This is a genomic window from Rhodococcus sp. BP-349, assembly GCF_019835845.1.
Taxonomy (GTDB): domain Bacteria; phylum Actinomycetota; class Actinomycetes; order Mycobacteriales; family Mycobacteriaceae; genus Rhodococcoides.
On the sequence record NZ_JABUDR010000001.1, the window covers coordinates 2,164,150 to 2,206,148 of the forward strand.

Below are 41,999 nucleotides of genomic sequence, written 5' to 3' on the forward strand. Positions count from 1 at the left end.
CGGGTCAGGCGGTGCAGCAGAAGATCGCGGTGCCGGGGAAGAGCTCTCCACGCAACGGCGACCACTGACCCCACTCGCGATCGAGCCACTCCGGCCAGTCGGGTTCGACGATGTCGACCAGAGTCAGCCCGGCGGCGACGATCTCGCGGACGCGGTCGCCCACCGTGCGATGGTGCTCGACGTAGGTGGCGGTGCCGTCGGGATCGAACTCCGCGTACGGCGTGCGGTCGAAGTAGGGGATGGTCGCGGTCAGCCCGGCCGGGCCCGGATCGTCCGGGAAGATCCACCGCATCGGGTGGTTGACCGAGAACACCCACCGTCCGCCGGGTCGCAGCACGCGCCGGACCTCGCGCATGACCCCGGCGGAGTCGGCGACGAACGGGATCGCGCCGAAGGCAGAGCACACCGCGTCGAAGGACGCGTCGGCGAACGGCAGGTTCTCCGCGGAGGCCTGGATCAGCGCGGGTGACGGACTGCCGGGGGACGATGCCTCGCGGGCCGTGATCGCCGCAGCGCCGTGCGCCAGCATCCCGGCCGAGATGTCGAGGCCCGTCGCGCGGGCACCGTGACTGGCCAACCAGCGCGAGCAGGGTGCGGATCCGCATCCGATCTCGAGCACGTCACGCCCCTCGACGTCACCGAGCAGGTGCACGTCACCCTCGTGCAGGCCCTCGGGGCACCACACGAACTCGCCGGCCTCGCTCGTCACGCCGAGGAAGTCGCCGTGGGTGCGGTGGTACTCGTCGGAATCCTGATCCCACCAGGACCGGGACGCTCGCTCGGAGGATCGGGAGTCGACGCGGCGGCGACCGGGCAGCGGCTCCGCGGAGGCCGCGTAGGCGGCGGGAGCGTGGCCGGGTGTGGACCCGGTCGGACGTGCCGGAACACCGAGATCGCCGGGGGTTTCTGTGGACACGCGCAACACGGTAACCGGGTTTGCTCGGTGCGCGGGGCACCGAGTAGTCTTCGATACGCGAATGTCTGTCTTCGCGTGCACGTGGTCGGACTCCCGCTCTTAGGCGAGGGTCCGCGGCGTGTCCGAGAGGACGTCATCGTGTCTCGTCTCCCAGCGCTCAAGATACGGCAGCACGCGTGTCCTGTCCGCAGGAAGAACGAGTCTGTCCGACCGAACATCCATCCACCGACCCCAACCCGTCCGGAGCAACTCACCACATGGCCTCATCCACCGTCACCTCGCCGCAGGTAGCCGTCAACGACATCGGCTCCGCCGAGGATTTTCTCGCCGCGATCGACGCGACGATCAAGTACTTCAACGATGGCGACATCGTCGAGGGCACGATCGTCAAGGTCGACCGTGACGAGGTCCTGCTCGACATCGGTTACAAGACCGAAGGCGTCATCCCCTCTCGAGAGCTCTCCATCAAGCACGACGTCGACCCCAACGAGGTCGTCTCCGTGGGCGATGAGGTCGAAGCTCTCGTCCTCACCAAGGAGGACAAAGAGGGTCGTCTGATCCTGTCGAAGAAGCGCGCACAGTACGAGCGCGCCTGGGGCACCATCGAGGAGCTCAAGGAGAAGGACGAGGCCGTCAAGGGCACCGTCATCGAGGTCGTCAAGGGTGGACTCATCCTCGACATCGGTCTCCGTGGCTTCCTTCCCGCATCGCTCGTCGAGATGCGTCGTGTCCGTGATCTCCAGCCGTACGTCGGCAAGGAGATCGAGGCCAAGATCATCGAGCTCGACAAGAACCGAAACAACGTCGTCCTCTCGCGCCGTGCATGGCTCGAGCAGACGCAGTCCGAGGTGCGCAGCGAGTTCCTGCACCAGCTCCAGAAGGGCCAGGTCCGCAAGGGCGTCGTGTCCTCCATCGTCAACTTCGGCGCGTTCGTCGATCTCGGCGGAGTCGACGGCCTGGTCCACGTGTCCGAGCTGTCCTGGAAGCACATCGACCACCCGTCCGAGGTCGTCGAGGTCGGCACCGAGGTCACGGTCGAGGTTCTCGACGTCGACCTGGACCGCGAGCGTGTCTCCCTGTCGCTCAAGGCGACGCAGGAAGACCCGTGGCGTCAGTTCGCCCGTACCCACGCGATCGGTCAGATCGTCCCGGGCAAGGTCACCAAGCTGGTTCCCTTCGGTGCGTTCGTGCGCGTCGAAGAGGGCATCGAGGGCCTGGTCCACATCTCCGAGCTGGCCGAGCGCCACGTGGAGGTCCCGGACCAGGTCGTCACCGTGGGCGACGACGCGCTCGTCAAGGTCATCGACATCGACCTCGAGCGTCGCCGCATCTCGTTGTCGCTGAAGCAGGCCAACGAGGACTACAGCGCCGAGTTCGATCCGTCCAAGTACGGCATGGCCGACTCGTACGACGAGCAGGGCAACTACGTCTTCCCCGAGGGCTTCGATCCCGAGACCAACGAATGGCTCGAGGGCTTCGACAAGCAGCGCGAGGAGTGGGAAGGCCGCTACGCCGAGGCGGAGCGTCGCCACAAGATGCACACCGCGCAGATGGAGAAGACCGCAGCCGACGAGGCGCAGGAAGCTGCCAACGCAGCGGCCGGCTACTCCTCGGAGACCGGTACCCCGTCCGCACAGGGTGCACCGGCGGCAGCAGCTCCCGAGTCCACCGGCGGATCGCTCGCCAGTGACGCTCAGCTCGCCGCTCTGCGCGAGAAGCTGTCCGGCGGAGCCTGATTCGCCGACCCGGCGGAGCATGATCCGCTGAACGAGAGAAGCCCCGAACCGCACAGGTTCGGGGCTTCTTCCGTTCGTGGCGCCGGCGCCCGACCGGCTCCTCACACGAGAGAAGGCCCGATCCGCGCAGGATCGGGCCTTCTCTCGTGTGGTCGGTGGTGCGGTGGGTCAGCTCGCTGCGGCTGCACTCCAGCCGGTGCCCATCTGCACGCCGCGCTTGCGCATGGACGCGAAGCTGTGGCGGGCAGGGCTGATGAGCGAGGTGAACCAGTTGCGGCGATGTTCCGCCAGCGCATCGGCGACCTGAGGGATCAGGATGCAGTGGACGCCGTCGGACATGCCCAGGCGGTGCCGTCCGGACTGCATCCGACCGACTCCCTCTCCCGCAATGGTGTTCATGCCCGTCCTTTACCTGTCGAGTACCGTCTCGCGGAGCCTTCCGGAGAAAGTACGAAAGCCTGTTGTGCGCCTCGAAGATAACCGACAGGTTGGGAAACATGGTGCATTTGAGACTGGTGATTCGCGGCGTGTTGATGCGCCGCGCGCCCGACTCGGCCACACTGGGTGCGTGTTGAGAATCGGATTGACCGGTGGAATGGGCGCGGGGAAGTCGACGGTGTCACGCACACTCGCCGATCTCGGCGCCGTCGTGGTGGACGCCGACACGATCGCGCGGGAGGTCGTGGAGCCGGGCACGCCCGGGCTGGCGGCCCTCGTCGAGCGCTTCGGCGGGGACATCCTGGCGGACGACGGCAGCCTGAATCGACCGGCGTTGGCGGCCAAGGCCTTCGGGGACGAGGAGTCCCGCCTCGCACTGAACGGCATCCTGCACCCCTTGATCGGACAGCGCACCACCGAGCTCGTCGACAGCGCTCCGCCGGACTGCGTCCTGGTGCACGACATCCCGTTGCTCGTCGAATCCCGCACCGCGGCAGCGTTTCACCTCGTCGTCGTCGTCCACGTCGAGGCGGAGGAGCGGGTACGACGGCTGGTGGCCTCGCGCGGATTGAACGAGGACGACGCTCGCGCCCGCATCGCAGCCCAGGCGACGGACGAACAGCGCCGCGCCGCCGCCGACGTGTGGCTCGACAACTCCGGGACACCGGAAGCGTTGGAGGCCACCGTCCGTGAGCTCTGGGCCGATCGTCTCGAGCGCTTCGCGGCCAACCTCCGCTCGGAGACCGTGGCCCGGACCGCCCCCCACGTGGTGCCCGCCGACCCGACGTGGCCCGCGCAAGCGCAGCGCGTGATCGATCGTGTGCGCCTCGCCTGCGGCGACCGAGCGCTGCGGATCGATCACATCGGATCCACTGCGGTTCCCGATTTCCCGGCGAAGGACGTCCTCGACATCCAGGTGACGGTGGCGGATCTCGCCACCGCGGACGCACTGCGCGATCCGTTGACGGCGGCCACCTTCCCGCGCATCGAACACATCACGGCTGACGACCCGAAGCCGTCGGCGGTGCCGGGGGAAGCGGATCCGGCGTTGTGGGAGAAGCGTCTGCACGGCGCCGCCGACCCGGGCAGACCGGTGAACATCCACCTCCGGGTCGACGGGTACCCCGCACAGGTCTTCGCGCTCATGTTCCGAGACCGGCTCCGCGCCGACCCCGCCGCTCGGGAGGCCTACCTCGAGGTGAAGACCCGTGCTGCCGCGCGCGCCGCGGACCACGGCGAGTACGCGGACGCCATCGAGGCGTACGTGGGGGAGAAGGCGCCGTACTTCGACAGCGTGTACCCCGAGGTCGTGGAGTGGGCGGCTCGGACGGGGTGGACCGCGGACTGACCGCTCCTCAGCGATCCGCCCAGTGGGTCGGCATACCGAGAGCGGCGAGCCACCCGTCCAGGTCGTGGTTCGCCGCCGCGATCCCGTCCACGGCCGTGGACGCCCGACGGATGGCGGCCTCCGTCGTCCGCGCGTCGAGCAACCCGGTGCTGTGTGCGACGAGCAACTCGTCGACGTCCAGCAGCTCGGCATCGCGGCCGGTCCGGACGACGATGTCGAGGTAGTGGTCGACCGAGTGCCACACGTCCCCGTCGCGGACGAACTCGCCGATGTCGACGTAGTGGTTCTGGTCGCGGACATGCGTGGGCAGGTAGTGGAAGATCGACGCGCGGATACCCAGGCTGGGCACGATCCACGACTCCAGGTAGTCGAAGGACGGGTGGTCCGACGGACGGGCCATGTAGAGCCCCCAGTCGGTCGTCTCGTACACGTCGACCGGGCGGACGAACCCTTTCGGATCGGTGTTGGTGCGTCCCGCGACGTCGAACACCTCGACCTTCGGTGGGTGCACGTGTGCCAGACCCGTCATGGTCCGCACCGTACCGCGCACCGTCACGGAGCGGGCGGCGCGAACATGCAGCGCACGCCGTCGAGCGTGTCGGCGTCCGCAGCCACCTTGTCGTCGCGGTAGCGGACCACGCGCGCGAATCGGAGTGCGATGCCGCCCGGATAGCGGGAGGAACGCTGCAGTCCGTCGACCGCGATCTCGACGACCTGCTCGGGTCGCACGTGCACCACGTGCGAGGTCCGTCCCGTCTCGAGAGCCAGGAACCGCTCCGTCTGCCAGGCGAGCATCTCGTCGGTCATGCCCTTGAAGGTCTTGCCCAGCATCACGAACCCGCCGGCAGGATCCACTGCGCCCAGGTGGATGTTGGACAGCAGACCGGACCGGCGACCGGATCCCCACTCGACTGCGAGCACCACCAGGTCGAGCGTGTGCACCGGCTTCACCTTGACCCAGGCGGCGCCGCGCCGTCCCGCGTCGTACGGCGCATCGAGGTTCTTGACGACCACACCCTCGTGACCGGACGCGACCGCCGACGCCGCGAACGAGTCCGCGGCCTCGAGGTCGGCCGTCACCAGCCGCGGCACCCTGTTGCCCTCCGGGATCAGAGCGTCGAGAACGGCCAGCCGCTCGTGCAGCGCACGGTCCAGCAGGTCCTCACCGTCCAGGTGCAGGATGTCGAAGAAGAAAGGCGTCACGGCCACACCCGTCGACTGCGCCGTGCGGGACGCCGTCTCCTGGAAGGCCCGCGGACGTCCCTGTTCGTCCAGGGCCAGTGCCTCGCCGTCGAGCACCACGGAGGTGAGCGGCAGGGCGCGCACGAACTCGACGACCTCGGGCAGGCGTGCGGTGATGTCGTCGAGACTGCGGGTGCTGACCGAGACGTCCTCACCGCGACGGTGGACCTGCACACGGATGCCGTCCAGCTTGGTGTCGAGCGCCACGGCGCCGGCGGAGCCACCGGCCGCCTTCGCCACACCCTCGGCCACGGTGGGGGCGCTGGATGCCAACATGGGGAGCACCGCTCGGCCCACGGTCAGTCCCAGCTCCGCGAGTGCCGCAGACCCGCCGGTGAACGCGGCCGTCGCGGCCGTCACCGTGGATCCCGACAGCATCGCGGCCCGGCGCACCTCGGGGAGTGGGACGTCGGCCGCGGCCGCGACGGCTTCCTGCACCAGCGCGTCGAGCGCACCCTGACGGACCTCACCGGTGACCACGCCGCGCAGCCAGGTCTGTTCCGTGTCGGTGGCGCTGCCGAACAGAGCGGACACCGCCGCCGCGCGTGCTGCCTGCGATCCCGGACCCGCCATCGTCGAGACGGCGTCGAACGCCGCGTCGACGGCGGCGACCGTCAGCGTCGGTGCGTCGGCGGCCGGGGGGAGAGTGGCGACGCTGCGCCACCCCAGGCCGGTACGGCGTTGACGCAGAGTGCCCGACGCGTAGAGCGTCACCAGGGCGACCTCCTCGGGAGCGCACTCGGACAGCAGCGCGGCGAGCGCCACGACCTTGGCCTTGCGGGACCGGGTGGCGGCCACCGTGGCCGAGGTCTCGACGACGCGTGCGAGCAGCATGGGCCCATTGTGACGCGCAGGTCCGACAGCGACGGTCGGTGTACCCGCGGCCGGGTCGTGTGACCCGCCGAACGGCGACTGTGTCGGTGGTCGGGCCTACTCTGGTGGTATGGCTTTTGCAGCTGAACAACCCGTCCTGGCGCACTCCGAGTTCCGTCCCGTGGGCGACATCGAGCGCAGCGATCGTCCCTTCGAGGTGGTCAGCGAGTACAGCCCTGCGGGCGATCAGCCGACAGCCATCGCGGAGCTGACCAAGCGGGTCCAGGCGGGCGAGAAGGACATCGTGCTCCTGGGCGCCACCGGCACCGGAAAGTCGGCCACCACCGCGTGGTTGATCGAGCAGGTGCAACGGCCCACGTTGCTCATGGCGCCCAACAAGACGTTGGCTGCGCAGTTGGCCAACGAACTGCGAGAGATGTTGCCCAACAACTCCGTCGAGTACTTCGTCTCGTACTACGACTACTACCAGCCCGAGGCCTACATCGCCCAGACCGACACCTACATCGAGAAGGACTCGTCGGTCAACGACGACGTCGAGCGGCTCCGTCACTCGGCGACGGCGAATCTGCTGTCCCGTCGCGACGTCGTGGTGGTCGCCTCGGTGTCGTGCATCTACGGTCTCGGCACGCCGCAGTCCTACGTGGACCGCTCGGTGCATCTCGAGGTGGGGCAGGAGGTTCCGCGCGACAAGTTTCTCCGACTCCTGGTCGACGTGCAATACACCCGCAACGACATGGCGTTCACCCGCGGATCGTTCCGGGTGCGCGGCGACACCGTCGAGATCATCCCGTCCTACGAGGAACTCGCCGTCCGCATCGAGTTCTTCGGTGACGAGATCGAGGCGCTGTACTTCCTGCACCCCCTCACCGGTGACGTGGTGCGCCAGGTCGACAGCGTGCGCATCTTCCCGGCGACCCACTACGTCGCCGGGCCCGAGCGCATGGAGCGTGCGGTGCGGGACATCGAGGCCGAGCTCGAGGAGCGGCTCGCCGATCTCGAGGGCAAGGGCAAGCTGCTCGAGGCCCAGCGACTGCGCATGCGTACGCAGTACGACCTCGAGATGATCAAGCAGGTCGGCTTCTGCTCCGGCATCGAGAACTACTCGCGCCACATCGACGGGCGGCCTGCCGGGACGGCGCCGGCCACACTCATCGACTACTTCCCGGACGACTTCCTGCTCGTCATCGACGAGTCCCACGTGACGGTGCCCCAGATCGGTGCCATGTACGAGGGAGACATGTCGCGCAAGCGCAACCTCGTCGAGTTCGGGTTCCGGCTCCCGTCGGCCACCGACAACCGCCCCCTGACGTGGGAGGAGTTCACGCAGCGCATCGGGCAGACGGTCTACCTTTCTGCCACCCCCGGCAAATACGAGTTGGGACAGAGCGGCGGTGAGGTCGTCGAGCAGGTCATCCGCCCGACCGGCCTGGTCGACCCGCAGATCGTGGTCAAGCCCACCAAGGGCCAGATCGACGACCTGGTGCACGAGATCCGCCAGCGCACCGAGAAGGACGAGCGCATCCTCGTCACCACGCTGACCAAGAAGATGGCGGAGGATCTCACCGACTACCTTCTCGAGCTCGGTATCCGGGTGCGCTACCTGCACTCCGACATCGACACGCTTCGACGCGTCGAGCTGCTGCGTCAGCTTCGGCTCGGTGAGTACGACGTGCTCATCGGCATCAACCTGCTCCGTGAGGGTCTCGACCTTCCGGAGGTCTCTCTCGTCGCCATCCTGGACGCCGACAAGGAGGGGTTCCTGCGCAGCGGAACCAGTCTGGTGCAGACCATCGGCCGTGCCGCTCGAAACGTGTCCGGCCAGGTGCACATGTACGCCGACAAGATCACCGACTCTATGCAGTACGCCATGGAGGAGACCGAGCGTCGCCGCGCCAAGCAGATCGCCTACAACGAGAAGATGGGCGTGGATCCGCAGCCGCTGCGCAAGAAGATCGCGGACATCCTCGACCAGGTGTACGAAGAGGCGGAGGACACCGAGGCCACCGTGGACATCGGTGGATCGGGCCGCAACGCGAGCCGTGGCCGGCGGGCGCCGGGCGAGGCGGGGCGTGCGGGCAGCAGCGGTGTGGTGGATGGACGCGACGTCTCGACCATGCCGCGCGCCGAGCTGGCCGACCTGGTCAAGCAGCTCACCGATCAGATGATGAACGCGGCGCGTGAGCTGCAGTTCGAGCTGGCGGGCCGTCTGCGCGACGAGATCCAGGACCTCAAGAAGGAGCTGCGCGGGATGGACGCCGCGGGCCTGTCCTGATCCGTCCTCGCACACGAGAGGGCCCGGCACCGACGGACACGGTGCCGGGCCTCGTCGTCAGCTCGTGATGTCCTTCGTCGCGAATCGCCGCCAGGCGATGATGCCGAAGATCGTGGCGTACGCGAGTGAGGAGAAGGCGCCGTCGAGAAGGTCGTTCCACGACAGCGTCGGCGACAGCACGCCCGTCCACGACGTCGAGTAGTGGCCGGGCAACAGGTTGCGCAGTGATCCCAGTGCCGTGATCTGATCGAGGATCTGCGCCACGATGGACACCATCACCGTGCCGCCGACCGCGCCCAGGGGCGCATCGGTGGACACCGACAGGGCGAGTGCCAGCCCGGCCACCCACGTCAGATTGATCGCGATGAAGACGACGCCGATCGCGAGCCGCCCGATCGACAGCCCGAACGACAGGGCATCGCCGAAGGGTGACACCAGCGACCCCAGGCCGTAGAGCACGCTGCCCAGGATCAGCGACACCCCCACGAGCGTGAGCAGCGCGGCGAGCGACAGGATCGCCGACACCAGGGCCTTCTGTAGCAGCAGCCGACCTCGCGGAACAGGGACCGCGAGCAGGTAGCGCAGACTCGACCACGATGCCTCGCTCGCGATCGCGTCGCCGAAGAACAGCGCCACCACCACGATCAGCAGGAATCCCACCGACACGAACAGGGCGAAGACGAGGAAGTTCACCCCACTCTGGGTGCCCAGGTCGATGAGGCTCCCGCTGGCGGTGTCGGAGTCCGACCCGCCCACCGTGAACGCGATGGCCATGATGACGGGCAGCAACGCGAGGAAGCCCAGGGACAACTGGGTTCTCCGCCGCGTGAACTGCCGCGTCAGCTCGGTCCGTAGCGACAGCGTGCCCGCGGGGGTGTACCCCGCGACCCGGCCGTCCGGATGCGCCGCGGTGGTCGTCGGTCGACTGTCGGCGCTCATGTGGTCGTTCCGTTCCCCGAGGACGCTTCCGCCGCATGGCGGAGTCGGTCGGTGTCGTCGTGCACGAGGTCGAGGAAGACGTCCTCGAGTCGTGTCGATCGCGACGCGGAGGAGACGCCGATACCGGCGCCCACCAACGTCCGCACCACCATCGCGGGATCGAGCACTCCGAGCTGCGCCTTGATCGCGCCCTCCGGTTCCGCCTCGACGACCTCGCCCATGCCGTCGATGCCTCGCAGCACCGAGACGGCGTCCGCGGCCCGATCGACACGGAACTCCAGAGGACCGCTCGCGCCGATCAGATCGTCGACCGTCCCGGAGCTGATGACGACGCCCTTGTTCATGACGACGACGTGCGTGCAGGTCTGTTCGACCTCCGCCAGCAGGTGGCTGCTGACGAGGACCGTGCGGCCCGTCTGCGCGTAGCGGATGAGGACGTCGCGCATGGTGCGGATCTGGGGCGGGTCGAGCCCGTTGGTGGGTTCGTCCAGGACCATGAGGTCCGGGAGTCCGAGCATCGCCTGCGCGATGGCGAGTCGTTGCCGCATGCCCTGGCTGTACGACCGGACCTTGCGGTGGATCGCCGTGCCGAGGTCGGCGATCTCGAGTGCCTCCTCGAGATGGGCGTCCTCCGCCGGTCGGCCGGTCGCCTTCCAGTACAGGTCCAGGTTCTCCATCCCCGAGAGATGGGGAAGGAATCCGGACCCCTCGACGAAGGAACCGAGTCGGGACAGCACCGGCGCCCCCGGAGAGACCAGGTGCCCGAAGACCCGGATCTCGCCGCTGGAGGGCGTGATGAGGCCCATCAGCATGCGCAGCGTGGTGGTCTTGCCGGCGCCGTTGGGGCCCAGGAGACCGAGCACCTGCCCCGCGCCGACGCGGAACGACACGCCGTCCACCGCGCGGAAGCCGTTGGAGTAGCTCTTCGCGAGATCGGTGATCACCAGCGGGACGTCCACCAGCGCCTCGTCCACCTCGGCGACGGTGCGACGCCGAGAGGTGAACGAGGCGAGAGCGACGAGGGCGGCGACCAGCACGGCGAGCCCGGCGATGCCCACGACGGGGACCCACGGGAACGTCGACTCCGCGTTCTCGGCGGGTACCTCGGGCAGTGCCAGCGTGGCGTCGGAGAGTGTGACCGACACCGCCGCGGGCTCGAGCGGGACGGCATAGGCCTGGTCGGTGGTGGAGAAGGCCACCTCGACGCGATTACCCGCGGCTACCTGGTAGGCCATGCCCGGCAACGTGACGGTCACCGTGGAGGGCTGGTCGGACGGTGGGACGCGCACTGCGGACACCAGACCGTTGGGCAGAGTGCGCCGACCGTCGTCGGACACGTCGTACAGCTTCGCGAAGAGCACGGTGCCGCTCGGCGAGGTGGTCGGACCGACGGTGACGGACACCGACGAGGTGCCGACGATCGTGTACGACGAGTCGAGCGGCTCCGTGACGAACGACGCGGTCTGTCCCGGGATGTCGCCCGTCAGGAGTGCGCTCGCGGCCCCGCCGAGCCCGGCTGCGGCGCCGCCCAGGGCGGAGGCGGAGCCGACCCCGGGCAGGGACGTGAGAGCAGCCGGGGACCCACCGGGCGGCCGGACGACGGTCTGAGTGTCGTTGCCGGTGGCCGAGGTGAGCGGGAAGTCCTGGCGTTCGGTCGGGGTGGCGTCCGAGAGCCCCGGATACGCGGCGGCGGTGAGCTCGCGAGCCCGATCGCCCTGGTCGGTCGGATCGCCCGCCAACGCATACGTGAACGCCGAGTCGGCGCGCGCGGAGTCGGTCCCGTCCCCGATCAGATGCTGCACCAGGAAGTCCGCGACCGCACCGTCCGCGGTGGCGTCGGTGCCGCCGGCATCGTGGCCGCCGTCGAACCACCGCACCTGGACCGAGCCGCCGGCCTCCGCGATCTGCCGTGCGGTGGCGTCGGCCTGGTCGAGTCCGAAGAGCGTGTCGCGCTGTCCCTGCACGAGCAGGGTGGGTGCGGTGATCGACGAGGCGAACGACCGGGGGGAGCGGGCGCGCAGCAGTTCGCTGGTGGCCTCGGACGGTTGCCCGCTCACCGCGGACTCCGCGTACGCGAGACACACCTGGAGGGCGAACCGGCCACATGCTCCCGCGGGGGCGGTCGATGTCGGAGCGTCGCCTGCTCCACCGGGAGCGGGTGCCGCCCCGGCGCCGAAGAAGATGCCGGCCCAACCGCGCTTCAGAACACCGGCGTCACTGCCCTCGGACACGGCGGGTGTCGGTGCCTGAGACGACGGCTCGGCCACCGAGTAGTTGGGAAAGAGGGACTGGTTCAGGTCGTTCCACGTGATCGAGGCGGCGTCCGCGTCGATGCGAGGATCGGTTCCGGCCGCCATGAGCGCGAGCGCGCCGCCGTAGGAACCACCGGCGACACCGACCCGAGGATCACCCGGGGAATCGAGTTGCACCTCGGAGCGAGTGGCCAGGTAGTCGATCAGTCCGCGGGCGTCGGCCACCTCACGATCGGGATCGTTGAGGCCGATGCTGCCGGTGCTCAGGCCGAAGCCGCGCGCGCTGTACGCGAGGACGACGAGCCCTCGCGACGCGAGATCCCGTGCCTGTGCGGCCACCGAGTTCTTGTCGCCGCCGAAGCCGTGGGCCAACAACACCGCCGGCGCGGGCCCGTCCGTGTCCGGCAGGTACAGCGTCGTGTCGATGTCGACGGTGGCACTGCTGCCCGGACTCTCGGCAAGTGTGCGGACGGCGTCTTCAGTCCGCACCGACGACGCGGAACCGTTCGAGTCGCGCAGAAGTGCGAACGACGCCACGGCGAGGGCGAGGACGACGAGCACCGCGACGACGACGATCACCGGTCGTCCGAGCGTCGAGGCGCGTCCGGGCAACCGGAATCGGGGTCGTGGCATTACTTCAATGTATGCGAGGGGAGTGACACGTGCTTTCGACCGGAAGCCGCGTCGGGTGGTCGCCGCTGCGACTAATGTCTCGAATCGACACTCGATGATCGTCGGGACATGACCACTGGAGGAATGTATGAGCGCTTACCGCAACGTCGTCGTCGGGACCGATGGCTCCGATTCGTCACTGCGGGCCGTGGAGAAGGCGGCAGCGCTGTCGGGTGATTCCGCCGCGACGCTCTACATCGCGTGTGCGTACTACCCGGCGGACTCGAAGGCGTCCTCGCAGGACGCGGACGCGCTGAAGGACGACGCGTACCAGATCACAGGATCCGCTCCGACACAGGAGATTCTGCGTGTCGCGCGGGAGCGTGCGGTGGCGGCCGGCGCCTCGTCGATCGAGGAGCGTCCCGTGGTGGGCAACCCCGTCGACTCGCTGCTCGAGCTCGTCGGCGAGGTGAAGGCGGATCTGCTCGTGGTGGGCAACCGTGGACTGAACTCGCTCACCGGCCGCCTGCTCGGCTCGGTTCCGTCCGATGCGGCTCGCAAGGCGCGCTGCGACGTGCTGATCGTGCACACCACGCACTGACGCTCGAATCACCGCTGGATGCCGTCACGGCACGATCCGTTCGTGCCGTGTCGGCATCACTGCGTCACGGGGGCGATGGGTCCCATCACGTCCGGTAGCGGCGATGTGTGGACGATTCCCAGCCGCTGTGTCGCGCGCGTGAGGGCGACGTACAGATCGTTCAGGCCGCGGGCCGAGTCGTCCACGATCCGTGCGGGTTCCACGATGAGCACCGAGTCGAACTCGAGACCCTTCGCGTCGCGCACCGTGCACACCCGGACGTCGTCGGCCCCCAGATGTGCGAGCCGCGCGGCGATGTCCGCGGGTGCCAGCACCGCCGACATCCCCGGGCGTGGATGCGCGGCGACGTGGCGTTCGACCGCCGACACCAGATCGTCCTCCGTGACTCGATGCGCCCACGGCGTCTCGCCGTTGTCCCGCACCGACCGCGGGATCGATGCGGCCGGGTCCAGCGTCGAGAGAACTCGCCGGGCGATCTCCATGATCGCCGCGGGGGTGCGGTAGTTCACGGTGAGCTCGGTCAGCTTCCACCGTTGCGCCACATAGGGGCCGAGGACGTCCTGCCAGGACGAGGCGCCCGCCGTGTCGCCCGTCTGGGCCACGTCGCCCACGAGGGTCATCCATCGATTGGGTATGCGGCGCATGACCATTCGCCACGCCATCTGCGAGAGTTCCTGCGCCTCGTCGACGATGACGTGGCCGTAGGTCCACGTGCGGTCGCCGGCCGCGCGTTCGGCCGCCGTCAACCGGCGTCCGTGCCCCTGACGCTGGGCGAGTCTGTCGGCGTCGATGAGGTCGTACGCCATGAGGATTTCCGGATCGAGTTCGTCCTCGAGATCCTGCGGTGCCGATCCGGTCAGGATGTCGAGGGCGCCCTGGGCGTCCTCGATCTGGGCGCGCCAGCGACGCTGTTCCCGTTCGCGTTCCGCGGCGTCGTCGATACCCAGCAGCTCCGCGAGCTCGTCCAGCAGGGGAGCGTCGGCACCGCTGAAGCGCCCGTCGTCCGACCGCTCGAGGGCGGCGCGGTCCACGGGGGCCCATCCCGGTGCGGCCACCCGCAGCCGTTCGGGCGAGGCCAGCAGCCCGGCGAGAACGTCCTGGGCGGACAGCTCCGGCCACAGCGCGCCGATCGCACCCATCAGTTCGGGGCTCTCCCGCATCTCGTCGCGGATGTCGGCGATGTCGTCACGGCTCAGCAGATTCGACCCGTCCAGCACGTCACCGCCCACGATGGCGGCGAACTGGTCGGCGAGCAGATCGATCATGGTGGACACGAAGATCGGTCGTGCGAGGTTGTGGGGTCGACGCGAGGACCGCGCCCGTCCGCGTGCGCGCGTGACCATCTTGCGGTCGATCCGCAGTGTGTAGGTGTCGAAATCGACGGACACCGGCTCCGACGGAAGTTCCTGACGGTCGCGTACGGCGGCGATCAGGACGTCGACGACGTCGAGGGACCCCTTGAGTTCCGCTGCGCGCGCGGTGTCCTCACGGCTCGCGTCGACACCCGGGTACAGATCCCCGATGGTCGACAGCAGCACGCCCGTCTCGCCCAGGGAGGGCAGTACCTGGCCGATGTAGTCGAGGAAGGTGCTGTTCGGTCCGATGATCAGCACGCCGCTCTTGTCCAGCTGCTTGCGGTACGTGTACAGCAGGTACGCGGCGCGGTGCAGGGCCACCGCCGTCTTGCCGGTACCGGGACCACCCTGCACCACCAGGACGCTGCGATGCGTGGACCGGATGATGTCGTCCTGCTCGCGCTGGATCGTCTCGACGATGTCGTTCATCTGTCCCGTGCGCGCGGCGTTGAGCGCGGACAGCAGAGCGCTCTCTCCGGCGACACCGTCCGACCCGGTGGCGACGCCGGCGTCCTGCGCCGTCCGCAGGTCCAGGTACTCGTCCGCCACCCCGGTGACGCGACGACTGCGCGTCCGGATGTGGCGACGGCGTACGACGCCCTCGGGGGCGGCGGGCGTGGCCAGATAGAACGGGCGAGCCAGCGGGGCGCGCCAGTCGTAGAGCAACGACTGGTAGTCGTCGTCCTCGTCGAGGATGCCGACACGACCGATGTAGCGCGGCGCGTCGTCCTCGACGTCGATCCGGCCGAAGCACAGACCGTTCTCGGACGCGTCGTACTTCGCGATGTCGTCGTTGTACAGAGCCGAGTAGGACTCGCGTTCGCTGCGCGCCTGCGGTGTCCCGCCCGTCTGGAGCAGGACGGCGCTCAGCCGGGACCGTGCATAGGTCCGCAGAGCGTCGAGGCGGTCGTAGAGCAGGGTGACGCGCTGTTGTTCCTGGTCGAGGTCGGCGTCGTGCAGATCTGTCGGGGTGCCCTGATCCGGCACATGGTCTCCTGAACGCGAGTGGGGCTGGGTGTCGAGGGTGGTCGTGCACCTCTCGTCGGCGCACGGAAGCGCCAGAAAAGTCTACGGGCTCCCGACGGCAACGGCCGGTGCCCCCGATCTCTCGGGAACACCGGCCGTGTGCTGTGGGAAAAGGTCAGAGGTACTGGTGCACCGTGCCCTCGACGCGGGCCCGTGCCTCCTTGGCGCGCTTCTCGGCGTCCTTCAGCGACGACTGCAGCTGCTTCTGTGCGTCCTTGCTGGTGGACTTGTACTGCTTCTTGTACTCCTTGCGTGCGGCGTCGAACTGCTTGCGCGCGTCCTTGCCGGACTTCTTGGCCTGCTTGCGGGCCTTCTTGCCGTACTTGTCCGCCAGGTCACTGCCGTCGGCCTTGGCCTTCTCGGCCAGCTCGGCACCGCGGGACGCGGCGATCTCGGCGTACTTGCTGCCGCGATCCTGGGCGACGTCGGCGAACTCGGATGCGCGTGCAGCGGCCAGATCGGCCCACTTGGCACTGCGCTCCTTGGCCAGCTCGGCGAGCTTGCCGCCGCGATCCTGGGCGACGTCCGCCAACTCGGCGCCACGCTGCGACGCGATCTCGACGAGCGGCTGAGCGCGCTCGGCGGCGACGCCCGCGAGCTCCTTGGCGCGCTCGCCGGCGTGGGCGAGCGTCTCGGAGCTGTCCGAGGAGGACACCAGCGGGAGGGCGCCGGCGACGGCGACCTTGGCCGACTTGGCCGCCTTGCGGCCGCGCCAGGCGACGGACGGCTTGCCCTCGGTGTCGACGGCCGCGATGAGGAGGCCGCCGAGGAGGCTGACGTTCTTGATGAACTGGGTGCGCTGCAGCGCCTTCGCCTGCGGGTCCGTCTCGTTCCAGAAGGAGTGACCCGCGAGGGTCGTCGGGACGAGGCTACCCGCGAGCACGGTGGACGCGAGGCGCGGCGCCCGACCGGTCGCGAGAAGGAATCCGCCGCCGATCTGCACCGCGGCGTTGATCTTGACCAGCGTCTCGGGGTCGGAGGGAACGTTCTGCGTCACCTCGTCGGGAAGGGCGTCCTGGCTCTTCTCGATCAGAGGCTTCGCGGCCTGAGCCCTTCCGGCGGGGTTGCGCAGCGCATCCACGCCTCCTGCGATGAAGATGGATGCGAGCATCGGTCGGGCGATCCGGCGGACAATCACTGAGCCTCCTGCGTTGCGGCTGTGGTGTGGGGGACTGCTCTGGCTGCACGAGTGCGGTTGTTCACGCCCATGACATGCATGTGACGCTCTCGAACTGTATCCATACCCCCCGCCCCGGCGATTGAATCGCGGGGCGGGCGGGGGACCGGATCATGGTGACGGATCACCAGCCGCGGGTCCGCCATTCGTGGAGGTGAGGACGTTCCGCGCGCAGCGTCGTGTCCTTGCCGTGGCCCGGGTAGACGACCGTTCGATCGTCGTACCGACCGAAGAGCCGCGACTCCACGTCGTCCAGCAGTGACACGAAGTTCGCCTCGCCGTCGGTCTTGCCGACGCCGCCGGGGAACAGCGAGTCGCCGGTGAACAGGTGCACGACGCCGCTCTCGGGGTCCGTGAGCGCCAGCGCGATCGACCCGGGTGTGTGGCCGCGGAGGTGGATCACGTCGAGGGTGACGTCGCCGACCTGCACGGAGTCGCCGTCGTCGAGCAGGCGGGTGGGGGCGACGGGGAGCGGTTCCGCATCGAGCGGATGTGCCGCCGACGGGGCGCCCGTCGCCGATGCGACGTCCTCGAGCGCCTGCCAGTGGTCGAAGTGCTGGTGCGTCGTGACGATCAGCGAGACCTCGGGTGCCACGTGGTCGACGACGGCGCGCAGCGTCGGAGCGTCGTTCGCGGCGTCGACGAGCAGCGATCGGCCCGTCCGGGAACAGACGACGAGGTAGGCGTTGTTGTCCATCGGGCCCACCGAGGTCTTCACGATCGTGGCGTGCGACAGGGTGCGGCGCTGCGAGCCCGTCCCCACGGACACCTCGCCGGTGTAGTCGTCGGAGATCGTCGGTGCATTCTCGGTCATGGGCGTGAGATTACCCACGGCGACCGGTCGTGAGCCGGGCGAGGAGCCCGTCGGCCGGTCGAGTCTGTCGGACCTCGGGCATATGGTCGTCGAAGCCTGTCGTGTCCGAACACGACATGTCCGACGAAGAGTGGGCAGTTCACGCGGTCGACGAGAGAGTCGACGCAGCACGTTGCACGGCCGCGGGCCGTGACGAAGGAGAGGACAACCGTGGCGGATCGCCTGGTAGTGCAGGGCGCACGCGAACACAATCTCAAGGGCGTCGACATCGATCTGCCCCGGGACAGTCTCATCGTGTTCACCGGTCTGTCCGGGTCGGGCAAGTCGAGCCTGGCGTTCGACACCATCTTCGCCGAGGGCCAGCGGCGGTACGTCGAGTCGCTGTCGGCCTACGCGCGCCAGTTCCTGGGCCAGATGGACAAGCCGGACGTCGACTTCATCGAGGGCCTCTCGCCCGCGGTCTCGATCGATCAGAAGTCGACCAACCGCAACCCGCGGTCCACGGTCGGCACCATCACCGAGGTCTACGACTACCTGCGCCTGCTCTACGCACGCGCCGGCACGGCGCACTGCCCGCAGTGCGGTGAGCGCATAGCCAAGCAGTCGCCTCAGCAGATCGTCGACCAGGTGCTCGCGATGGAGGAGGGCCTGCGTTTCCAGGTGCTCGCTCCCGTCGTGCGCACGCGCAAGGGCGAGTTCGTCGATCTCTTCGAGCAGCTCAACACGCAGGGCTACTCGCGTATCCGCGTCGACGGCACCGTGCACCAGCTCACCGATCCGCCCAAGCTGAAGAAGCAGGACAAGCACGACATCGAGGTGGTGGTCGACCGCCTGACCGTCAAGGCGTCGTCCAAGCAGCGGCTCACCGACTCGGTGGAGACCGCGCTGCGCCTCGCCGACGGCATCCTGGTGCTCGACTTCGTCGACCGCGAGGAGAACGCCGCCGACCGTGAGCGTCGGTTCTCCGAGCGTCTGGCGTGCCCCAACGGGCATCCGCTCTCCGTCGACGAACTCGAACCCCGCGCGTTCTCGTTCAACTCGCCCTACGGCGCGTGCCCGGAGTGCGCGGGACTCGGCATCCGGAAGGAGGTCGACCCCGAACTGGTGGTTCCGGACCCCGATCTCAGCCTGGCGGACGGCGCCATCGCGCCGTGGTCCATGGGCCAGACGTCCGAGTACTTCGGCCGGCTGCTGTCCGGGCTCGCCGACGCCATGGGCTTCGACATCGACACCCCGTGGCGGAAACTGCCGGCCAAGGTGAAGCGTGCCGTCCTCGAGGGCAGCGAGCACCAGGTGCACGTCCGCTACAAGAACCGGTACGGACGCACCCGGTCCTACTACGCCGAGTTCGAGGGCGTCATGCCCTTCCTGCACCGTCGGATGGATCAGACCGAGTCGGAGCAGATGAAGGAGCGTTACGACGGCTACATGCGGGAGGTCGACTGCCCGGTGTGCGAGGGCGCGCGCCTGCGCCCCGAGATCCTGTCCGTGACCATCGCCGCGGGCGACTTCGGGGACAAGTCCATCGCCGACGTGTGTGCACTGTCCATCTCGGAGTGCTCGAACTTCCTGAACACCCTCACGCTCGGTCCGCGTGAGGAGGCCATCGCCGGCCAGGTGCTCAAGGAGATCCAGGCCCGCCTCGGCTTCCTGCTGGACGTGGGACTCGAGTACCTCACGCTGTCGCGCGCGGCAGGAACGCTGTCGGGCGGCGAGGCACAGCGCATTCGCCTCGCGACCCAGATCGGCAGTGGTCTCGTCGGCGTCCTGTACGTGCTGGACGAGCCGTCCATCGGCCTCCACCAGCGGGACAACCGTCGGCTCATCGACACGCTCACGCGGCTGCGCAACCTCGGCAACACGCTCATCGTCGTCGAGCACGACGAGGACACCATCCGCACGTCCGACTGGGTCGTGGACATCGGCCCGCTCGCCGGCGAGCGCGGCGGACGTGTCGTGCACAGCGGAACCTACGAGACGCTTCTCACCAACGCGGAGAGCCTCACCGGGGCGTACCTCTCGGGTCGCTCGGCCATCGAGGTCCCGGCGGTACGTCGCCCGATCGATCCCAAGCGGAAGATCTCCGTCATCGGTGCTCGGGAGCACAACCTGCAGGACATCGATGTCAGCTTCCCGCTGGGAGTGCTCACCTCCGTGACGGGCGTGTCCGGATCGGGCAAGTCCACGCTGGTCAACGACATCCTGGCGACGGTGATGGCGAACAAGCTCAACGGCGCTCGCCAGGTACCCGGGCGGCACACCCGCGTCAACGGCCTCGATCAGCTGGACAAGCTCGTGCGGGTCGACCAGTCACCCATCGGCCGTACGCCGCGGTCCAACGCGGCCACCTACACCGGTGTGTTCGACAAGATAAGGACGCTGTTCGCCGCGACGACCGAGGCCAAGATCCGCGGCTATCAGCCGGGTCGGTTCTCCTTCAACGTGAAGGGCGGCCGGTGCGAGGCGTGCTCGGGTGACGGCACCCTGAAGATCGAGATGAACTTCCTGCCGGACGTCTACGTGCCGTGCGAGGTGTGCCACGGTGCCCGGTACAACCGGGAGACGCTCGAGGTCCACTACAAGGGCAAGACCATCGCCGAGGTGCTGAACATGCCCATCGAGGAGGCGGCCGACTTCTTCGAACCGATCACGTCCATCCACCGGTATCTCAAGACGCTGAACGAGGTGGGCCTGGGCTATGTCCGTCTGGGACAGCCGGCCACCACGCTGTCCGGCGGCGAGGCGCAGCGTGTGAAGCTGGCCGCAGAGCTGCAGAAGCGTTCCATGGGACGAACGGTGTACATCCTCGACGAGCCGACCACGGGTCTGCACTTCGAGGACATCCGCAAGCTGTTGCTGGTGATCAACGGTCTGGTGGACAAGGGCAACACCGTCATCGTCATCGAGCACAACCTGGACGTCATCAAGACGTCCGACTGGGTGATCGACATGGGTCCCGAGGGCGGGTCCGGCGGCGGAACAATGGTGGCCGAGGGCACTCCCGAGCAGATCGCGGCCGTGCCCGAGAGCTACACCGGCAAGTTCCTGCAGGAGTCTCTCGATGCCGCCTCGACCCCACCGGTCCCGGCCAAGCGGACCCGCAAGCGCAAGCCTGTCGCGGTCTCCTGACCGGGCCGTCGCGCGACGGTCAGTGGACGGGCCCGGTGTACTTCTCGCCGGGCCCGGCGCCGGGCGCGTCCGGGTGCGCCGACTGCTCGCGGAACGCCTTCTGCAGTGCCTGCAGCCCTTCGCGGATGGGGCCGGCGTGCGGCCCCAGGTACTCCACGGAGGCCGTGACCAGCCCGGCGAGTGCGGTGATCACGCGTCGCGCCTCGTCGAGATCGAGGTGGGGGCTGTCGGACGGATCCGCGTCGGAGAGTCCCAGCTTCTCGGCGGCGGAGCTCATGAGCATCACCGCGGCGCGGCTGATGACCTCGATCGCAGGGACGTCGGCCAGTTCACGCACGTCCGGCTCGAGCTGCGGCGCATCGCCCTCCACCTGTGGAGCACCGGCCTGAACGGCATCATCGGGGGTCGTCATGACATCAGACGATGCCACGATGCGCCGACACCGACGTCCCCGCCCGGTGCGTGACCGGACGGATTCGGTCCGCGAGGGCACCTGGTGTTATTCTTCTTTCCACGACCGCCTTCAGGTGTGTCCGTGTCGGCGCGCGAGTGCCGGGCACGGATGCGGAACCCGGAGGCAGCAAGTGGAGTCCGACTCCCACCACCGCACGGTTCGCCGGGCAGTGGTTCCGGTCCTTCCCAGCCACATCGGGAAGTGGTGCGCTTCGTCGACGAGACGAGGTGGCCCGCGGATGGTGACATCCGTCGACCGGTCGGTACCGGACCCCGCTGCTCGCGATCTCGATCGTGAGCGACGGGGTTTTCGTCGTTCGGAAGGTTCCCGCGGGAACAAATCCGGTGGCCACGGTGTCGAGGTAGACGGAGAGCACGAGCGCCGGTGTGGAGCGCGTAGGACGGCGCACCGCATCGGGTCGAGCACCACCATCCGTCACCGCACTACCGAGGAGGCCCCATCAGCACTGAGACCCGCATCAACGATCGCATCCGAGTTCCCGAAGTCCGACTCGTCGGACCTGGCGGTGAACAGGTGGGGATCGTGCGTGTTGAAGATGCACTCCGCCTGGCTGTCGAAGCCGATCTCGACCTCGTCGAGGTCGCACCCGACGCCCGTCCGCCGGTCTGCAAGATCATGGACTACGGCAAGTTCAAGTACGAAGCTGCGCAGAAGGCTCGTGAGTCGCGCAAGAACCAGACGCTCACGGTCATCAAGGAGCAGAAGCTTCGTCCCAAGATCGACGACCACGACTACGAGACGAAGAAGGGCCATGTCGTCCGCTTCCTCGAGGCCGGGTCCAAGGTCAAGGTGACCATCATGTTCCGTGGACGCGAGCAGTCGCGGCCCGAACTCGGTTACCGCCTCCTTCAGCGCCTGGGCGCCGACGTCGCCGAGCACGGCTTCGTCGAGACCTCGGCCAAGCAGGACGGCCGCAACATGACGATGGTCCTGGCTCCGCACAAGGGCGCCAAGACCAGGGCGAAGGCAGCGGAGGCGTCCAACGCACCGCGCGCCACCGTGCCGCCGCCGGCCTCCGCGCCGACCGCTGCACCCGCCGCCGAGGCGGCGCCGCCGGCACCCGCTGCTCCGCAGACGCCGGCGACGCCGCAGGCACCAGCCACACCGAGCGCCTGAGCGTTCGGATCCACCAGCACCACCGACCGAAGTAACAGAACTGAGGACTCATGCCCAAGTCGAAGACTCACAGCGGCACCGCGAAGCGATTCAAGGTGTCCGGTAGCGGAAAGATCCTGCGCCAGAAGGCCGGCCGCCGCCACCTGCTCGAGCACAAGTCCTCGCGCGTGACGCGTCGCCTCGACGGCAAGGCCGTCGTCAGCCCCAACGACGTTCCCCGCGTCAAGCGGCTTCTCGGTCTCTGATCTCTTTCCCACCCGGGCCCTAGGCCCCACTACGACAGGATTCACCAGTGGCACGCGTGAAAAGGGCGGTCAACGCCCAGAAGAAGCGTCGTTCGATTCTCGAGGCGTCCAGCGGATACCGCGGGCAGCGTTCGCGTCTCTACACCAAGGCGAAGGAGCAGCAGCTCCACTCGCTCACCTACGCGTACCGCGATCGCCGCGCTCGCAAGGGTGACTTCCGAAAGCTGTGGATCACGCGTATCAACGCGGCAGCTCGGGCGAACGACATCACGTACAACCGTTTCGTGCAGGGTCTGAAGATCGCCGAGGTCGAGGTCGACCGCAAGATCCTCGCCGAGCTCGCGGTCTCCGACGCTGCGGCGTTCACCGCACTCGTCGAGATCGCCAAGGCGGCACTGCCTGCCGACATCAACGCACCGGCCGGAGAAGCAGCCTGATCAGGCGCTTCGACGACACTCCGTCACGACCCGCGGCGCCGCTCACCGAGCGGACTCCGCGGGTCGTTTCGGCTGTCAAGCTGCAGCGCGGCGTCGAACGTCGGCGAACCGGCCTCTTCCTCGCGGAGGGAGAGAACGCGGTGACCGAGGCGGTCGCCGCCGGTGTCGTGCGCGAGGTGTTCGCCACCGAGCGCTGGTTCGACGAGCGCCGCGGACTGCTCGAGGCGTCGGCCGCGGCCGGTGCGCAGCCGCAGCTGATGACCGAGCGCGCGGCGACATCGCTGTCGGACACCGTGACTCCGCCGGGAATCGTGGCCGTGTGCACGTCCGTCGTCGTCTCCCTGGTGGAGGCGTTGGCCGCGAGCCCGTCACTCGTGACGGTCGTCGTCGACATCTCCGAGCCGGGCAACGCGGGCACCATCCTGCGCGTCTCGGACGCCGCCGGCGCCGGCGCGGTGATCTTCGCCGGGGACAGTGTCGATCCGCTGAACGGCAAGAGCGTGCGCGCGTCCGCCGGAAGTCTCTTCCATCTCCCCGTCGCACGGGAGCGTTCGGTGACGGCGGTACTCGACGCGGTCCGTGCGACCGGCGCCCGTCTGCTGGCGACGACCGTCGACGGTGAACTGGACCTCGACGACGCCGACGACGCGCTGGCCGGGCGCACCGCCTGGGTGTTCGGCAACGAGGCGCACGGGCTGTCCCGCGAGGTCGCGGCTGCTGCGGATCACCGGGTGCGCATTCCCATCCACGGCCGCGCCGAGAGTCTCAACCTCGCCACCGCGGCCGCCGTGTGTCTGTACGCCGGTGCGCGGGTGCAGCGCCGCCGGGGCACCGCCTAGGCTTTCCCCGCCGGGTTCTGCCCGGCGACCGTGAGGAGCACCGCGACAGAGGTGCTCGCCGATCGAGACGATGGAGTGTGTGGACGTGGAGCGCAACGAGGGTGAAGCGCAGGCCGATCAGGCCGCTGCCGACGCGGAGGCGCTGACCGACGCTGCGCTGGACGCAGCCGTCACCGAGGCCGAGTCCGCCTTCGCCGCCGCGTCCGACATCGACGCTCTGTCCGAGGCCAAGATCCACCACATCGGGAACAAGGCGCCCCTCGCGCTCGCACAGCGCGCGTTGGGCTCGCTGCCGAAGACCGAGCGGGCCGACGCCGGCAAGCGGGTCAAGGTGGCGCGTGACCGTGTGCGGATCGCGTTCGACGATCGTCGTGAGGTGCTGCTCGCCGAACGTGACGCGGCTGTGCTCGTCGCCGAGGCGATCGACGTGACCCTGCCGTCCGTCCGCCGCCCGGTGGGCGCCCGCCATCCCATCACCGTCATCGCCGATCAGGTCGCCGACGTCTTCGTGGCGATGGGGTGGGAGGTGGCCGAGGGCCCGGAGGTGGAGACCGAGCACTTCAACTTCGACGCGCTCAACTTCCTGCCCGACCATCCCGCGCGGACGATGCAGGACACCTTCCACGTCGCGCCCGAGGGGTCTCGTCAGGTGCTGCGCACGCACACCTCGCCGGTGCAGGTGCGGTCGATGCTCGAGCGCGACCTGCCGATCTACGTGGTGTGCCCCGGGCGCACGTTCCGTACGGACGAACTCGACGCGACGCACACGCCCGTCTTCCATCAGGTCGAGGGACTCGCCGTGGACAAGGGGCTCACGCTCGCCAATCTCCGCGGCACGCTCGACGCGTTCGCGCGTGCGCTGTTCGGCCCGGAGACGCGGACCCGGATGCGCCCCAACTACTTCCCGTTCACCGAGCCGTCCGCGGAGGTGGACGTGTGGTTCCCCCGCAAGAAGGGTGGAGCGGGCTGGGTCGAGTGGGGTGGCTGCGGCATGGTGAATCCGAACGTGCTGCGCGCCTGTGGCGTCGACCCGGAGATCTACAGCGGGTTCGCCTTCGGCATGGGCCTCGAGCGAACGCTGCAGTTCCGCAACGACATTCCCGACATGCGCGACATCGTCGAGGGCGACGTGCGGTTCAGCCTGCCCTTCGGTGTGGCCGGCTGACGCTCGGCCCCTGCAGACAAGCATTCAGACAGAGAGAGTGGAGAAGTCGTGCGAGTGCCCCAGTCCTGGTTGACCGAGGTCGTCCGGAAGGCCGCTCCCGAGTGGAGCGTCACTGCTGACGAGCTCGACGCGGGGTTCGTGTCCGTCGGCTTCGAGATCGAGGACGTCATCCCCCTTCCGGAGATCACGGGCCCGTTGGTCGTCGGCCGTGTGCAGTCCATCGAGGAGTTGACCGAGTTCAAGAAGCCGATCCGCTTCTGCCTGGTCGAGGTGGGCGAGGCGGAGCCCCGCGGAATCGTCTGCGGTGCACGGAATTTCGCGGAGGGCGACCTCATCGTGGCCGCACTTCCCGGCAGCGTTCTGCCCGGCGGGTTCGCCATCGCCGCGCGGTCCACGTACGGGCGCACGTCCGACGGCATGATCTGCTCGGTGTCCGAGCTCGGTATCGGTTCGGATCACTCCGGCATTCTCGTGCTGCCTGCCGGCACGGCCGAGCCCGGCGACGACGCACTCGCCGTTCTGGGCATGGACGACACCGTGTTCGACGTCAACGTGACGCCCGATCGCGGATACGCCCTGAGCGTGCGCGGTCTCGGCCGCGAACTGGCGTGCGGTTTCGACCTGGACTTCGTCGATCCCGCCGACGCCTCGCAGCCCGTCGTGTCCGCGGCCGCCTCCGAGGGCGAGGCGTGGCCCGTCGACGTCCGTTCCGAGTCGGGTGCCACCCGTTTCGCCGCGCGCCGCGTCGTGGGCATCGATCCGGCCGCGGTGACCCCCTGGACGATCCAGCGGCGGCTGCTGCTGTCCGGTGTGCGACCCATCTCGCCCGCGGTCGATGTCACCAACTACGTCATGCTCGAACTGGGCCAACCGCTCCACGCGTTCGACGCCTCCGCGCTGTCGGGCGGGTTGGTGGTCCGCCGCGCCGAGGCGGGGGAGACGCTCCGCACCCTCGACGACACCGTGCGCACCCTCGACCCGGAGGACGTCGTCATCGCGGACGAGTCCGGCGTGGTGTCGTTGGCCGGTGTCATGGGTGGCGCGTCCACCGAGGTGGGCGACGAGACCACCGACATCCTGCTCGAGGCGGCCATCTGGAGCCCGCTCGCCGTGTTCCGCACCGCGCGCCGTCACCGGCTGCCCAGTGAGGCGAGCCGTCGCTACGAACGAGTGGTGGACTCTGCTCTCCCGGTGCGCGCGCTCGACCGTGCCGCCGCACTGCTGGCCTCGATCGCGGGCGGCCGGGTGGAGCCGCTGCTCACCGACATCGGTGCATCGACGGTGTCCGACACCGTGACCATGGATCTCGACCTGCCGGACCGGGTCGCGGGTGTGACCTATCCGAGCGGAACCGCGGTGCGCCGCCTCACCCAGGTCGGGTGCGAGGTCGTCGTGGACGTGTCCGAGGCCGGGCGCGGGGTGGCCGTCGTGACGCCGCCGACGTGGCGTCCCGACCTCCGTCAGGCCGCCGACCTGGTCGAGGAGGTGCTGCGACTCGAGGGACTGGAGTCCATTCCGTCCGTCCTGCCGCACGCTCCCGCGGGCCGCGGACTCACCGCCGCCCAGCGTCGTCGCCGGGCAGTGGGTCGGGCACTGTCCTACACAGGGCACGTCGAGGTCCTCGCGCCCGTGTTCCTGCCGGCCGGGGTCTTCGACGTCTGGGGACTCGACGCGGACGATCCGCGCCGGGTGACCACGCGGGTGCTCAATCCGTTGGAGGCGGACCGACCCGAACTGGCGACCACTCTCGTCCCCGGTCTCCTGGAGATCGCCCAGCGCAACGTCTCGCGCGGACAGCGGGATCTGGCGCTGTTCGCCGTCGCGCAGGTCGTCGAACCGGGTGAGGGCACGCGCCCGATCGATGCGCTCGCCGTCGACCGTCGTCCCACCGAGGACGAGATCGACGCTCTGAAGCAGTCGTTGCCGGTGCAGCCGCTGCACGCCGCCGTCGTGCTGACCGGTGCGGTGACGGCACCCGGGCCGTGGGGCGCCGGCCGTCCTGCCGACGCCACCGATGCCTTCAGTGCAGCGAGGACCATCGCGAGCGCGTCCGGTGTCGAGGTGGAACTCCGGTCCGCCCGGTACCTTCCGTGGCATCCGGGCCGGTGTGCCGAAGTCGTTGTGGACGGTGTCGTGGTCGGGCACGCGGGTGAGCTGCATCCCGGTGTCCTCGAGCGCGCCGGTCTGCCGCCGCGGACCTGCGCGGTGGAGATCGACCTCGATCTCGTCCCCACCCGTGAGCCGCTGCCGTCACCGTCCATCTCGCCGTTCCCCGCCGTGCTGCAGGACGTCGCGGTCGTCGTCGACGAGTCCGTCCCGGCCGCCGCCGTGCAGTCGGCTCTGGTGTCCGGGGCGGGCCCACTCCTCGAGGACATTCGTGTCTTCGACGTGTTCTCCGGCGATCAGGTCGGTGCCGGCCGGAAGTCACTGGCTTTCGCCCTGCGGTTCCGAGCGGCCGACCGTACGTTGACCGAGGACGAGGCGAGTGCCGCTCGCGATGCCGCCGTCGCAGCAGCGACGACGGCAGTGGGAGCCGAACTCCGACACTGACGGTGCGCCGCTTTTGAATGAGCTTGCACCGTCATGCATAATCATCGTATGGACAGTGCATCGACATCGACGGACACCCGGGTGGCCGTCGCGGGCGCCAGTGGCTACGCGGGTGGCGAGATCCTGCGTCTGCTGCTCGGACACCCGGCAGTGCTCGACGGCCGGATGACCATCGGCGCCCTGACGGCCGGTGGAAACGCCGGAACCACGCTGGGGCAACACCATCCGCATCTCGTTCCGCTCGCGGACCGCGTGCTGGTGGACACGGACGCCGCGGCCCTGGAGGGGCACGACGTCGTGTTCCTCGGGCTCCCGCACGGGAAGTCCGCCGCCCTCGCCGAACAGCTGTCGGACTCCACGCTGATCATCGACTGCGGTGCCGACTTCCGGTTGACCGACGCCGCCGCCTGGGATCGCTGGTACGGCGGGGAGCACGCCGGACACTGGCCCTACGGCATGCCCGAATTGCCCGGTGGTCGGGACGCCCTGGTCGGAGCGACGCGCATCGCTGTTCCCGGGTGCTACCCCACGGCATCGTCGCTGGCTCTGGCGCCCGCGTTCGCTGCCGGCATGGTCGAGCCCCGCGTGACCGTGGTGGCCGTGAGCGGCACCTCCGGCGCCGGTCGCGCGGCGAAGCCGGACCTGCTGGGTTCCGAGGTCATGGGGTCGGTCCGTGCCTACGGCATCGCCGGCGCGCATCGCCACACGCCGGAGATCACGCAGAACCTCTCCGCCATCGCCGGCACCGACGTGATCGTGTCGTTCACTCCTGTGCTGGCTCCGATGCCGCGCGGCATCCTGGCGACGTGCACCGCTCCGACGACGGTGTCGGCCTCCGAGGCGCGTGCGGTCTACGAGAAGTACTGCGCCGACGAACCTTTCCTTCACCTTCTCCCGGAGGGGCAGCTGCCGCAGACGGGGTCGGTGCTCGGGTCCAACGCGGTCCACCTGCAGGTGGCGGTCGACGAGGACGCGGGCTTGCTGGTGGTCCTCGCCGCAATCGACAATCTGACGAAGGGCACCGCCGGTGCCGCGGTGCAGTCGATGAACATCGCTCTCGGACTCCCCGAGAGCGCCGGACTCTCCACGGTGGGAACAGCACCATGACCGACCACAACCAGTCCTCTCCCGGCGCCCCCACGCGCGCTCCCGGGGTTCTCGTCCGCACACAGGGTGTGACGTCGGCAGCGGGATTCCGGGCCGCCGGGGTCGAGGCCGGTCTCCGGGCCAAGGGGGGCCTCGACGTCGCCCTCGTGGTCAACGAGGGCCCCGATCTGGCAGCGGCCGGTGTCTTCACCCTGAACAAGATCAAGGCTGCGCCCGTCCTGTGGTCACAGCAGGTGCTGACCTCCGGTCGGCTCCGCGCCGTCGTCCTGAACTCGGGCGGCGCCAACGCCTGCACCGGCGCACCCGGATTCCAGGACACGCACCGTACCGCCGAGCACCTCGCATCGACCCTCAGCGACTGGGGAACCGAGACGGGCGCCGGCGAGATCGCCGTGTGTTCGACCGGACTGATCGGCGACCGGTTGCCCATGGACAAGGTGCTCGGCGGTGTCACCGAGGTGGTGCACGAGCTCGCCGGAGGCATCTCCGGCGGCACCGATGCGGCCTACGCGATCATGACGACCGACACCCGGCCGAAGCAGGCCGCGATCCACCACGAGAACGGCTGGAACGTGGGCGGCATGGCCAAGGGCGCCGGCATGCTGGCGCCCTCGCTGGCGACGATGCTGTGTGTCGTCACCACGGACGCCGTGGCGAGCGCCGATCAGCTCGATCGCGCCCTCCGGCACGCGACGGCACAGTCCTTCGACCGACTCGACGTGGACGGCGCGACCTCCACGAACGACACGGTGCTGCTCCTCGCGTCCGGTGCCAGCGGCATCGAGGCGACACAGGAGGAACTCGACGCCGCTGTCCTCGCGGTGTGCGACGACCTCGCGGATCAGCTGATGGCCGATGCGGAGGGCGTGACCAAGCGGATCATCGTCAAGGTCGGTGGTGCCGAGTCCGAACAGGACGCACTCGTCGCGGCGCGAACCATCGCGCGCGATTCCCTCGTCAAGACGGCGCTGTTCGGCTCCGATCCCAACTGGGGCCGCGTTCTCGCCGCTGTGGGCATCGCGCCGGTCGCGCTCGATCCCGATCGCATCGTCGTGTCGTTCAACGGCAATCCCGTGTGCGTCGACAGCATGGGCGTGCCCGGCGCTCGCGAGGTCGATCTCTCGGCCGTCGACATCACGCTCGAGGTGGACCTCGGTGTCGGCACCGCGTCGGCGTCGATCAGGACCACGGATCTGTCGCACGCCTACGTCGAAGAGAACTCGGCGTACTCGTCATGACGTCGCCCGAGCCCGTGTCCGCACATGACACCGCACGCATCCTCGCCGGCGCCCTCCCGTGGCTCCAGCAGTGGACGGGCAAGGTCGTCGTGGTCAAGTACGGCGGCAACGCCATGATCGACGATCGACTCAAGGCCGCGTTCGCGGCCGACATGGCGTTCCTGCGCACCGTCGGTATCCACCCGGTGGTCGTGCACGGCGGCGGTCCCCAGATCACCGCCATGCTCACTCGACTCGGGCTGGTGGGGGAATTCCGCGGCGGCTTCCGCGTGACGACGCCCGAGGTGATGGACGTCGTGCGCATGGTCCTGTTCGGGCAGGTCGGTCGCGAGCTGGTCGGACTGATCAACGCGCACGGCCCCTACGCTGTCGGCATCTCCGGCGAGGACGCCCACCTGTTCACGGCGACTCGACGGACCGTGACCGTCGACGGTGTCGCCACCGACATCGGTCTGGTGGGCGACGTGACGACGGTGAATCCCGCTGCGGTGCACGACCTCATCGAGGCCGGGCGCATCCCGGTCGTCTCGACCATCGCTCCCGACGCGGACGGCGTCGTGCACAACATCAACGCGGACACCGCGGCCGCGGCCCTCGCGGAGGCGCTCGGCGCGCAGAAGCTCGTCGTCCTCACCGACGTCGAAGGGCTCTACACGAACTGGCCGGACCGCGGGTCGCTCGTCTCGGAGATCGAGGCGGACGTCCTCGCCGAACTGCTGCCCGGCCTGGACGCCGGCATGGTTCCCAAGATGGAGGCGTGTCTGCGCGCGGTGCGCGGGGGAGTTCCCAGCGCCCATGTCATCGACGGTCGACTCGAGCACTCCGTGCTCCTGGAACTGTTCACCGGCGAGGGCATCGGCACGATGGTGCACGACGGCAGTACGAGAGGACGGGCATGACCAGCACGGAGCGACTGCAGCAACGCTTCTCGAATGCGCTGATGAACAACTACGGCGTGCCGCGCGTGGCGCTGGTCGGCGGCTCGGGAGCCGTGGTGACGGACGCCGACGGCAAGGAGTATCTCGATCTGCTCGCCGGGATCGCGGTCAACATCCTCGGCCACGGGCATCCTGCCGTCGTCGAGGCGGTCTCCGCCCAGCTGACGACGCTGGGCCACACGTCCAACCTCTACGCGGCGCCGCCGTCGATCGAACTGGCGGAGCATCTCCTCGAGCACCTCGGTCACGCGGCCGGCGGCGATGCTCGGGTGTTCCTCTGCAACTCCGGCACCGAGGCGAACGAGGCCGCCTTCAAGATCGCACGTCTCACGGGTCGACCGAACATCATCGCGGCGCAGAACGCGTTCCACGGTCGGACCATGGGAGCCCTCGCGCTCACGGGGCAGGCGGACAAGCGGGCTCCGTTCGAGCCCATGCCCGCCGGTGTGTCGCACGTTCCCTACGGCGACATCGCCGCGCTCGAGGCGGCCGTCGACGAGAACACGGCCGCCGTCTTCCTCGAACCGATCATGGGTGAGGGCGGAGTCGTCGTCCCGCCGGAGGGTTATCTGCCCGCAGCGCGCGAGATCACCGCGCGCCACGGCGCCCTGCTGATCCTCGACGAGGTCCAGACGGGCATCGGCCGTACGGGGTGGTTCTACGCCCATCAGCGGTTCGGCATCGTCCCGGACGTCATCACCCTCGCGAAGGGGCTGGGCGGGGGACTTCCCATCGGCGCCTGCATCGGTATCGGCCCGGCAGCCGCCATGCTCACCCCGGGCAAGCACGGGACCACATTCGGTGGCAACCCGGTCTGTTCGGCGGCGGCCCTGGCCGTGCTGCGCACTCTCGCGTCCGAAGATCTGCTCTCGCACGCCGACCGGTTGGGCAAGATCCTGCGACACGACATCGAGGCGCTCGGACATCCCCTCGTCGATCACGTACGCGGTGCGGGCCTTCTGCTGGGCATCGTCCTCACCGAGTCGGTGGCGGCCGATGTCGAGACCGCGGCCCGCCACGCCGGATTCCTGGTGAACGCGGCGCAGGCGAACGTCCTGCGTCTGGCGCCGCCCCTGATCATCACGGACGAGCAGGCAGCAACGTTCGTCCGTGCACTTCCCGCGATCCTCGACGAGGCGCGGCCGACAGCAGAGGCGACCTCGTGACACTGCGGCACTTCCTTCGAGACGACGATCTCTCCCCCGAGGAGCAGGCCGAGATCCTCGCTCTCGCAGCTCAACTCAAGAAGGCACCATTCTCGCGGCGCCCGTTGGAGGGTCCGCGCGGCGTCGGCGTCATCTTCGAGAAGAACTCGACGCGCACCCGCTTCTCGTTCGAGATGGGCATCGCGCAACTCGGCGGCCACGCAGTGGTCGTCGACGGCCGCAGCACGCAGCTCGGACGCGAGGAGACGCTGCAGGACACCGGGCGCGTGCTGTCCCGCTACGTCGACGCCGTCGTGTGGCGCACGTTCGGGCAGAAGCGCCTCGAGCAGATGGCGACGGGGGCGAGCGTGCCCATCGTCAACGCGCTGTCCGACGATTTCCACCCCTGCCAGGTGCTCGCCGATCTCCAGACGCTCGCCGAGCGCAAGGGATCGTTGAGAGGTCTCCGGCTCTCGTATTTCGGAGACGGCGCCAACAACATGGCGCACTCCCTCATGCTCGGCGCCGTCACCGCCGGCGTCGATGTCACGATCGCCGCCCCGGCGGGCTTCGTGCCGGATCCGTCGGTGCTGGCGGCCACGCAGGAGCGCGGTGAGCGGACGGGAGCGAGCGTGACCGTCACGAATGATCCGATCGCCGCCGCGACCGGAGCCGACGTGCTGGTCACCGACACGTGGACGTCGATGGGGCAGGAGAACGACGGCCTCGACCGCGTCGGTCCCCTCCGCCCGTTCCAGATCAACGAGTCGCTGCTCGACCGTGCCGACTCGGAGGCACTCGTCCTGCACTGCCTCCCGGCCCACCGCGGCGAGGAGATCAGCGACACGGTGCTCGACGGCCCTCGCAGCGTCGTGTGGGACGAGGCCGAGAACCGGTTGCACGCACAGAAGGCCGTCCTGGTGTGGCTGCTCGAGCAGGCGGCATCGGGACGACGGACGCCGTGACCGCCGAGTCGCAGGGACCGGTGACGTCGTCGACGCGCGCCGGGCGCCAGGCGCGCGTCGTGGCCCTGCTCTCCACCCACCAGGTCCGGTCGCAACAGGAACTCCAGTCGCTGCTCGCGGCGGAGGGGATCGAGGCCACCCAGGCCACTCTCTCCCGTGATCTCGACGAGTTGGGCGCCGTCAAACTTCGCGCCGCCGACGGCGGTGCGGGCGTCTACGTCGTTCCCGAGGACGGCAGCCCGGTCCGAGGGGTCGCGGGCGGCACCGATCGGCTCTCCCGGCTGCTCGGCGAGTTGCTCGTCTCCACCGACGCCAGCTCCACGATGGCTGTTCTCCGCACGCCGCCCGGAGCCGCGCACTATCTCGCCAGTGCACTGGACCGGGCGGCACTGCCCGAGATTGTGGGAACGGTCGCGGGGGATGACACCATCTTCGTGATCGCCCGCGATCCGCTGTCCGGACGCGAGCTCGCCGACCGCATCGAGAATCTCGCGCGCTGAACCACCAGTCCTGATCCCAGAACGTCCGAATCACACGAAGGAGCACACACCCCATGGCCGAACGCGTCATCCTCGCCTACTCCGGCGGCCTCGACACCTCTGTCGCCATCAGCTGGATCGGCCGCGAGACCGGCAAGGAGGTGGTCGCCGTGGCGATCGACCTCGGCCAGGGTGGCGAGGACATGGAGGTCATCCGGCAGCGCGCACTCGACTGCGGCGCCGTCGAGGCCGTCGTCGTCGACGCCCGGGACGAGTTCGCGGACGAGTACTGCCTGCCGACCATCCAGTCGAACGCCCTGTACATGGACCGCTACCCGCTGGTGTCGGCCATCAGCCGTCCCCTCATCGTCAAGCACCTCGTCGAGAACGCGCGCTCGCACGGCGGCACCGTCGTCGCTCACGGCTGCACCGGCAAGGGCAACGACCAGGTGCGCTTCGAGGTCGGCTTCAACACGCTCGCGCCCGAGCTCGAGGTGCTTGCCCCGGTGCGCGACTACGCCTGGACCCGCGAGAAGGCCATCGCCTTCGCCGAGGAGAACAGCATCCCCATCAACGTCACCAAGAAGTCGCCGTTCTCGATCGACCAGAACGTGTGGGGTCGCGCCGTGGAGACCGGGTTCCTCGAGGATCTGTGGAACGCCCCGACCAAGGACGTCTACGACTACACCGAGGATCCGACGGCCAACTTCAACGCGCCGGACGAGCTGGTCATCACGTTCGACAAGGGGCGCCCGATCGCCATCGACGGCCGCCCGGTGTCGGTGTTGCAGGCGATCCAGGAACTGAACACCCGTGCGGGCAAGCAGGGTGTCGGCCGCCTCGACGTGGTCGAGGACCGGCTCGTCGGCATCAAGAGCCGCGAGGTCTACGAGGCTCCCGGCGCCATGGTCCTCATCCGTGCCCACGAGGAGCTCGAGCACGTCACCCTCGAACGCGAGCTCGGCCGCTACAAGCGGCACACGGACCAGAAGTGGGCCGAGCAGGTCTACGACGGCCTGTGGTTCTCGCCGCTCAAGGGTGCACTCGACACCTTCGTCCAGCACACCCAGGAGCACGTGTCCGGTGAGATCCGCCTGGTGCTGCACGCCGGCACCGTCGTCGTGAACGGTCGCCGCAGCGGGGAGTCGCTGTACGACTTCAACCTCGCGACCTACGACGCGGGCGACACCTTCGATCAGTCGTCGGCCAAGGGCTTCGTCCAGCTGCACGGCCTGTCGTCCAAGATCGCGGCCAGCCGTGACCGTGGCGCGGTGGCGGCGCAGGGACAGTCGGACCTGTGACGTCACCCGCTCACGGCACCAACGCGGGTGCTCTGTGGGGTGGGCGCTTCGCGTCGGGTCCCGCGGAAGCCATGGCGGCGCTGAGCAAGTCGACCCACTTCGACTGGGTGCTCGCCCCGTACGACGTCCGTGCCTCCAAGGCTCACGCACGTGTGCTCAACTCGGCCGGCCTGCTGACGGCGGGCGATCTCGAAGCGATGCTCACCGGCCTCGATCAGCTCGCCCACGACGTCGACTCGGGTGCGTTCGGTCCCGCAGAGTCCGACGAGGACGTGCACGGCGCACTCGAGCGCGGGCTGATCGACCGGGTCGGACCCGAGCTCGGCGGCAGGTTGCGTGCCGGCAGGTCGCGCAACGACCAGGTCGCGACCCTGTTCCGGATGTGGCTGCGGGACGCGGTGCGGCGGGTGTCGGCGGGCGTGCTGGACGTGGTCGAGGCCCTCACCGCGCAGGCGCAGGCACATCCCGATGCGGCGATGCCGGGCAAGACGCACTCGCAGGCCGCGCAGCCGGTCCTGCTCGCGCATCATCTGCTCGCACACACCCATCCGCTGCTGCGGGACGTGCAGCGCTTCCGGGACTTCGACGGCCGCGCCGCGGTGTCGCCCTACGGTTCGGGCGCCCTGGCGGGCTCGTCGCTCGGACTCGACCCGGAGAAGATCGCCGCGGAGCTCGGGTTCGACGGTTCCGCGGAGAACTCGATCGATGCGACGAGTTCGCGCGACTTCGCCGCCGAGGCGGCGTTCGTCCTGGCCATGACTGCGGTGGACCTGTCGCGTCTCGCCGAGGAGATCGTGTCGTGGAGCACCCCGGAGTACGGCTACGTGACACTCGCCGACGCATGGTCGACGGGCAGTTCGATCATGCCGCAGAAGAAGAACCCGGACGTCGCGGAGCTCACGCGCGGCAAGACCGGGCGACTGATCGGCAATCTCACCGGTCTGCTCGCGACGCTCAAGGCTCAGCCCCTCGCGTACAACCGTGATCTGCAGGAGGACAAGGAGCCCGTCTTCGACTCGGTGCTCCAGCTCGAGATGCTTCTGCCCGCCCTGACCGGGTTGGTGTCCACCCTCACCTTCCACACCGACCGGCTGCGCGAGCTGGCGCCGGCGGGATTCACGCTGGCGACGGACATCGCCGAGTGGCTCGTCCGCAACGGTGTGCCGTTCCGGCACGCCCACGAGGTGGCAGGCGACTGCGTGCGACGTGCGGAGTCGCGCGGTGTGGGTCTGGACGACCTGACCGACGAGGAGTTCGCGACGATCGACCCGGCGCTCACGCCGGAGGTCCGCTCGGTGCTCACCGTCGACGGATCCATCGGCTCGCGGGACAGCCGCGGCGGTACCGCGCCCGCGCGGGTGGCGGAGCAGATCATCGTGGTCCAGCGCACCGCGGGCGAGCTCAGGACGTGGATCACGGCCTGACGGGACGACCCGATCCGAGCGGTCGGAGTGGTGTGAGACGCTGTGTCCTCATCGGTCGACGAGTCGTGGACCACACCGACCGAATCGATGCCGCCTTCGAGGAGTGCAGTTGCTGGGAATCGACACCGGGTCGGTCGCGACGTCGTTGCGGCGTGTGGTCGCCACGGCGCAGAACGGGCTCGAGGTCATCCGTCTCGGGGGACTCGAGACGGATGCCGTTCCGTCTCCCTTCTCGGTGGTCGCGCGCGATCGTATGTACCGGCTGCGTCGGTACTTCCCGGAGTCCGAGCAGACGGGTCCGCCCGTCGTGCTCGTACCGCCGATGATGATGTCGGCCGACGTCTACGACGTCACCCGCGACCAGGGCGGCGTCGGCATCCTGCACGAGGCGGGGATGGACCCCTGGGTGGTCGACTTCGGTTCGCCGGCCACCGAGGAGGGCGGGTGGAACCGGACGCTGGCGGACCACATCGTCGCGATCAGCGAGATCATCGACATCGTCGCCGAGCGGACGGGTCGCGAGGTCCACCTCGGTGGGTACTCGCAGGGCGGCATGTTCTGTTACCAGGCCGCCGCGTACCGCTCGAGTCGCGACATCGCCAGCATCATCACGTTCGGCAGTCCGGTGGACACCCTCGCGGCGCTCCCTCTCGGGATCCCGGCGAACGTGGCCACCAAGGGTGCCGAGTTCCTCGCCGAGCACGTGTTCACGCGTCTCGCGGTGACCGACTGGATGGCCCGCACCGGGTTCCAGTTGCTCGACCCGGCCAAGACCGTCAAGTCGCGCATCGACTTCCTGCTCCAGCTCCACGACCGGGACGCGCTCCTGCCCCGCGAGTCCCAGCGCCGGTTCCTCGCGATGGACGGGTGGGTCGCCTGGTCGGGCCCGGCGGTCGCGGAACTGTTGACGCAGTTCGTCGTGCACAACCGCATGATGACGGGCGGGTTCTCCATCCGCGGCAAGGTCGTCTCGCTCGCGGAACTGACCATGCCGATCCTCGCGTTCGTGGGGGAGGTCGACGACATCGGCCAACCGCTCGCGGTGCGCGGCATCCGCAAGGCGGCTCCGCGGGCCAAGGTGTACGAGGCAGGGCTCCGCGCCGGGCACTTCGGGCTGGTGGTCGGGAGCACCGCGGCCACGCAGACGTGGCCGAACACGGTGGGGTGGATCCGGTGGCGCGAGGGCCTGGGGCCGCGGCCGGTCGAGGTGCACGCCATGGGGTACGACGAGCACCCGGCCTCGGAGAGCGGCGTGTCGGTGGGAAATCGTCTCGTCCACACCGCGGCCACCATCGCCGAGGTCGGCCTGGGTCTCGGTCGCGGCATCGCCTCGGCGGCGGCCGGGGCCGTGAAGGGGTCTCGTGAGATCTCGTCCGAGGCCGCTCGCACACTGCCCCGTCTCGCCAGACTCGGCCAGCTGCAACCTCATTCGCAGGTATCCCTCGGTCGTCTGCTCGGTGAGCAGGCTCGGCGCGCGAGTGCCGGTGAGTGCTTCGTGTTCGACGACCGTGTGTACTCCTACGCCGCCGTGGATCAGCGCATCGACAACGTGGTGCGCGGCCTGATCGTCAACGGTGTACGCCCCGCGATGCACGTCGGCGTGCTGATGGAGACACGTCCGAGCGCACTCGCCGCCGTCGCCGCACTGTCCCGCATCGGTGCGGTGGCCGTCATGCTGCAGCCCACCAGCGATCTCTCGGCGTCGCTGCGACTCGGGCGCGTCGAACTGCTGATCGTCGACCCCGACAATCTGGCCGGATCCGTCGACCACGGACTGGACGTGCTGGTCCTGGGCGGCGGCGAGTCCCGCTCGCTCGACATCGAGGACTCCGACCTGGTCGTGGATCTCGAGCAGGTCGACCCGTCGACGGTGGAGTTGCCGGGGTGGTACGTCCCCAACCCCGGGCGCGCACGGGAACTCGCCTTCGTGCTGTTCAGCGGGAACGACGACACTCTGGATGCCAAGTTCATCACCAACTACCGCTGGGCTCTGTCGGCCTTCGGTACGGCCAGCTCCGCAGGTCTGTCCCGCGGCGACACCGTGTACTGCCTGGCGCCGCTGCACCATTCGGCCGGACTGCTCGTGGCGGTGGGCGGCGCGTTGGCGGGCGGGTCCCGCATCGCGCTGTCGCGCGGTGTCGAGCCCGAGCGCTTCGCGGACGAGGTGCAGCGCTACGGCGTCACGGTCGTGTCCTACACGTGGACCATGATGCGGGACATCCTGACGTCGGAATCCCTTCCGCACCGAGGACAGCACGCCGTACGGCTCCTCATCGGATCGGGCATGCCCACCAACCTGTGGCGGCACACGCTCGAACGACTGGCACCTGCGCGGGTACTCGAGTTCTACGCGTCCACCGAGGGCGACGTCGTCCTCGCGAACGTGGCGGGAACGAAGATCGGGGCGAAGGGTCGCCCGCTGCCGGGCAGTGCACGGGTGGAACTCGCGGCATACGACGCCGTCTCGGGTCGGTACCTCGTGGACGAGCAGGGATTCGTCCGACACTGCGAGACCGGCGAACCCGGCCAGTTGCTCGGCCGCCCCGGACTGGACGACTCCAGCGGCGCGTTCATGCGTGGTGTCTTCAGTGCCGGCGACGTGTGGACTCCGACCAACCTGCTGTTCCGTCGGGACGAGGGCGGTGACTACTGGTTGCTCGGGCACAAGCGCTCGGTGATCACCACCGCACGCGGACCCGTCTACCCGCAGCCGATAGCCGACGCGATCGGCGAGGCGGAGCCGGTGGACCTGGCCGTGGCGTACGGCATCGGGGAGCACGGTGACCAGTGGTCGGTGTGCGCGGTGACCGTGCGGGCGGGTCAGAACCTCACGGCGTCGATGGTGTCGGATGCGCTGTTGGTGTTGGATCCGGCCGAGCAACCCGACGTCGTGCACGTGGTCGCGGACATCCCGCTGAGCCGCGCGTTCCGACCGCTCGACGACACGCTGCGCGCTGCCGGACTGCCCGGTCCGGGGGTCAAGACCTGGTATCTGGCGTCGACGTCCGGCGAGTACAAGCGCATGACGAAGGCAGTGGCGGCGGAGCGCTTCACCGCGCATCAGTAGGGTGAGACCGCGTCGGAAGACCGACGCGACGACGGAACGAGGAGTCCTCTTGAGCGTCGATGCTCGCTTGCACAGCATTCTCGCCTGCCCGCAGGACAAGGGTCCGCTTCTGCTGATCCAGGACGAACTGCTCTACAACCCCCGGCTGCGCCGTGTCTATCCGATCGAGAACGGTATTCCGGTGCTGCTCATCGATGACGCGCGTGACGCCACCGACGCCGAGCACGAGGACATTCTGGCCAGGGCGACCGCGCCCGCTCCGATCGCGGAGTGACGGGAGCGACTGCGACCAGTCGACCGCCGACATGACCGACCGCGTACTGCCGTCGGAACGGGTTCTCGGGTCCGCGACTCCTGTCGACGCGGCGACGCGGCTGCTCGGCGCCACACTGACCTGCGCCGGCGTCACACTGCGCATCGTCGAGGTGGAGGCGTACGGCGGTGATCCCGGCGGACCCTGGCCCGACCCCGCGGCGCACTCGTTTCGAGGCCCCACACCGCGCAACTCGGTCATGTTCGGGCCGCCCGGTCGCCTGTACGTCTATCTCAGCTACGGGATGCATCTGTGCGCGAACATCGTCTGTGGTCCTGACGGAACGGCCGGCGCCGTCCTGATCCGCGCGGGTGAAGTCGTCGACGGTCTCGCGGTCGCCAGGACGCGGCGGCCCCGCGCACCGGAGTTCGGTATGGCGCGCGGACCTGGCAACGTCGGGAGTGTTCTCGCACTGTCGTTGGCCCACAACGGTGTTCGTGTCTTCGCCGAGAGCGCGGAAGTGTCTGTGACGCTGTCGGACGAGACGACGTCACCGGTACAGTCAGGTCCTCGTGTCGGCGTGTCCACCGCTGCCGACCGTCCGTGGCGTTTCTGGATTCCCTCGGTGGCCGTGTCTGCCTATCGACGGAGCCCGCGAGCTCCGACAGACCCCGCCGGGGAGCCCGGTACTCAGGCCTGAGGGCGCCGTCGGGTGACGTGCGCGCATGCGAAAGAATCAGCGGTGTGAGCATCATCGAGGACCTGACCTGGCGTGGACTGATAGCGCAGTCGACAGACATCGAGGCACTGACAGCGGCGACCACCGCGGACGGCCCGATCACCCTCTACGCGGGATTCGATCCGACGGGACCGAGCTTGCACGCAGGGCACCTCGTTCCGCTGCTGGTCCTGTCACGTTTCCAGCGTGCGGGTCATCGTCCGATCGTGCTGGCCGGCGGAGCCACCGGACTCATCGGTGATCCGCGTGACGTCGGCGAACGCGTCATGAACTCGAGCGACACGGTGGCCGAGTGGGCCGATCGCATCAAGGGTCAGCTCTCTCGCTTCGTCGACTTCGAGGGTGCCGGCGGTGCGGTCATCGCGAACAACCTCGACTGGACCGCCTCGCTGTCGGCCATCGACTTCCTCCGCGACATCGGCAAGCACTTCTCCGTCAACGTGATGTTGGCGCGGGACACGGTGAAGAAGCGCCTCGAATCGGACGGGATGTCCTACACCGAGTTCAGCTACATGTTGTTGCAAGCGCAGGACTACCTGCACCTGCATCGGCAGCACGGTTGCACTTTGCAGGTCGGCGGATCGGATCAGTGGGGGAACATCGTCGCGGGCATCGATCTCACCCGACGTATGGACGGCGACGCCGTGCACGGACTGACCGTTCCTCTGGTGACTGCGGCGGACGGCACGAAGTTCGGTAAGTCCACCGGTGGCGGAAGCCTGTGGCTCGACCCCGAGATGACGTCGCCGTACGCCTGGTACCAGTACTTCGTGAACACGGCCGACGCCGACGTCGTGAAGTACCTGCGCTGGTTCACGTTCCTCGATCGTGACGAGCTGGCGGAACTCGAGGCGGCGACGGCAGAACGACCCCAGGCCCGCGCGGCGCAGAAGCGACTGGCGGCGGAGATGACGACGCTGGTGCACGGCGCGGACAACACCGCAGCCGTCGAACGTGCCAGCTCCGCCCTGTTCGGCCGGGGAGAGCTTCGCGACCTGGACGCGGGGACACTGTCGGCCGCGCTGTCGGAGACCGACGTCGCCGAGCTGCCGGCAGGGGAGGAGCGCACGATCATCGACCTTCTCGTCGACACGTCGCTGTGCGAGTCGAAGGGCGCCGCCCGTCGTGTGGTGAAGGAGGGGGGAGTGTCGGTCAACAACCAGAAGATCGCTGCCGAGGACTGGACTCCCTCCGCGGACGACTTCCTGCACGGTGAGTGGCTGGTGCTGCGTCGGGGTAAGAAGAACATGGCCGGCGTACGGCGCTCGGTGTGAGCCACGCGTGCGCGGGGTCACAGTCGGGGTTCCAGCACTCGAAGGCCCGCGAGGCGCCGGAGCGGCGCGCTGACCTGCATGGTCGCGAGCCCGTCGTGTGGCCGACCTGCGGATTTGACGCACTGTTATCCGTCGCGTAACTTTTGTCGAGTCAGAGCGACACGGACACGGACCGAGACCGCAAGGCCTCGATCACCGGCTCCGTAGATCATCTGACATCCTGGTCACCGAAGAGTTCGAGTCTTGACTCGGCTCCGTGCGGCTGGCTAGGCTGGAACGGTTGCCCCGGATCCTCCTGCTTCGTGTGGGTGGTGGTGGTGTGTGCGTGTTCTTTGAGAACTCAACAGTGTGTCGATGAATGTCAGTGCCAATATTTTGTTTTGGTTTGCTGGTTCTTCTCCTTCTTCCCGTCGGGGAGGGACCGGTTCTTTTTTGTCAGCAATGGAGTTATTGCTGGCGTGAGTTTTATTGCTGGATTTGGCTCTCTAGTTTTCATTGGCTCTTGGTTTCTAGCCGGGGGTTGATAAGAGTCTTCAACGGAGAGTTTGATC

The 41,999-nt window shown here is 68.7% G+C and carries 34 protein-coding genes; 23 read left to right on the forward strand and 11 right to left on the reverse strand.

Going from position 1 to position 41,999, the window contains the following annotated elements; translation table 11 throughout:
• Nucleotides 1–4: 4 nt before the first annotated feature.
• Nucleotides 5–817, reverse strand: coding sequence for a class I SAM-dependent methyltransferase (locus HQ325_RS10245; protein ID WP_222629206.1), 813 nt, complete (start codon nt 815–817; stop codon nt 5–7).
• Between the two features lie 356 nt (nt 818–1,173).
• On the opposite strand from HQ325_RS10245, the gene rpsA reads away from it, so the two are divergent.
• On the forward strand, nt 1,174–2,652 hold the full coding sequence (rpsA, locus tag HQ325_RS10250; RefSeq protein WP_027506761.1) for a 30S ribosomal protein S1: 1,479 nt from the start codon (nt 1,174–1,176) through the stop codon (nt 2,650–2,652).
• A gap of 168 nt (nt 2,653–2,820) precedes the next feature.
• Here the strand turns inward: rpsA and HQ325_RS10255 are convergent, their stop codons facing one another.
• A complete protein-coding gene (locus HQ325_RS10255) occupies nt 2,821–3,051 on the reverse strand; it encodes a hypothetical protein (RefSeq protein WP_081821417.1) in 231 nt (76 codons plus the stop codon).
• A 169-nt stretch (nt 3,052–3,220) separates the two neighbouring features.
• Here HQ325_RS10255 and coaE point away from each other — a divergent pair, with 169 nt between their 5' ends.
• Nucleotides 3,221–4,438, forward strand: coding sequence for a dephospho-CoA kinase (gene coaE, locus HQ325_RS10260; protein WP_222628629.1), 1,218 nt, complete (start codon nt 3,221–3,223; stop codon nt 4,436–4,438).
• Between the two features lie 7 nt (nt 4,439–4,445).
• On the opposite strand, the gene HQ325_RS10265 is transcribed toward coaE, so the two are convergent.
• The gene (locus HQ325_RS10265) at nt 4,446–4,967 is read right to left on the reverse strand and encodes a DUF402 domain-containing protein (RefSeq protein ID WP_222628632.1); all 522 of its coding nucleotides are present in this window, start codon (nt 4,965–4,967) and stop codon (nt 4,446–4,448) included.
• A gap of 23 nt (nt 4,968–4,990) precedes the next feature.
• Nucleotides 4,991–6,514, reverse strand: a complete 1,524-nt coding sequence (locus HQ325_RS10270) for an ATP-dependent DNA ligase (RefSeq protein ID WP_222628635.1) — start codon at nt 6,512–6,514, stop codon at nt 4,991–4,993.
• Nucleotides 6,515–6,623: 109 nt separating this feature from the next.
• Between HQ325_RS10270 and uvrB the strand changes: the two genes are divergently transcribed.
• A complete protein-coding gene (gene uvrB / locus HQ325_RS10275) occupies nt 6,624–8,786 on the forward strand; it encodes an excinuclease ABC subunit UvrB (RefSeq protein WP_222628638.1) in 2,163 nt (720 codons plus the stop codon).
• Between the two features lie 57 nt (nt 8,787–8,843).
• Here uvrB and HQ325_RS10280 read toward each other — a convergent pair whose 3' ends face one another.
• The gene (locus HQ325_RS10280; protein ID WP_222628640.1) at nt 8,844–9,725 is read right to left on the reverse strand and encodes an ABC transporter permease; all 882 of its coding nucleotides are present in this window, start codon (nt 9,723–9,725) and stop codon (nt 8,844–8,846) included.
• Nucleotides 9,722–12,610 (reverse strand): alpha/beta fold hydrolase, encoded by a 2,889-nt coding sequence (locus HQ325_RS10285; protein ID WP_222628642.1) that lies wholly within the window; start codon nt 12,608–12,610, stop codon nt 9,722–9,724. The genes HQ325_RS10280 and HQ325_RS10285 overlap by 4 nt, the downstream gene beginning before the upstream one ends.
• 127 nt (nt 12,611–12,737) lie before the next feature.
• Here HQ325_RS10285 and HQ325_RS10290 point away from each other — a divergent pair, with 127 nt between their 5' ends.
• Nucleotides 12,738–13,190 (forward strand): universal stress protein, encoded by a 453-nt coding sequence (locus HQ325_RS10290; protein WP_027506754.1) that lies wholly within the window; start codon nt 12,738–12,740, stop codon nt 13,188–13,190.
• Between the two features lie 56 nt (nt 13,191–13,246).
• On the opposite strand, the gene HQ325_RS10295 is transcribed toward HQ325_RS10290, so the two are convergent.
• The 3 genes from HQ325_RS10295 to HQ325_RS10305 form a co-directional block, all read right to left on the reverse strand.
• The gene (locus tag HQ325_RS10295; protein ID WP_222628644.1) at nt 13,247–15,532 is read right to left on the reverse strand and encodes an ATP-binding domain-containing protein; all 2,286 of its coding nucleotides are present in this window, start codon (nt 15,530–15,532) and stop codon (nt 13,247–13,249) included.
• A 154-nt stretch (nt 15,533–15,686) separates the two neighbouring features.
• Nucleotides 15,687–16,709: a DoxX family protein gene (locus HQ325_RS10300; protein ID WP_222628646.1), complete on the reverse strand. Its 1,023-nt coding sequence runs from the start codon at nt 16,707–16,709 to the stop codon at nt 15,687–15,689.
• A 163-nt stretch (nt 16,710–16,872) separates the two neighbouring features.
• Nucleotides 16,873–17,562 (reverse strand): MBL fold metallo-hydrolase, encoded by a 690-nt coding sequence (locus HQ325_RS10305; protein WP_222628649.1) that lies wholly within the window; start codon nt 17,560–17,562, stop codon nt 16,873–16,875.
• Between the two features lie 210 nt (nt 17,563–17,772).
• On the opposite strand from HQ325_RS10305, the gene uvrA reads away from it, so the two are divergent.
• Nucleotides 17,773–20,691: an excinuclease ABC subunit UvrA gene (uvrA, locus tag HQ325_RS10310; protein WP_222628652.1), complete on the forward strand. Its 2,919-nt coding sequence runs from the start codon at nt 17,773–17,775 to the stop codon at nt 20,689–20,691.
• A 19-nt stretch (nt 20,692–20,710) separates the two neighbouring features.
• On the opposite strand, the gene HQ325_RS10315 is transcribed toward uvrA, so the two are convergent.
• Entirely contained in the window at nt 20,711–21,103 is a 393-nt protein-coding gene (locus HQ325_RS10315; protein ID WP_231476444.1) for a DUF1844 domain-containing protein, read from the reverse strand.
• A 501-nt stretch (nt 21,104–21,604) separates the two neighbouring features.
• Here HQ325_RS10315 and infC point away from each other — a divergent pair.
• From infC to tyrS, 18 genes are all read left to right on the forward strand, one after another.
• Complete coding sequence (gene infC, locus HQ325_RS10320) at nt 21,605–22,282, forward strand: translation initiation factor IF-3 (protein WP_222629209.1); 678 nt, start codon at nt 21,605–21,607, stop codon at nt 22,280–22,282.
• Nucleotides 22,283–22,332: 50 nt separating this feature from the next.
• On the forward strand, nt 22,333–22,527 hold the full coding sequence (gene rpmI / locus HQ325_RS10325; RefSeq protein WP_027506747.1) for a 50S ribosomal protein L35: 195 nt from the start codon (nt 22,333–22,335) through the stop codon (nt 22,525–22,527).
• 47 nt (nt 22,528–22,574) lie between these two features.
• Nucleotides 22,575–22,964: a 50S ribosomal protein L20 gene (gene rplT / locus HQ325_RS10330; protein ID WP_027506746.1), complete on the forward strand. Its 390-nt coding sequence runs from the start codon at nt 22,575–22,577 to the stop codon at nt 22,962–22,964.
• A complete protein-coding gene (locus tag HQ325_RS10335) occupies nt 22,964–23,803 on the forward strand; it encodes an RNA methyltransferase (RefSeq protein WP_222629211.1) in 840 nt (279 codons plus the stop codon). The genes rplT and HQ325_RS10335 overlap by 1 nt, the downstream gene beginning before the upstream one ends.
• 70 nt (nt 23,804–23,873) lie before the next feature.
• Entirely contained in the window at nt 23,874–24,968 is a 1,095-nt protein-coding gene (gene pheS, locus HQ325_RS10340) for a phenylalanine--tRNA ligase subunit alpha (protein ID WP_081821415.1), read from the forward strand.
• Between the two features lie 48 nt (nt 24,969–25,016).
• Nucleotides 25,017–27,518, forward strand: a complete 2,502-nt coding sequence (gene pheT / locus HQ325_RS10345; protein ID WP_222628654.1) for a phenylalanine--tRNA ligase subunit beta — start codon at nt 25,017–25,019, stop codon at nt 27,516–27,518.
• A gap of 48 nt (nt 27,519–27,566) precedes the next feature.
• Nucleotides 27,567–28,625 (forward strand): N-acetyl-gamma-glutamyl-phosphate reductase, encoded by a 1,059-nt coding sequence (argC, locus tag HQ325_RS10350; protein ID WP_222628656.1) that lies wholly within the window; start codon nt 27,567–27,569, stop codon nt 28,623–28,625.
• Nucleotides 28,622–29,863 (forward strand): bifunctional glutamate N-acetyltransferase/amino-acid acetyltransferase ArgJ, encoded by a 1,242-nt coding sequence (gene argJ / locus HQ325_RS10355; RefSeq protein WP_222628658.1) that lies wholly within the window; start codon nt 28,622–28,624, stop codon nt 29,861–29,863. Before argC ends, argJ begins: the two co-directional genes overlap by 4 nt.
• On the forward strand, nt 29,860–30,762 hold the full coding sequence (argB, locus tag HQ325_RS10360; RefSeq protein WP_222628661.1) for an acetylglutamate kinase: 903 nt from the start codon (nt 29,860–29,862) through the stop codon (nt 30,760–30,762). Before argJ ends, argB begins: the two co-directional genes overlap by 4 nt.
• Nucleotides 30,759–31,967: an acetylornithine transaminase gene (locus HQ325_RS10365; RefSeq protein ID WP_222628663.1), complete on the forward strand. Its 1,209-nt coding sequence runs from the start codon at nt 30,759–30,761 to the stop codon at nt 31,965–31,967. Before argB ends, HQ325_RS10365 begins: the two co-directional genes overlap by 4 nt.
• Nucleotides 31,964–32,911: an ornithine carbamoyltransferase gene (argF, locus tag HQ325_RS10370; RefSeq protein ID WP_222628667.1), complete on the forward strand. Its 948-nt coding sequence runs from the start codon at nt 31,964–31,966 to the stop codon at nt 32,909–32,911. Before HQ325_RS10365 ends, argF begins: the two co-directional genes overlap by 4 nt.
• Nucleotides 32,890–33,411 (forward strand): arginine repressor, encoded by a 522-nt coding sequence (locus tag HQ325_RS10375; RefSeq protein ID WP_197027837.1) that lies wholly within the window; start codon nt 32,890–32,892, stop codon nt 33,409–33,411. The genes argF and HQ325_RS10375 overlap by 22 nt, the downstream gene beginning before the upstream one ends.
• A gap of 53 nt (nt 33,412–33,464) precedes the next feature.
• Entirely contained in the window at nt 33,465–34,691 is a 1,227-nt protein-coding gene (locus tag HQ325_RS10380) for an argininosuccinate synthase (protein WP_056447988.1), read from the forward strand.
• Nucleotides 34,688–36,115, forward strand: coding sequence for an argininosuccinate lyase (argH, locus tag HQ325_RS10385; RefSeq protein WP_222628669.1), 1,428 nt, complete (start codon nt 34,688–34,690; stop codon nt 36,113–36,115). The genes HQ325_RS10380 and argH overlap by 4 nt, the downstream gene beginning before the upstream one ends.
• A gap of 109 nt (nt 36,116–36,224) precedes the next feature.
• Entirely contained in the window at nt 36,225–39,182 is a 2,958-nt protein-coding gene (locus HQ325_RS10390; protein WP_222628671.1) for an AMP-binding protein, read from the forward strand.
• 49 nt (nt 39,183–39,231) lie between these two features.
• A complete protein-coding gene (locus tag HQ325_RS10395) occupies nt 39,232–39,456 on the forward strand; it encodes a Trm112 family protein (RefSeq protein ID WP_027506733.1) in 225 nt (74 codons plus the stop codon).
• A gap of 31 nt (nt 39,457–39,487) precedes the next feature.
• Nucleotides 39,488–40,135 carry a DNA-3-methyladenine glycosylase gene (locus HQ325_RS10400; RefSeq protein ID WP_222628673.1) on the forward strand — a complete coding sequence of 216 codons (648 nt, stop codon included), beginning with the start codon at nt 39,488–39,490 and terminating at the stop codon, nt 40,133–40,135.
• Between the two features lie 44 nt (nt 40,136–40,179).
• Nucleotides 40,180–41,448 carry a tyrosine--tRNA ligase gene (gene tyrS / locus HQ325_RS10405; RefSeq protein ID WP_222628675.1) on the forward strand — a complete coding sequence of 423 codons (1,269 nt, stop codon included), beginning with the start codon at nt 40,180–40,182 and terminating at the stop codon, nt 41,446–41,448.
• A 361-nt stretch (nt 41,449–41,809) separates the two neighbouring features.
• On the opposite strand, the gene HQ325_RS10410 is transcribed toward tyrS, so the two are convergent.
• Nucleotides 41,810–41,999: hypothetical protein (locus HQ325_RS10410; RefSeq protein WP_222628677.1), on the reverse strand; the 190-nt coding region annotated here is incomplete at its 5' end.

Excerpts from the sequence above, each read along its gene's own strand:
- rpsA (WP_027506761.1), top strand. The coding sequence starts at position 1,174 with ATGGCCTCATCCACCGTCACCTCGCCGCAGGTAGCCGTCAACGACATC.
- HQ325_RS10255 (WP_081821417.1), bottom strand. The coding sequence starts at position 3,051 with ATGAACACCATTGCGGGAGAGGGAGTCGGTCGGATGCAGTCCGGACGG.
- HQ325_RS10265 (WP_222628632.1), bottom strand. The coding sequence starts at position 4,967 with ATGACGGGTCTGGCACACGTGCACCCACCGAAGGTCGAGGTGTTCGAC.
- HQ325_RS10270 (WP_222628635.1), bottom strand. The coding sequence starts at position 6,514 with ATGCTGCTCGCACGCGTCGTCGAGACCTCGGCCACGGTGGCCGCCACC.
- uvrB (WP_222628638.1), top strand. The coding sequence starts at position 6,624 with ATGGCTTTTGCAGCTGAACAACCCGTCCTGGCGCACTCCGAGTTCCGT.
- HQ325_RS10280 (WP_222628640.1), bottom strand. The coding sequence starts at position 9,725 with ATGAGCGCCGACAGTCGACCGACGACCACCGCGGCGCATCCGGACGGC.
- HQ325_RS10285 (WP_222628642.1), bottom strand. The coding sequence starts at position 12,610 with ATGCCACGACCCCGATTCCGGTTGCCCGGACGCGCCTCGACGCTCGGA.
- HQ325_RS10290 (WP_027506754.1), top strand. The coding sequence starts at position 12,738 with ATGAGCGCTTACCGCAACGTCGTCGTCGGGACCGATGGCTCCGATTCG.
- HQ325_RS10305 (WP_222628649.1), bottom strand. The coding sequence starts at position 17,562 with ATGACCGAGAATGCACCGACGATCTCCGACGACTACACCGGCGAGGTG.
- HQ325_RS10315 (WP_231476444.1), bottom strand. The coding sequence starts at position 21,103 with ATGACGACCCCCGATGATGCCGTTCAGGCCGGTGCTCCACAGGTGGAG.
- rpmI (WP_027506747.1), top strand. The coding sequence starts at position 22,333 with ATGCCCAAGTCGAAGACTCACAGCGGCACCGCGAAGCGATTCAAGGTG.
- pheS (WP_081821415.1), top strand. The coding sequence starts at position 23,874 with ATGGAGTGTGTGGACGTGGAGCGCAACGAGGGTGAAGCGCAGGCCGAT.
- argC (WP_222628656.1), top strand. The coding sequence starts at position 27,567 with ATGGACAGTGCATCGACATCGACGGACACCCGGGTGGCCGTCGCGGGC.
- argJ (WP_222628658.1), top strand. The coding sequence starts at position 28,622 with ATGACCGACCACAACCAGTCCTCTCCCGGCGCCCCCACGCGCGCTCCC.
- argB (WP_222628661.1), top strand. The coding sequence starts at position 29,860 with ATGACGTCGCCCGAGCCCGTGTCCGCACATGACACCGCACGCATCCTC.
- HQ325_RS10365 (WP_222628663.1), top strand. The coding sequence starts at position 30,759 with ATGACCAGCACGGAGCGACTGCAGCAACGCTTCTCGAATGCGCTGATG.
- HQ325_RS10380 (WP_056447988.1), top strand. The coding sequence starts at position 33,465 with ATGGCCGAACGCGTCATCCTCGCCTACTCCGGCGGCCTCGACACCTCT.
- HQ325_RS10400 (WP_222628673.1), top strand. The coding sequence starts at position 39,488 with ATGACCGACCGCGTACTGCCGTCGGAACGGGTTCTCGGGTCCGCGACT.